General features: G+C 65.8%; 48 protein-coding genes and 1 tRNA gene (1 of these 49 cut by a window edge). 18 read left to right on the top strand and 31 right to left on the bottom strand.

The features are described from left to right. Together B0W80_RS09595 and aceE are read right to left on the bottom strand one after the other, a co-directional pair. Nucleotides 1-102, bottom strand: a 102-nt coding sequence (locus B0W80_RS09595; RefSeq protein ID WP_143684541.1) for a biotin/lipoyl-containing protein, incomplete at its 3' end; no start/stop codon positions are given. A gap of 46 nt (nt 103-148) precedes the next feature. Further along, a complete protein-coding gene (gene aceE / locus B0W80_RS09590; RefSeq protein ID WP_076998884.1) occupies nt 149-2875 on the bottom strand; it encodes a pyruvate dehydrogenase (acetyl-transferring), homodimeric type in 2727 nt (908 codons plus the stop codon). Nucleotides 2876-3118: 243 nt separating this feature from the next. Between aceE and B0W80_RS09585 the strand changes: the two genes are divergently transcribed. From B0W80_RS09585 to B0W80_RS09565, 5 genes are all read left to right on the top strand, one after another. Next, the gene (locus tag B0W80_RS09585; RefSeq protein ID WP_076998883.1) at nt 3119-5662 is read left to right on the top strand and encodes a PAS domain-containing sensor histidine kinase; all 2544 of its coding nucleotides are present in this window, start codon (nt 3119-3121) and stop codon (nt 5660-5662) included. After that, on the top strand, nt 5659-6291 hold the full coding sequence (locus tag B0W80_RS09580; protein ID WP_076998882.1) for a response regulator transcription factor: 633 nt from the start codon (nt 5659-5661) through the stop codon (nt 6289-6291). Before B0W80_RS09585 ends, B0W80_RS09580 begins: the two co-directional genes overlap by 4 nt. 93 nt (nt 6292-6384) lie before the next feature. Further along, nucleotides 6385-7236: a bifunctional methylenetetrahydrofolate dehydrogenase/methenyltetrahydrofolate cyclohydrolase FolD gene (folD, locus tag B0W80_RS09575; protein ID WP_076998881.1), complete on the top strand. Its 852-nt coding sequence runs from the start codon at nt 6385-6387 to the stop codon at nt 7234-7236. Nucleotides 7237-7270: 34 nt separating this feature from the next. Continuing rightward, entirely contained in the window at nt 7271-9331 is a 2061-nt protein-coding gene (locus tag B0W80_RS09570) for a M3 family metallopeptidase (protein WP_076998880.1), read from the top strand. Between the two features lie 35 nt (nt 9332-9366). After that, a complete protein-coding gene (locus B0W80_RS09565; RefSeq protein WP_076998879.1) occupies nt 9367-9996 on the top strand; it encodes a glutaredoxin family protein in 630 nt (209 codons plus the stop codon). Between the two features lie 46 nt (nt 9997-10042). Here the strand turns inward: B0W80_RS09565 and rpiA are convergent, their stop codons facing one another. Then, the gene (gene rpiA / locus B0W80_RS09560) at nt 10043-10744 is read right to left on the bottom strand and encodes a ribose-5-phosphate isomerase RpiA (RefSeq protein ID WP_076998878.1); all 702 of its coding nucleotides are present in this window, start codon (nt 10742-10744) and stop codon (nt 10043-10045) included. 40 nt (nt 10745-10784) lie between these two features. Between rpiA and B0W80_RS09555 the strand changes: the two genes are divergently transcribed. Next, on the top strand, nt 10785-11852 hold the full coding sequence (locus tag B0W80_RS09555; protein WP_076998877.1) for a quinone-dependent dihydroorotate dehydrogenase: 1068 nt from the start codon (nt 10785-10787) through the stop codon (nt 11850-11852). A 13-nt stretch (nt 11853-11865) separates the two neighbouring features. Here B0W80_RS09555 and B0W80_RS09550 read toward each other — a convergent pair whose 3' ends face one another. From B0W80_RS09550 to uvrB, 14 genes are all read right to left on the bottom strand, one after another. Then, a complete protein-coding gene (locus B0W80_RS09550) occupies nt 11866-12570 on the bottom strand; it encodes a phage holin family protein (RefSeq protein ID WP_076998876.1) in 705 nt (234 codons plus the stop codon). A gap of 33 nt (nt 12571-12603) precedes the next feature. Further along, the gene (locus B0W80_RS09545; protein ID WP_076998875.1) at nt 12604-12912 is read right to left on the bottom strand and encodes a DUF883 family protein; all 309 of its coding nucleotides are present in this window, start codon (nt 12910-12912) and stop codon (nt 12604-12606) included. A gap of 93 nt (nt 12913-13005) precedes the next feature. Further along, nucleotides 13006-14103 (bottom strand): NAD(P)/FAD-dependent oxidoreductase, encoded by a 1098-nt coding sequence (locus B0W80_RS09540; RefSeq protein WP_076998874.1) that lies wholly within the window; start codon nt 14101-14103, stop codon nt 13006-13008. A 36-nt stretch (nt 14104-14139) separates the two neighbouring features. After that, nucleotides 14140-14286: a stereocilin gene (locus B0W80_RS09535; protein ID WP_076998903.1), complete on the bottom strand. Its 147-nt coding sequence runs from the start codon at nt 14284-14286 to the stop codon at nt 14140-14142. Between the two features lie 117 nt (nt 14287-14403). Then, nucleotides 14404-14478, bottom strand: a tRNA-Val gene (locus tag B0W80_RS09530). 62 nt (nt 14479-14540) lie between these two features. Further along, nucleotides 14541-15260 (bottom strand): DNA polymerase III subunit epsilon, encoded by a 720-nt coding sequence (gene dnaQ / locus B0W80_RS09525; protein ID WP_076998873.1) that lies wholly within the window; start codon nt 15258-15260, stop codon nt 14541-14543. Beyond that, nucleotides 15260-15598 carry an ISC system 2Fe-2S type ferredoxin gene (gene fdx / locus B0W80_RS09520; protein ID WP_076998872.1) on the bottom strand — a complete coding sequence of 113 codons (339 nt, stop codon included), beginning with the start codon at nt 15596-15598 and terminating at the stop codon, nt 15260-15262. Before fdx ends, dnaQ begins: the two co-directional genes overlap by 1 nt. Before the next feature lie 7 nt (nt 15599-15605). Next, a complete protein-coding gene (gene hscA, locus B0W80_RS09515; protein ID WP_076998871.1) occupies nt 15606-17462 on the bottom strand; it encodes a Fe-S protein assembly chaperone HscA in 1857 nt (618 codons plus the stop codon). Between the two features lie 3 nt (nt 17463-17465). Further along, nucleotides 17466-17984, bottom strand: a complete 519-nt coding sequence (gene hscB / locus B0W80_RS09510; RefSeq protein ID WP_076998902.1) for a Fe-S protein assembly co-chaperone HscB — start codon at nt 17982-17984, stop codon at nt 17466-17468. Nucleotides 17985-18053: 69 nt separating this feature from the next. After that, nucleotides 18054-18377, bottom strand: coding sequence for an iron-sulfur cluster assembly protein IscA (gene iscA / locus B0W80_RS09505; RefSeq protein WP_026346233.1), 324 nt, complete (start codon nt 18375-18377; stop codon nt 18054-18056). A 1-nt stretch (nt 18378) separates the two neighbouring features. Continuing rightward, nucleotides 18379-18801: a Fe-S cluster assembly scaffold IscU gene (gene iscU, locus B0W80_RS09500; RefSeq protein ID WP_076998870.1), complete on the bottom strand. Its 423-nt coding sequence runs from the start codon at nt 18799-18801 to the stop codon at nt 18379-18381. 22 nt (nt 18802-18823) lie between these two features. Then, nucleotides 18824-20044 (bottom strand): IscS subfamily cysteine desulfurase, encoded by a 1221-nt coding sequence (locus B0W80_RS09495; RefSeq protein ID WP_076998869.1) that lies wholly within the window; start codon nt 20042-20044, stop codon nt 18824-18826. Between the two features lie 75 nt (nt 20045-20119). Beyond that, nucleotides 20120-20656: a Fe-S cluster assembly transcriptional regulator IscR gene (iscR, locus tag B0W80_RS09490; protein WP_076998868.1), complete on the bottom strand. Its 537-nt coding sequence runs from the start codon at nt 20654-20656 to the stop codon at nt 20120-20122. A gap of 222 nt (nt 20657-20878) precedes the next feature. After that, the gene (gene uvrB / locus B0W80_RS09485; RefSeq protein ID WP_076998867.1) at nt 20879-22999 is read right to left on the bottom strand and encodes an excinuclease ABC subunit UvrB; all 2121 of its coding nucleotides are present in this window, start codon (nt 22997-22999) and stop codon (nt 20879-20881) included. 130 nt (nt 23000-23129) lie between these two features. On the opposite strand from uvrB, the gene B0W80_RS09480 reads away from it, so the two are divergent. The 4 genes from B0W80_RS09480 to B0W80_RS09465 all read left to right on the top strand — a co-directional run bounded on the left by B0W80_RS09480 (nt 23130) and on the right by B0W80_RS09465 (nt 27110). Further along, a complete protein-coding gene (locus B0W80_RS09480; RefSeq protein ID WP_076998866.1) occupies nt 23130-24326 on the top strand; it encodes an amino acid aminotransferase in 1197 nt (398 codons plus the stop codon). A gap of 107 nt (nt 24327-24433) precedes the next feature. Next, the gene (locus tag B0W80_RS09475) at nt 24434-25813 is read left to right on the top strand and encodes a polyhydroxyalkanoate depolymerase (RefSeq protein ID WP_076998865.1); all 1380 of its coding nucleotides are present in this window, start codon (nt 24434-24436) and stop codon (nt 25811-25813) included. Nucleotides 25814-25815: 2 nt separating this feature from the next. Continuing rightward, complete coding sequence (locus B0W80_RS09470; RefSeq protein ID WP_076998864.1) at nt 25816-26424, top strand: RnfABCDGE type electron transport complex subunit B; 609 nt, start codon at nt 25816-25818, stop codon at nt 26422-26424. A gap of 50 nt (nt 26425-26474) precedes the next feature. Then, nucleotides 26475-27110, top strand: coding sequence for a LysE family translocator (locus B0W80_RS09465; RefSeq protein ID WP_076998863.1), 636 nt, complete (start codon nt 26475-26477; stop codon nt 27108-27110). Between the two features lie 21 nt (nt 27111-27131). On the opposite strand, the gene B0W80_RS09460 is transcribed toward B0W80_RS09465, so the two are convergent. The 6 genes from B0W80_RS09460 to scpA all read right to left on the bottom strand — a co-directional run bounded on the left by B0W80_RS09460 (nt 27132) and on the right by scpA (nt 35034). Next, nucleotides 27132-27629, bottom strand: a complete 498-nt coding sequence (locus B0W80_RS09460) for a VOC family protein (RefSeq protein ID WP_076998901.1) — start codon at nt 27627-27629, stop codon at nt 27132-27134. Nucleotides 27630-27642: 13 nt separating this feature from the next. Beyond that, nucleotides 27643-29691 (bottom strand): acetyl/propionyl/methylcrotonyl-CoA carboxylase subunit alpha, encoded by a 2049-nt coding sequence (locus B0W80_RS09455; RefSeq protein ID WP_076998862.1) that lies wholly within the window; start codon nt 29689-29691, stop codon nt 27643-27645. Between the two features lie 17 nt (nt 29692-29708). After that, entirely contained in the window at nt 29709-31241 is a 1533-nt protein-coding gene (locus tag B0W80_RS09450) for an acyl-CoA carboxylase subunit beta (RefSeq protein WP_076998861.1), read from the bottom strand. Next, on the bottom strand, nt 31238-32317 hold the full coding sequence (gene meaB, locus B0W80_RS09445) for a methylmalonyl Co-A mutase-associated GTPase MeaB (RefSeq protein WP_076998900.1): 1080 nt from the start codon (nt 32315-32317) through the stop codon (nt 31238-31240). Before meaB ends, B0W80_RS09450 begins: the two co-directional genes overlap by 4 nt. 129 nt (nt 32318-32446) lie before the next feature. Continuing rightward, complete coding sequence (locus B0W80_RS09440) at nt 32447-32866, bottom strand: nucleotidyltransferase substrate binding protein (RefSeq protein WP_076998860.1); 420 nt, start codon at nt 32864-32866, stop codon at nt 32447-32449. Nucleotides 32867-32871: 5 nt separating this feature from the next. Then, nucleotides 32872-35034 carry a methylmalonyl-CoA mutase gene (gene scpA, locus B0W80_RS09435; RefSeq protein WP_076998859.1) on the bottom strand — a complete coding sequence of 721 codons (2163 nt, stop codon included), beginning with the start codon at nt 35032-35034 and terminating at the stop codon, nt 32872-32874. Nucleotides 35035-35178: 144 nt separating this feature from the next. Here scpA and B0W80_RS09430 point away from each other — a divergent pair, with 144 nt between their 5' ends. Then, nucleotides 35179-35826, top strand: coding sequence for a GntR family transcriptional regulator (locus B0W80_RS09430; RefSeq protein ID WP_076998858.1), 648 nt, complete (start codon nt 35179-35181; stop codon nt 35824-35826). Between the two features lie 23 nt (nt 35827-35849). Here B0W80_RS09430 and B0W80_RS09425 read toward each other — a convergent pair whose 3' ends face one another. Next, nucleotides 35850-36632, bottom strand: coding sequence for an IclR family transcriptional regulator (locus B0W80_RS09425; RefSeq protein ID WP_076998899.1), 783 nt, complete (start codon nt 36630-36632; stop codon nt 35850-35852). Nucleotides 36633-36729: 97 nt separating this feature from the next. Here B0W80_RS09425 and B0W80_RS09420 point away from each other — a divergent pair, with 97 nt between their 5' ends. Together B0W80_RS09420 and B0W80_RS09415 are read left to right on the top strand one after the other, a co-directional pair. Further along, a complete protein-coding gene (locus B0W80_RS09420) occupies nt 36730-37716 on the top strand; it encodes a tripartite tricarboxylate transporter substrate binding protein (protein ID WP_076998857.1) in 987 nt (328 codons plus the stop codon). Nucleotides 37717-37765: 49 nt separating this feature from the next. Beyond that, nucleotides 37766-38644, top strand: coding sequence for a TauD/TfdA family dioxygenase (locus B0W80_RS09415; protein WP_076998856.1), 879 nt, complete (start codon nt 37766-37768; stop codon nt 38642-38644). Nucleotides 38645-38662: 18 nt separating this feature from the next. Here the strand turns inward: B0W80_RS09415 and dusA are convergent, their stop codons facing one another. The 7 genes from dusA to B0W80_RS09380 form a co-directional block, all read right to left on the bottom strand. Continuing rightward, nucleotides 38663-39649, bottom strand: a complete 987-nt coding sequence (gene dusA / locus B0W80_RS09410; RefSeq protein WP_076998855.1) for a tRNA dihydrouridine(20/20a) synthase DusA — start codon at nt 39647-39649, stop codon at nt 38663-38665. 65 nt (nt 39650-39714) lie between these two features. Beyond that, nucleotides 39715-41004 (bottom strand): porin, encoded by a 1290-nt coding sequence (locus B0W80_RS09405; protein ID WP_076998854.1) that lies wholly within the window; start codon nt 41002-41004, stop codon nt 39715-39717. Nucleotides 41005-41074: 70 nt separating this feature from the next. Beyond that, nucleotides 41075-41503, bottom strand: a complete 429-nt coding sequence (locus B0W80_RS09400; protein WP_076998853.1) for a nuclear transport factor 2 family protein — start codon at nt 41501-41503, stop codon at nt 41075-41077. 20 nt (nt 41504-41523) lie between these two features. Then, a complete protein-coding gene (locus B0W80_RS09395; RefSeq protein WP_083745275.1) occupies nt 41524-42144 on the bottom strand; it encodes a VOC family protein in 621 nt (206 codons plus the stop codon). A 20-nt stretch (nt 42145-42164) separates the two neighbouring features. Further along, nucleotides 42165-43196, bottom strand: a complete 1032-nt coding sequence (locus B0W80_RS09390; protein ID WP_179106866.1) for a tripartite tricarboxylate transporter substrate binding protein — start codon at nt 43194-43196, stop codon at nt 42165-42167. A 48-nt stretch (nt 43197-43244) separates the two neighbouring features. Beyond that, nucleotides 43245-44273, bottom strand: coding sequence for an amidohydrolase family protein (locus B0W80_RS09385; protein WP_076998852.1), 1029 nt, complete (start codon nt 44271-44273; stop codon nt 43245-43247). A gap of 186 nt (nt 44274-44459) precedes the next feature. Beyond that, on the bottom strand, nt 44460-45359 hold the full coding sequence (locus tag B0W80_RS09380; protein ID WP_076998851.1) for a LysR substrate-binding domain-containing protein: 900 nt from the start codon (nt 45357-45359) through the stop codon (nt 44460-44462). Nucleotides 45360-45487: 128 nt separating this feature from the next. On the opposite strand from B0W80_RS09380, the gene B0W80_RS09375 reads away from it, so the two are divergent. The 5 genes in view from B0W80_RS09375 to B0W80_RS09355 are tightly spaced (at most 39 nt apart) and all read left to right on the top strand, a layout consistent with a single transcriptional unit that may run on beyond the window. Continuing rightward, nucleotides 45488-47158, top strand: a complete 1671-nt coding sequence (locus tag B0W80_RS09375) for an FAD-dependent monooxygenase (RefSeq protein ID WP_083745273.1) — start codon at nt 45488-45490, stop codon at nt 47156-47158. Beyond that, nucleotides 47155-48132, top strand: coding sequence for a VOC family protein (locus B0W80_RS09370; RefSeq protein WP_083745272.1), 978 nt, complete (start codon nt 47155-47157; stop codon nt 48130-48132). Before B0W80_RS09375 ends, B0W80_RS09370 begins: the two co-directional genes overlap by 4 nt. Continuing rightward, on the top strand, nt 48129-48986 hold the full coding sequence (locus tag B0W80_RS09365; protein ID WP_076998850.1) for a fumarylacetoacetate hydrolase family protein: 858 nt from the start codon (nt 48129-48131) through the stop codon (nt 48984-48986). Before B0W80_RS09370 ends, B0W80_RS09365 begins: the two co-directional genes overlap by 4 nt. 26 nt (nt 48987-49012) lie before the next feature. After that, nucleotides 49013-49999: a tripartite tricarboxylate transporter substrate binding protein gene (locus B0W80_RS09360; RefSeq protein ID WP_076998849.1), complete on the top strand. Its 987-nt coding sequence runs from the start codon at nt 49013-49015 to the stop codon at nt 49997-49999. Between the two features lie 39 nt (nt 50000-50038). Then, on the top strand, nt 50039-51039 hold the 5' portion of the coding sequence (locus tag B0W80_RS09355; protein ID WP_076998848.1) for an aldehyde dehydrogenase family protein. The gene runs 475 nt beyond the window's last position; only the first 1001 of its 1476 coding nucleotides appear in the window; its start codon is at nt 50039-50041; the stop codon falls past the right edge of the window.

Below are 51039 nucleotides of genomic sequence, written 5' to 3'. Positions count from 1 at the left end.
CTGCTCGGCCTTGACCGAGTCACCCACCTTCACCAGCACTTCGATCACCGCGACTTCGTCGAAATCGCCGATGTCCGGCACCTTTACTTCCACAGTAGCCATGTCGTGTCTCCCGCCCTAGAGGCGCAATGGGGTTGTTGCTTGTTGTTTACGCGTAGAGCGGGTTGATCTTGTCGGCGTTGATGCCGTACTTCTTGATCGCGTCGGCCACCTTCTGCGCAGGCACGGCACCGTCGTCGGCCAGGGCCTTGAGCGATGCGACCACGATGTAGTGGCGGTTGATTTCGAAGTGCTCGCGCAGCTTGCTGCGGAAGTCGCTGCGACCGAAGCCGTCGGTGCCCAGCACGCGGTAGGTCCGGTCCTTCGGGATGAAGGGGCGGATCTGCTCGGCGTAAGCCTTCATGTAGTCGGTGGATGCCACCACCGGGCCGGTGGTCGCCGACAGTTGCTCGGCCACGAAGGGCACGCGCGGCGTCTCGGTCGGATGCAGCAGGCTCCAGCGGTCGGCGTCCTGGCCGTCGCGGGTCAGCTCGTTGAAGCTCGGGCAGCTCCAGACCGAAGCGGCGACACCCCAGTCCTTCTCGAGCAGTTCCTGGGCTGCGACGCTCTCGCGCAGGATGGTGCCGCTGCCGAGCAATTGCACGGTCGGCGCTTCCTTGCCCTTAGCTGCCTTGATCACCGGCGCCTGCTTGCACAGGTACATGCCCTTGATGATCTGCTCCTCGGTGCCGGGCTGCAGGCCGGGCATCGCGTAGTTCTCGTTGAGCAGCGTCAGGTAGTAGTACACGTTGTCCTGCTTCTCGACCATGCGCTTCAAGCCATGGTGCAGGATCACGCCGACTTCGTGCGCGAAGGTCGGGTCATAGCTCACGCAGTTGGGGATGGTGTTGGCCAGGATGTGGCTGTGGCCGTCCTCGTGCTGCAGGCCCTCGCCGTTGAGCGTGGTGCGGCCCGACGTGCCGCCGAGCAGGAAGCCACGCGCCTGCATGTCGCCCGCCGCCCAGGCCAGGTCGCCGATGCGCTGGAAGCCGAACATCGAGTAGTACACGTAGAACGGCACCATGATGCGGTTGTTGGTGCTGTACGACGTGGCGGCAGCGATCCAGCTGGCCATGCCGCCGGCCTCGTTGATGCCTTCCTGCAGGATCTGGCCGGCCTTGTCTTCCTTGTAGTACATGACCTGGTCCTTGTCGACCGGGGTGTACTGCTGACCATCGGGGTTGTAGATGCCGACCTGGCGGAACAGCCCTTCCATGCCGAAGGTGCGCGCCTCGTCGACGAGGATCGGCACCACGCGCGGGCCGAGCGCCTTGTCGCGCAGCAACTGCGTGAGGAAGCGCACGTAGGCCTGGGTGGTGGATATCTCGCGGCCCTCGGCAGTCGGTTCGAGCACTGCCTTGAAGGTGTCGAGTGCCGGCACCGTGAAGCTCTCGTCGGCCGTCGTGCGGCGGTGCGGCAAGTAACCGCCCAGCGCCTTGCGGCGCTCGTGCAGGTACTGCATTTCGGGCGTGTCGTCGGCGGGCTTGTAGAACGGGATGTCGGGCAGCTGGCTGTCCGGGATCGGGATGTTGAAGCGGTCGCGGAAGGCCTTGATGTCTTCGTCGGTCAGCTTCTTGGTCTGGTGCACATTGTTCTTGCCCTCGCCGATCTTGCCCATGCCGAAGCCCTTGACGGTCTTGACCAGCAACACGGTCGGCTCGCCGGTGTGCTTGACCGCCGAGTGGAAGGCAGCGTAGACCTTCTGCGCGTCGTGGCCGCCGCGGCGCAATTGCCAGATGTCGTCGTCGCTCATCTTGGAGACCAGCTCGAGCGTGCGCGGGTCGCGGCCGAAGAAATTCTTGCGCACGTAGGCGCCATCATTGGCCTTGAACGACTGGTAGTCGCCGTCGTTGGTCTCCATCATGATCTTGCGCAGCGCGCCGTCCTTGTCGCGCGCGAGCAGCGGATCCCAGCCGGCACCCCAGATCAGCTTGATTACGTTCCAGCCGGAACCCCGGAATTCGCCCTCGAGTTCCTGAATGATCTTGCCGTTGCCGCGCACCGGGCCGTCGAGACGCTGCAGGTTGCAGTTGATGACGAAGACGAGGTTGTCGAGCTTCTCGCGTGCCGCCAAGCCGATGGCGCCCAGGGATTCGACCTCGTCCATTTCGCCGTCGCCGCAGAACACCCACACCTTGCGGTTGGCCGTGTCGGCGATGCCGCGCGCATGCAGGTACTTGAGGAATCGCGCCTGGTAGATCGCCATCAGCGGGCCGAGGCCCATCGACACCGTCGGGAACTGCCAGAACTCGGGCATCAGCTTGGGATGCGGATAGCTGGACAGGCCCTTGCCATCCACCTCCTGCCGGAAATTGAGCAGCTGCTCTTCGGTCAGACGGCCTTCCAGGTAGGCGCGGGCATAGATGCCGGGCGACACGTGGCCCTGGATGTAGAGGCAGTCACCGCCGTGCTTCTCGCTTTCGGCATGCCAGAAGTGGTTGAAGCCGGCGCCGAACATGTTGGCCAGCGAGGCGAAGGAGCCGATGTGGCCACCCAGGTCGCCGCCGTCTGCCGGATGGAGGCGATTGGCCTTGACCACCATCGCCATCGCGTTCCAGCGCATGTAGGAACGCAGCCGCTCTTCGATCTCGGGATTGCCGGGCGAGCGCTCCTCTTGATCGGGCTCGATCGTGTTCAGGTAGGCGGTGTTGGCCGAGAAGGGCTTGTCGATGCTGTTCTGGCGCGCGTGCTCGAGCAGTTGTTCGAGCAGGAAATGCGCGCGCTCGGGCCCCTCGCTCTCGATCACGGCGGACAAGGCGTCCATCCACTCGCGGGTTTCCTGGGCGTCCGTGTCATTGGCGGCGGAACCGAATCGGTTCTCGGGAATTGCCGACATGCTTGTCTCCTTTTTGCGGGGGGTTGTGGCTGGGTAATTTAGTGCCGTATCCGGCAGCGCGAGGAGTTTCTCACAGAAATTTGCGAATTTCAAATAGTGCGTGACGTTTTCTTTATGTGAAATCCATCGACTTTCATCGATCTAGAAATGAAGTAGTTCGGGCATGCAGGTTGCCGCACTGCCGGCCTTGGAACTGCAATGCCCCTCCGTTGCTCGGAAGAGACCTTCCCCTAAACTCGCGCGATGCCCTTTTCCTCCCCGATCGCAGTGGCGCGCAGCGCCGTCCATGCGTCGCCGTTGTCATGGTGGCGGCGGTGGTGGCGGCGGCAAACGCCGGTGCTGCAGGACGCGGTGGCGATGCTGGCGCCGCTCGCGGCGGTCGTGCTCTTCCTGGCCGCCATCGTCGCGGCCTTCTGGTACCTGCGGGCCGAAGAAGTGGAGCGGGAGCAGGAGTCGGTGAAGCGCGACGTCGAATACGCCCAGCAGCGCGTGCGCCTGCGCCTGCTGGAGCGGCAGGAGCAACTCATGCGCCTGGCGCGCGACGCATCGAACCGCGAGATCGACGCCACCGAATTCGGCAGCCGCGCAGAGTCGCTGGTCAGCCAGTTTCCCGAACTGCAGGCGATCAGCTGGATCGACGACCGCCGCCGCTTCAAGGCCGGCTATGCGGCACCGAGCGTCCATCCGGCACAGCAGCATGCGGTAGGTGACGTGCTGCGCCCGGGCGACATCGAGAGCAACTACGCGCTCGCCCGCGAACTGCGCCAGCCGGTCTTTTCGCAGCCGGTCGCGGGCGGCGACCCGCCGGCCATGCTGCAGTTGCACGTGCCCTTTTTCGATCAAGGCCTGTTCGCCGGAGAGGTGCTCGGCGAGTTTTCCATCGACGGGCTGCTGCGCTATGGCATGCCGTCGGAAGTGTCGGCGCGCTACGCGGTCTCGCTGCTGGACGCCAAGGGCGGACTGATCGCCGGCAACACGGTCGCCAGCCCGCGAGAAGCCGAGGCGAAGCTGGTGCCGTGGGCCGAGCAGACCAACGAGTACGAGGTGCCCGTATCGCCGGTCGGCAACGCGCTGCTGCTGCGCGCCCAGGCCTACCGCACCTCGCAAGGCGTCGTCGGCAACGGCCTGTTCTGGCTGGTGGGCGCACTCAGCGTGATGACCAGCTGGATGCTGATCGGCACCTGGCGCCACACGCGGCGGCGGCTGCAGGCCCAGCAGGCGCTGGTGGCCGAAACCAACTTCCGGCGCGCGATGGAAAACTCCATGCTCACCGGCATGCGCGTGCTCGACCTGGAGGGCCGCATCACGTACGTCAACGCAGCCTTCTGCGCGATGACCGGCTGGGACGAAAGCGAACTCGTCGGGCAGACACCGCCCTTCCCCTACTGGCTGGAGTCGGACCGCGAGATCATGAACGAACGGCTCGAAGAAGAGCTGCACGGCCGTGCCCTGCCCGGGGGCTTTCAGGTGCGCGTCAAGCGCAAGAACAGCACCGTGTTCAACGCCCGCCTCTACGTTTCGCCGCTGATCGATGCCCGCGGCCACCAGACCGGCTGGATGACCTCGATGACCGACATCACCGAGCCCACCCGCATCCGCGAGCAGCTGTCGGCGTCTTACGAGCGCTTCACGACCGTGCTGGAGGCGCTGGACGCGTCGGTGTCGGTTGCGCCGCTGGGCAGCGAAGAGCTGCTGTTCGCCAACAAGCTCTACCGTCTCTGGTTCGGCTCCGACACGGTCGGCCACCTGAGCATGGTGGCGCAGGCCGGCGTGCCGGCATCGCATGCCCACGACGACACGCTGGACGACGTGGACCCGTTCGCCGGCCTGCCGATCGACCAGCTCACGGCCGCCCAGCCAGCCAACAACGAGATCTTCGTGCCGGAGCTGGGCAAGTGGCTCGAAGTGCGTTCGCGCTACCTGACCTGGGTCGACGGCCGGCTCGCCCAGCTGGTGATCGCCACCGACATCACGCCGCGCCGCATGGCCGAGGACCTGTCGGCCGCACAGGCGGACCGCGCCCAGGCCGCCAGCCGGCTCATCACCATGGGCGAGATGGCATCGAGCGTGGCCCACGAGCTCAACCAGCCGCTGACGGCCATCACCAACTACTGCAACGGAATGATGTCGCGCATCCGCGGCCAGCAGATCGATTCGGACGCCCTGCTCGCCGCGCTGGACAAGACCGCCAAGCAGGCCCAGCGGGCCGGGCAGATCATTCAGCGCATCCGCTCTTTCGTGAAGCGCAGCGAGCCCAACCGCACGCCGGCCGAGGTCTCGACCATGGTGAGCGAAGCGGTGGAGCTGGCGGGCATCGAGCTGCGCCGGCGCAACGTGCGGCTCAACCACTACGTGGCAGCAAGGCTGCCGGTGGTTCGCGTCGACCCGATCCTGATCGAGCAGGTGATGGTGAACCTGCTGAAGAACGCGGCCGAGTCCATCGACCTGGCCAACCGTCCGCTCGCGCGCCGCAGCGTCGAGCTGCGCGTGCTGCCCAAGACCATCGACGCGCAGAACGCCATCGAGTTCTCGGTGCAAGACACCGGCATGGGTCTGGCGCCCGAAGTCATGGACCGGCTCTACGAAGCCTTCTTCTCGACCAAGCCCGAAGGCATGGGCATCGGGCTCAACCTGTGCCGCACCATCGTCGAGTCGCACCGCGGCCGGATGCGCGCGGAGAACATCTACAATGGCCCGGACGTCGTGGGATGCCGTTTTTCCTTCTGGATACCGGTGTTCGACGCTACCGATTCCGTAGCAAGCAACGAGGCGAAAGTACCCGCATGAGTCTGATCCCGAAGAAGGGCACCGTCTATGTCGTCGACGACGACGAAGCAGTCCGCGATTCGTTGCAATGGCTGCTCGAAGGCAAGGACTACCGCGTCCGATGCTTCGATTCAGCAGAGTCCTTCTTGTCTCGATACGACCCACGCGAAGTCGCTTGCCTCATCGTCGACATCCGCATGGGCGGCATGTCCGGCATGGAACTGCAAGACCGGCTGATCGAACGCCGCTCGCCGTTGCCGATCGTGGTCATCACCGGCCATGGCGACGTGCCCATGGCGGTCGACAGCATGAAGAAGGGCGCGATGGATTTCATCCAGAAGCCGTTCAACGACGAAGCCCTTGTCACCCTGGTCGAGCGCATGCTCGAACATGCCCGCGGCGCCTTCGCACAGCATCAGCAGTCGGCCAGCCGCGATGCCCTGTTGTCCAAGCTCACCGGCCGCGAGGCGCAGGTGCTCGAGCGCATCGTCGCCGGCCGCCTCAACAAGCAGATCGCCGACGACCTGGGCATCAGCATCAAGACGGTCGAGGCGCACCGCGCCAACATCATGGAAAAGCTCAACGCCAACACGGTGGCCGACCTGCTCAAGATCGCGTTGGGGCAGGCTGCGTCGCCCGCCAAAGCCTGAAGACGATTCGTCCACTTCGGCCATCGCAGCCATAGCCAGAATCAAATTCAACGCCTGCGCAAGCGGGCGTTTTTACTTGGAGAATCGAAAACGATGACTGCTCAACTGATCGACGGCAACGCACTCGCGGCACAGACCCGGGCCGAGGTCGCACGCCGCGTGCAGGCGCTCAAGGCCCGCGGCGTCACGCCTGGGCTCGCCGTGATCCTGGTGGGCGAAGATCCGGCCAGCCAGGTCTACGTCCGCCACAAGGTCAAGGACAGCGAAGAAGCAGGCTTGCACTCGGTGCTCGAGCGCCATCCGGCCATGCTGTCGGAAAGCCAACTGCTCGCGCGCATCGATGCGCTCAACAACGACCCGTCGATCCACGGCATCCTGGTTCAGCTGCCCCTGCCCAAACACATCGATGCGGCGCGCGTCATCGAAGCCATCTCGCCCGCCAAGGACGTGGATGGCTTCCACGTCGCCAGCGCCGGCGCGCTCGTCACGGGCCAACCGGGGTTCTGGCCCTGTACGCCCTACGGCTGCATGAAGATGCTCGAGTCCATCGGATACGAGCTGCGCGGCAAGCATGCGGTGGTCATCGGCCGCAGCAACATCGTGGGCAAGCCGATGGCCATGATGCTGCTCGCCAAAAGTGCCACCGTCACCATCTGCCACAGCGCCACGCAAGACCTGGGCGCCTTGACGCGCCAGGCCGACGTGGTGGTGGCGGCCGTCGGCAAGCGCAATGTGCTCACCGCCGACATGGTCAAGCCCGGCGCCGTGATCATCGACGTGGGGATGAACCGCAACGACGAAGGCAAGCTTTGCGGTGACGTCGATTTCGAGGGCGTTCGCCAAGTGGCCGGCTGGATCACCCCGGTGCCGGGGGGCGTGGGCCCGATGACCCGCGCGATGCTGCTCGTCAACACCCTCGAAGCCGCCGAGCGCTCGCGCTCTTGAACTCGACAGGCCCGAACGCCAACTGCACCAGACCATGACCAATCCGCTCCTCGACTTCCAAGACCTCCCGCTGTTCGACCAGATCAAGCCCGAGCACGTCGCGCCTGCCGTCGACGCCTTGCTGGCCGATGCAGAGACCGCGCTGCAAACGGTCACGGCGCCTGAGTTCCCCGCCGACTGGAGCGCCATCGCGAAGGTGCTGGACGTCGCGTCCGAGCGCTTCAGCCGGGCCTGGGGCGCGGTCGGCCACCTCAACGCAGTGGCCGACACGCCCGAGCTGCGCGCTGCCTACAACGAGGCCATGCCGCGGGTCACTGCCTTCTGGACCCGCCTGGGTTCCGACGAGCGGCTGTATGCCAAGTACAAGGCCATCGATCCGGCGTCGCTGAACCCCGAGCAGCGTCAGGCCCACCTCAATGCCGTGCGCAATTTCGTGCTCGGCGGAGCCGAACTCGAAGGCGAGGCCAAGAAGCGTTTCGCCGAGATCCAGGAGCGCCAGGCCGAGCTGAGCCAGAAGTTCAGCGAAAACGCGCTCGACGCGACCGATGCGTTCTCGTACTACGCGCAGCTAGGCGAGCTCGACGGGCTGCCCGAGGATGTGATCAGCGCGGCACGTTCGGCCGCCGATGCCGACGGCAAGCAGGGCTACAAGTTCACGCTGAAGATGCCCTCCTATCTGCCGGTGATGCAGTTCGCCAAGAGCAGCGCGTTACGCGAGAAGGTCTACCGTGCCTATGTCACTCGCGCCAGCGAGTTCGGCGACCCGGTACTGGACAACACGCCGCTGATCCGCGAGATCCTCGCGCTGCGCCAGGAAGAGGCCAAGCTGCTGGGCCATGCCAACTTCGGCGAGCTCTCGATCGTGCCCAAGATGGCCGATTCGGCCGATCAGGTGGTCCGCTTCCTGCGCGACCTGGCCGCCAAGGCCAAACCCTTCGGCGAGCGCGACCTGGCGGACCTCAAAGTCTTCGCCACGCAGCAGCTGAATCTGCAAGACCCGCAGCCCTGGGACTGGAGCTACATCGGCGAAAAGCTCAAGGAAGCGCGCTATGCCTTCAGCGAACAGGAGGTCAAGCAGTACTTCACCGCGCCCAAGGTGATGGCGGGCCTGTTCAAGATCGTCGAGACGCTCTTCGAGGTGTCGATTCGGCGCGACAGCGCGCCCGTGTGGCACCCGAGCGTGGAGTTCTATCGCATCGAGCGGCTGACCACGCAAGGTCCGCAGAAGGTCGGCCAGTTCTATCTCGATCCTTCAGCCCGCTCGGCCAAGCGCGGCGGCGCCTGGATGGACGACGTGCGTGCCCGCTGGCTGCGGCCGGACACCGGCGCGCTGCAAACGCCCATCGCCCACCTGGTCTGCAATTTCGCCGAGGGTGTCGACGGTAAGCCGCCCCTGCTCACCCACGACGACGTGACGACCCTCTTTCACGAGTTCGGCCATGGACTGCATCACATGCTGACGCAGGTGAACGAACGCGACGTTTCGGGCATCAGCGGCGTCGAGTGGGACGCGGTCGAACTTCCGAGCCAGTTCATGGAGAACTTCTGCTGGGAATGGGACGTGCTGGCCCACATGACGTCGCACGTCGACACCGGCGAGCCGCTGCCGCGTGCGCTTTTCGACAAGATGACCGCCGCGAAGAACTTCCAGAGCGGCCTGCAGACGCTGCGCCAGATCGAGTTCTCGTTGTTCGACATGCTGCTGCACACCGAGTACGACGCCAGCGCTTCGCCGCCGGGCGATGTGCTCGAACTCCTGGGCCGGGTGCGTGCCGAGGTCGCCGTGATGCCGGCGCCACCGTTCAGCCGCACGCCCAACACGTTCAGCCACATCTTCGCGGGCGGCTACGCGGCGGGCTATTACAGCTACAAGTGGGCGGAGGTGCTGAGCGCCGATGCCTATGCAGCCTTCGAAGAGACTGCTGGTGCCAACGGCAAGCCCAGCATCGAGACCGGCCGCAAGTACCGGCAGGCCATCCTCGAGGCCGGCGGCAGCAGGCCCGCCATGGAGTCTTTCAAGGCCTTCCGCGGTCGCGAGCCACAGTTGGACGCGCTGCTGCGGCACCAGGGGATGGTGGACGCACAGCCGGCCTGAGATACTGCGCGGCAGTCGGACCACGAAAGCCATCGATGAAGCTCCACGCACGTCTTCCTGTTCTCGTCCTTGCGCTCGTCGCGGGCGCCGCCATGGCGCAGACCGTCTATCGGCAGGTCGACAGGAACGGCAAGGTCACCTTCTCCGACCAGCCACCGGCGGCGAATGCGCAGCCCACGCCATCCGGCGGTACGGCGTCCGGAGGTGGGGCGGCCTTGCCCTATGAGCTGAATCAGGTTGCCCAACGCTACCCCGTCACGATCTACACGGGCAACGATTGCGCGCCTTGCAGCGCGGGCCGGTCGCTGCTGGTGACGCGAGGCATCCCGTTTCAGGAACGCACCGTCAACACCAATGACGATATCTTGGCGCTGCAACGGTTGAGCGGGCAGGCCGCCCTGCCGATCTTGAGCATTGGCGCACAGCAGCTCAAAGGGTTCTCGGATCCGGAGTGGTCGCAGTACTTGGACGCTGCCGGCTATCCCAAGAGCGCACAGCTGCCGGCAGGCTACCGCAACCCTCTGGCCGCGCCGCTGGTCGCCGTGCAGGTTGCGCCGGCTCCGGCGGCCCAGGCCACCGCACCCGCGGCAGTACCTCAGCCCGCACCGGCGCCGGGGCCGGCGCAAGGCCCCACGCCGAGTAATCCGGCGGGCATCAAGTTCTAGCTAAAAAGTCGTCGAGCCGGCGACCGGCCGGCACCCGCGCCTTCAGTCAGTCGAAGCGCAACGTTTGAACGCCGGACGGCGTGCCGAGCAGGCAGACGCTCGCGCGCTGATGCGCGAAGACACCGACGGTCACCACGCCCGGCCATTGGTTCACTTCCGTCTCGAAGCCCAACGGGTCGGTAATGCGCAGGCCCGTCACATCGATGATGTGCTGACCGTTGTCGGTGACGAGCGGCAAACCGTCTTTCTCGCGCACCGCCGCCACGCCGCCGAGGCGCGCAAACTGCCGGATCACTCGCTGAGCGGCCATCGGAATGACCTCTACCGGCAACGGAAACGCACCCAGGGTATTGACCCGTTTGGAAACATCAGCGATGCAGACGAAGCGCCTGGATTGCGCCGCCACGATCTTCTCGCGCGTCAGGGCAGCGCCGCCGCCCTTGATCATGTAGCCGCGTCCATCGATCTCGTCGGCACCATCGATGTAGACGGCAAGCTCTTCGACCTCGTTGCTGTCGAAGACTGGAATGCCCAGCGCCTGCAACCGCTCTGTCGACGCCACCGAACTCGACACCGCGCCCCGGATGTCCTTGCGGATGCTCGCGAGCGCCTCGATGAACTTGTTGACCGTCGACCCCGTGCCCACGCCGACGATGTCCCCTTTGCCCACATGGGCGAGCGCAGCACGGCCGACTTGCGCCTTGAGCTGATCCTGGGAGAGGACCGGAGCGGCAGCGGGGGAAGTCATCGGGGAGAATCCTTGGATTGACGAAGCCCGCCATTATCCGATGCCCTTGCTGCTGCCCTCCTCGCTTTACCCGTTTGCCCGACCTTTCCTCTTCGGTTTCGATCCCGAGCATGCGCACGAGCTGACGCTCGATGCGCTGGCACGAACACAGAACACGCCGCTCGCCTGCACTTACGCCGCGCCGCGCGTGGACGACCCACTGAGCCTTGCGGGCCTGCGCTTTCCCAATCGGGTGGGTTTGGCTGCGGGGCTGGACAAGAACGCCCGCTGCATCGACGCTTTCGCGGCAATGGGATTCGGCTTCGTGGAGGTCGGCACCGTGACGCCGAAGGCGCAGCCGGGCAACCCCAAGCCGCGCATGTTCAGGCTGCCGCAGCGCGACGCCCTGATCAATCGCCTGGGCTTCAACAACGAAGGGCTCGATGCCTTCGTCGCCAACGTGCAGCGGGCCCGATTCCGTCGCGGCAGCGCCCGTGCGCCGATGTTGCTGGGCCTCAACATCGGCAAGAACGCCGCGACGCCGATCGAGCGTGCCGTGGACGACTACCTGGTCTGTCTGGACGGCGTTTATCCGCATGCGGACTACGTCACGATCAACATTTCGAGTCCCAATACCGCCAATCTGCGTTCGCTGCAAAGCGACGAGGCGCTCGATGCCTTGCTCGGTGCGGTGGCCGAGAAGCGCGAGGCCCTGGCCCACCCCCATGGCAAGCGCGTGCCGCTCTTCGTGAAGATCGCGCCCGACCTCGAGCAGGCGCAGGTCGAGGTGATCGCCGCCACGCTGCGCCGCCACGGAATGGACGGTGTGATCGCCACCAACACCACGTTGTCGCGCGAGGCGGTCGCGGGGCTTGCGCATGCGGAAGAAGCCGGCGGACTGTCGGGCGCACCTGTGCGCGAAGCGAGCAGCCGCGTGATCGCCCAACTGCGTGCTGCGCTGGGCAAGGGCTTCCCCATCATCGGCGTCGGCGGCGTGTTGAGCGGCGCAGACGCCGAGGCCAAGATCGAAGCCGGGGCAGACCTGGTCCAGATCTACACCGGGCTCATCTACAAGGGGCCTGCGCTGGTGCGCGAAGCAGCCCAGGCGCTGCGCCGACGCGGCCGCTGAACGACAGCGCGCCTCAGCCGCGCATTCGCCAAAGAATGGGAGCGATCACGGTCGTCCAGCGCAGCACCCGGCGCGGGCCGAGCACGGCGAGCGTTGCAGCGGCGATGGCGCCCGTTGCGATCGGATGCTCACGCGCAAGCCGCATGGCGGCTTCGCTGGTCGACTCATCTGCAGGGGGCTGCGGTGCGCTCGCCTTGGGCGGGGTTCCTTGCAGCGTGGCGATGCGCTCGCGTTGGCGCGCTATGCGTGCCAATACTTCCTCGCGTCCGAGGGGGGCGCGCTCGCGCGCGTGCGGCTCGCTCGCGGCGCCGTCATCGCCAACGTGGAAGCGGGCCTGCACCCATTTCCAGTCGCGTGCGAATTCCTGCCGGGCGGGTTCGAACGCGCCTGACGCCGTGCGCATCGTTCTCGCCAAAGCCACCACTGCGATGAGCCAGAGGACGATCCAAACGATCGCCACAGTCCAGGCGGCCGCGACTCGATTCGGCGTGTCCCAGAAGTGCACGACCACCGCGACGGACAGCAGGGCCACGGTGACCGTGGTCAGCCCGATCACCGCGATGGCCAGTGCCACGATCAGCCGAAGCCGCTCACGCTCTTCTGCCCAGGCAAGCTTGAGCAACTGAGCGCGGTCTTCCGCTGCCAATGCGCCCTCGCCGGCGGCGATGCGCAAGCGCCTCAGCCGGGCGTCCAGCCCCAGGAACGAGAGCAGCCTCATGCGCCCTCTCCGCCTGCGGCGGACGCGCTGCGCTCAGCGGCGCCCAAGCAGCAGGCCCACCAGCACGCCGACCGCCAAGGCGGCGCCGGCGATTTGCCACGGCTCGTCGTGTGCATAGGCATTGGCGGTGCTGGCCGCCTCGCGCGCCTTCTTCGCGGCGAGTTTGCTCTTCTCGGCGGCCAACTCGCGGGCGATCGCCAGCTTGCTGTCGATGCGCTGGCGAAGCGCCTTGATGTGCGGAACGCTATCGAGTTCTTTGCTGGCGAGCACGCCGCGCACGTCGCTTGCGATGTCTTCTGCCACAGCGTTGGCCGCTGCTTCGAGATTGGAGGTTGCAGTCATTGGAATCTTCCCTCGTTGATCCACGCCGGCACCGCGCCGGCGACATCACGCCGGTCGGCGGCGTGGCATCCCATGGTACATGCCCGGGTGGGCCTACGGCAGCAAAGACGCCACTCGGCGTCCGATTGCCAGGCTGCTGGTGAGCCCCGGCGATTCGATGCCGAAGAGGTTGACCAAGCCCGCGACGCCGTGCGCCTCGGGCCCTTCGATCAAGAAATCTGCGGCCGGCTCGCCAGGGCCCGAAATCTTGGGACGGATGCCGGCATAGCCGGGCGCGAGTGCGCCGTCCGCCAGTGCTGGCCAGTACTTGCGCACCTCCGCGTAGAAAGCGTCGCCGCGCCCGGGGTCGACCACCAGGTCATCGGCCGAATCGACCCATTGGACATCCGGCCCGAACTTGGCCTGGCCACCGAGGTCCAGCGTCAGATGCACGCCCAGGCCGGCAGCTTCGGGCACGGGATAGATCAGGCGGCTGAAGGGCGCGCGACCCGCAAGGATGAAGTAGTTGCCCTTGGCGAAATGGTCTTGAGGAATGGCGCTTGCGGACAGCCCTTCGAAGCGCCGGGCGAGCGCTGGCGCGCCTAACCCCGCCGCGTTCACCACGCTGCGGCAGCGCAACTCGGTCCCGTCTTCGGCCGTCAAGACGATGGCGCTGTTCGTGCAGCGCGCCCTGGCGACGCCAGATTTCAGCGCCAGCACGCCGCCGGCGCCTTCCAGGTCGCCCTGCAGGCTCAACATCAACGCGTGGCTATCGACAATGCCGGTGCTCGGTGAAAGCAGCGCGCGTTTGCATTCGAGCTGCGGCTCCAGCGCACGCGCTTCATCACGCGTGAGAAACGTCAGGTCGTCGACGCCGTTGGCCCTCGCCTTGGCAGCGATGCCCTCCAATTGCCTCACTTGCGGCTGCGAGGTCGCGACGATCAGCTTGCCGCAACGCCGAAACGGCAGGCTGCGCTGATCGAGATACTCGTACAGCAGTTGCTTGCCCTCCACACACAGCCGCGCCTTGAGGGAGTGCTTGGCGTAGTAGATGCCTGCGTGAATGACCTCGCTGTTGCGCGAACTGGTGCCGGTGCCGATGGCGCCTTCGGCCTCCAGCACGATCACTTCGCGGCCCGCCAACGCGAGCGCCCGGGCAACGGCCAAGCCCACCACGCCTGCACCGATGACTGCGCAATCGAATTCGTCCATCCCGCGAGCTTAGCGGGCGAAGTTGGATTTGCGGCTCTACTCGGGGCGGATGCTGAAAGGCTTCTCTGGATCGGCTGGATTCTCCGGCGGCGCGGCGGGGCCCTTGTCGGGCTCGACCGGCAGGTCCGGCACATCGGGCGGATCGGCGGTGATGGGGGTCGGAAGATCGGGACTGGTGACCATGGCCATTTCTCCTTTCAGCACCGTTCTACGCAAGCGCGCGCGTCACGACAAGTCGCGCGCAGCCGCAGCGTACGTCGGTACAGACCGACATGCCAGCAGGATGGAAAAGAAGGAAATTGGTGGGCGGTGGAGGCTTCGAACCTCCGACCCCAGCAGTGTGAATGCTGTGCTCTACCCCTGAGCTAACCGCCCTCGACGCGAGCCGTGGGCTGCGTCTTGATGGATCTTCGCACCGCTTGGCGCGAAGCCTGCGATTATGCCACAGGAAATTGGCTCGCCTGACGAAAGATCGTCCGCCCATTGCTGGCCTTGTCGAGCTGCAACAGCAGTTCTTCATGCGCAGCGAGCTCGTGGTCGGCGGCCGTGAGCACGGGCAGCACGAAGCTGCGCAGGTCCATCACGATCACTGCACCCTGCACGGGCTCGTCGGTGGCGATGTCGATCAGCAGCGCGTCCTGGCCGCGCGTCAAGCTGATGTAGACATCGGCCAGCAATTGCGCGTCGAGCTTGGCGCCGTGGAAAGTCCGGTTCGAGCGGTCGATGCCGAAGCGGTCGCACAGCGAATCGAGCGAGTTGCGTTTGCCCGGATAAGCCGCCTTCGCCATCGACAGCGTGTCGGTCACGTCACCCGCGATACTGCGAAGCGGCGGCAGGCCGGCGAGCTCGAACTCCTTGTTCAAGAAGCCGACGTCGAAAGCTGCGTTGTGGATGATCAACTCGGCATCGCGGAGGTACTCGACGATGTCGTTCGCCAGCGTCGCGAACTTCGGCTTGTCGCGCAGGAAATCGGTGGTCAGCCCGTGCACCTTGAGCGCGTCCTCATGGCTCTCGCGCTCGGGGTTGAAGTAGATGTGCAGGTCGTTGCCGGTGAGCTTGCGGTTGAACAGTTCGACGCAACCCAGTTCGATGATGCGGTCGCCGTTCTCGGCCGACAGGCCCGTCGTTTCGGTATCGAGGACGATCTGGCGAGACATCAGTGGTTTTCTTTGGCGTGGTTGATCGAGTACTTGGGAATCTCGACCGTCAGGTCTGTCTGGCCCAGGATGGCTTGGCAGCTCAGCCGCGATTGTGGCTCCAGGCCCCAGGCGCGATCGAGGAGGTCTTCCTCGCCCTCCTCGGCCTCGTTGAGCGAGTCGAAACCCTTGCGCACGATCACATGGCAGGTGGTGCAGGCGCAGCTCATCTCGCAGGCATGCTCGATGTCGATGTCGTGCTCGAGCAGCGCTTCGCAGATCGAGGTGCCGGCGGGCGCGCTGATCTCGGTGCCCTGGGGGCAGTACTCGGCGTGGGGAAGGATCTTGATCGTGGGCATGGGAGCTCTACAGGGATTCAATCTTGCGCCCGGCAAGCGCGCGTGCGATGCCCGCATTCATGCGCTGTGCCGCAAACGCTTCGGTGCCATCGGCCAGGCCCTTGGTCGCGGCTTCGATGCCAGTGGCATCGGCGCTCGCTCGCGAGTTGCGCAGCGCGACCATCAGCACCTCGATGGACTCGCGCTCTTCGCGGCTCAGCAGATCACCGTCTGCATCCAGCGCGCTTTGCGTTGCCAGCAACATGCGGTCGGCATCCACGCGCGCCTCGACCAGCGCGCGTGCCTGCATGTCCTGCTGCGCGGTCGAAAAACTGTCCTGCAGCATTCCGGCGATCTGCTCGTCGGACAGGCCATAGGAGGGTTTGACCGTGACGCTGGCTTCGACGCCGCTGCCCTGCTCCTTCGCGCTGACGCTGAGCAAGCCGTCGGCATCGACTGTGAAGGTCACGCGAATCCGGGCAGCCCCTGCGGACATCGGCGGGATGCCGCGCAATTCGAAGCGCGCGAGGCTGCGGCAATCGGCCACCAGGTCGCGCTCGCCCTGCACCACGTGCAGCGCAAGCGCCGTTTGGCCGTCCTGGTAGGTCGTGAAGTCCTGAGCCATCGCCGTGGGTATGGTCTGGTTGCGCGGAACGATGCGTTCGACCAATCCCCCCATGGTTTCGAGGCCGAGCGACAGCGGGATCACGTCGAGCAGCAGCAGGTCGTCCGCGCCGCTGTTGCCGGCGAGCTGGTTCGCCTGTATCGCGGCGCCCAGGGCCACGACTTCGTCCGGATTCAGGTTGATCAGCGGCTCACGGCCGAAGAGGCCCGCAACGGCGCGGCGGATCTGCGGCATGCGGGTGGCACCACCGACGAGCACCACGCCCTGCAGTTCATCGGGCTGCAGGCGTGCGTCGCGAAGGGCATTGCGGACCGCCGCCATGGTGCGCGCGGTCAAACTTTCGGTGGCCGTCTCGAAATCCGCACGTGAGATGTCCAGTTGCAAAGGGCCAGCGGCCAGGACAGGCGCAAAACTGGCCGTGTCGGCATTCGACAAGGCTTCCTTCGCCGCGCGCGCGGCGATCAGCAGCGCCGCCCAGTCGCCATCGCCATGCGCCTCGCGGCCGGTCTGCGCCAACACGGCGTCGGCCAATGCATGGTCGTAGTCGTCACCGCCGAGCGCCGAATCACCGCCTGTCGCGATGACCTCGAACACGCCTTGCGTCAGCCTCAGGATCGAAATGTCGAAGGTGCCGCCGCCCAGGTCATAGACCGCATAGACGCCCTCGCTCGCGTTGTCGAGCCCATAGGCGATGGCCGCCGCGGTCGGCTCGCTGATCAGGCGCAGCAGGTTGATGCCGGCCAGTTGGGCGGCATCCTTGGTCGCCTGGCGCTGGCCTTCGTCGAAGTAGGCCGGCACGGTGATCACGGCGCCATACAGTTCGTCATCGAAGCTGTCTTCGGCACGGTAGCGCAGCGTGGCAAGGATTTCGGCGCTCACCTCGACCGGCGACTTGGCACCGGCGGCCGTCAGCACCTGCACCATGCCTGCGTCGCCGCTCAGCCGGTAGGCCATCGACGCGCGGTTCGACACATCCTGCAGCCCGCGACCCATGAGACGCTTGACCGAGGTGATGACGTTGCCCGGGTCGGCCGTGCGCGCGGCCAACGCGTCGTAGCCGATCTGACGGCGGTCCTTGTCGACGTACCGCACGGCCGAAGGCAGGATCACACGTCCTTCTGCGTCGGGCAGGCATTCGGCCACACCGCTTCGAACGGCGGCCACCAAAGAGTGCGTAGTGCCAAGGTCAATGCCGACCGCGATGCGGCGCTGATGCGGATCGGGAGCTTGACCGGGTTCTGAAATCTGGAGCAATGCCATGGTCTATTGTCCCAATCGATCGGCCTTCGCCTCCACGTCATCGGCAAAGCGCTCGATGAACATGAGGGCTCTCACCTGCTTCGCGGCCTCGGCGTGGTCGCCCTTCTCGTCGATCAACCAATCGAGAGACGACAGCGCACGAGCACGGCCGGCCTCCACTTCATCGCGCAGTAGCCCGATCGCGTCAACGTCATCGGCCTCGTCGAGTTCCTCGCGCCATTCCATCTGCTGCATCAGAAACGCCGGCGGCATGGCCGTGTTCTTTTCGGCATCGATCGGATGCCCGTTCAGCGCGCACAGGTAGCTCGCGCGCCGGATCGGATCCTTCAAGCGCTGATAGGCCTCGTTGATGCGCACGGACCACTGCATGGCCACGCGCTGCGCAGCGGCGCCCTGAGCCGCGACGCGATCGGGGTGCGCCTCGCGCTGCAGTTCCTTCCATCGCGCATCGAGCGTGGCGCGATCCTGCGCGAAAGTCGGCGGAACGGCAAAGAGTTCGAAATCGGTGTCGTTGAGGTTCATGGCGTCAAAAAGCCGCCAGCCCATGACCGGGTGGTGGCGGCTCGGACGGAAAGCAGGTACGGACCGGATTCAGATCCGGAAACTCTCGCCGCAACCGCAGCGGTCGCGCTCGTTCGGGTTGTTGAACTTGAAGCCCTCGTTGAGCCCTTCGCGCACGAAGTCAAGTTGTGTGCCGTCGATGTACGCCAGGCTTTTGGGATCGACGAGGACCTTGACGCCGTGGTCCTCGAAGACCACGTCTTCTGGCGCCAGCTCATCGACATACTCGAGCTTGTAGGCCAGGCCGGAGCACCCGGTGGTCTTGACGCCCAACCGCACACCCACGCCCTTGCCTCGCTTGCCGAGATAGCGCGTCACGTGGCGCGCCGCAGCTTCGGTCAGGGTCACAGCCATGTCAGTGCACGGCGTCCGTCTTCGCGGCCGCACCGGCACCTGCGCCGTGCTTGGCCTTGTAGTCGCTAACGGCTGCCTTGATCGCGTCCTCCGCAAGGATCGAGCAGTGGATCTTGACGGGGGGCAGCGCCAGTTCTTCGGCGATCTGCGCGTTCTTGAGCGCAGCAGCTTCGTCCAGCGTCTTGCCCTTGACCCATTCGGTGACGAGCGAAGACGAGGCGATCGCCGATCCGCAGCCGTAGGTCTTGAAACGTGCATCTTCGATGACACCGGTTTCCGGGTTCACCTTGATTTGAAGCTTCATGACGTCGCCGCATGCGGGAGCGCCGACCATGCCGGTGCCTACCGAGTCGTCGCCCTTTTCGAACGAACCGACGTTGCGGGGATTTTCGTAATGGTCGATGACCTTGGATGAATAAGCCATGGGGTACCTCTCAGTCTTTTGTTCAATGCGCCGACCACTGGATCGTGCTGATGTCGATGCCGTCCTGGAACATTTCCCACAGGGGGCTTAGCTCGCGCAGCTTGGCGACGTTGTGCTTGATCGTCGAAACCGCGTAGTCGATCTCTTCCTCGGTCGTGAATCGGCCGAAAGTCATGCGCAGGCTGCTGTGCGCGAGTTCGTCGCTTCGGCCGAGGGCGCGCAACACGTAGCTGGGCTCCAGGCTGGCCGAGGTGCAGGCAGAACCACTGGACACCGCGAGTCCCTTGATGCCCATGATCAGCGACTCGCCTTCGACGTAGTTGAAGCTCATGTTCAGGTTGTGCGGCACGCGTTGCTCGAGGTCGCCGTTGATGAAGACCTGCTCGACGTCCTTCAGGCCGTCGAGCATCCGCTGCTGCAGCGCGCGCGCCTTGGCGATGTCCTGCTGCATCTCGAGCTTGGCGATGCGAAAGGCCTCGCCCATGCCGACGATCTGGTGCGTCGGCAAGGTGCCGGAGCGCATGCCGCGCTCGTGCCCGCCGCCATGCATCTGGGCCTCGAGCCGAACGCGCGGCTTGCGGCGCACGTAGAGCGCACCGATGCCCTTCGGACCGTAGGTCTTGTGGGACGCCAGGCTCATCAAGTCGATGGGCAGCGTCTTGACGTCGATCTCGACCTTGCCGGTGGCCTGCGCCGCATCGACGTGGAAGATCACGCCCTTTTCACGGCACAGGTTACCCAGCGCCACGACGTCCTGGATCACGCCGATTTCGTTGTTCACGAACATCACGCTGGCCAGAATGGTGTCGGGACGGATCGCCGCTTTGAAGGCTTCCAGGTCGAGCAGGCCGTTCTCCTGCACGTCCATGTAAGTCACTTCGAAGCCCTGGCGCTCCAGCTCGCGCATGGTGTCGAGCACAGCCTTGTGCTCTGTCTTCACCGTGATGAGGTGCTTGCCCTTGCCTTTGTAGAACTGGGCCGCGCCCTTGAGCGCCAGGTTGTTCGACTCGGTCGCACCCGAGGTCCAGACGATCTCGCGGGGATCGGCGCCGATCAACTCCGCGACCTCGCCACGGGCCTTTTCAACCGCCTCTTCCGCCTCCCAGCCCCACGCATGACTGCGCGACGCCGGATTGCCGAAATGCTCGCGCAACCACGGAATCATCGCGTCGACAACGCGCGGATCGACGGGCGTCGTTGCGCCGTAATCGAGGTAGATGGGGAAATGCGGGGTGACATCCATGGCTGGCTCGTGCTGGCGTGGGGTTGACTGTTCTGTTCTTGGGCAAACTCAGGCAGCGCCCGCGGGCGCTACCGCTCAGGACTTGGCGAAGGCGTTGCCCAGCGCGAACACCGAGTTGGGCGCATTGACGCGGATCGGCTTCACGACCGGCTGGCTCGAAATAGCCCGCTTCACTGCCGGCTTGTTCTCGATCTGTACGCCCTTGGCAATCTGGTCGTCCACCAACTTTTGCAAAGTGACCGAATCCAAAAATTCGACCATGCGCTGGTTCAACGAAGCCCACAACTCATGGGTCATGCAACGGCCAGCTTCACCAAGGCAGTTTTCCTTGCCGCCGCACTGGGTGGCATCGATGGGTTCGTCCACCGAAACGATGATGTCGGCAACGGTGATTTCGGCTGCCTTGCGGCCGAGCGAGTAACCGCCGCCGGGGCCACGGGTCGACTCGACCAGCTCGTGGCGACGAAGCTTGCCGAACAGCTGTTCGAGATACGACAGCGAGATCTGCTGCCGCTGGCTGATCGCGGCCAGCGTGACCGGACCGGAGTTCTGGCGCAACGCCAGGTCGATCATGGCTGTGACCGCAAAACGGCCTTTGGTAGTGAGACGCATCGCAAGCTCCTATGAGTGCTTACCGTTGAAAAGACACCGCAGCGTTGTGAGCATTGGTGACGCCGTCTCCGCCCTTCCCGGCTCGCCGCTGACTGGGTGTTCCAGAAAGTAGGAGCCGGTTCTTCATCGCGAAGTTCTCTTGTTCTTGAGTATTTCGCTCAACTATAACAGAAGCCCCTCTGCCCTGCTCGGGTAAACCCCATTGCAGGGTTCGAAGGGGGCTCAGCCGGTGACGTCCGGCCCGATGTTGTCCTTGCCAGGCGCGCCGAAGGCCTGCTCGCGCAGCAGTGCCAACTGGTCGCGAACGCGGGCGGCTTTTTCGAACTCGAGGTTGCGCGCGTGCTCGAGCATCTGCTTTTCCAGCCGCTTGATTTCGCGCGCCACGTCCTTTTCGGACATGTCTTCCACCTTCGCGCGCTCGAGTTCCCGCTTGGCGTTTTCTTTGCCGGCCTTCTCGCTGTACACACCATCGATCAGATCGCGCACCTGCTTGACGATGCTGCGCGGCGTAATGCCATGCGCTTCGTTGTGGGCAATCTGCCGCGCCCGGCGCCGCTCGGTTTCGCCGATAGCTTTCTCCATCGAGTCGGTCCTGCGGTCGGCGTAGAGAATCGCCTTGCCATTCATGTTCCGTGCCGCACGGCCGATGGTCTGGATCAGCGAGCGCTCGGCACGCAAAAAGCCTTCCTTGTCGGCATCGAGAATGGCCACCAGCGACACCTCAGGAATGTCCAGGCCTTCGCGCAGGAGGTTGATGCCAACCAGCACGTCGAAGGTGCCTAGCCGCAAGTCGCGCAAGATCTCGACGCGCTCGACCGTGTCGATATCGCTGTGCAGATAGCGCACCTTGACACCGTTGTCGCCCAGATAGTCGGTGAGCTGCTCGGCCATGCGCTTGGTCAGGGTCGTGATCAGCACACGCTCGTTCTTGTCCACGCGAATGCGAATTTCCTGCAGTACGTCGTCCACTTGGTGGGTGGCCGGTCGCACCTCCACCTCGGGATCGATCAGGCCGGTCGGCCGCACCAGTTGCTCGACCACGTTGCCGGCGTGATCCTTCTCGTACTGGGCCGGTGTGGCCGAAACGAAGATGCACTGCCGCATCCGGGTCTCGAACTCGTCGAATTTGAGCGGGCGGTTGTCGAGCGCCGATGGCAGTCGAAAGCCGTATTCGACCAGCGTCGTCTTCCGAGCCCGGTCGCCGTTGTACATGCCGCCGAGCTGGCCGATCATCTGATGGCTCTCGTCGAGGAACATGATGGCGTCCTTCGGCAGATAGTCCGTCAGTGTGGCCGGCGGATCGCCGGGCGCCGCGCCGGAGAGGTGGCGCGTGTAGTTCTCGATGCCCTTGCAGTGTCCAATCTCGGCCAGCATTTCGAGATCGAAGCGCGTGCGCTGCTCGAGCCGCTGGGCTTCGACGAGCTTGCCGTCTCCCACGAACTCCTTCAGGCGATGGTCGAGTTCGATCTTGATCGTCTCGACGGCGGTCAGCACCTTGTCTCGCGGCGTCACGTAGTGACTGGACGGGTAAACGGTGAAGCGCGGGATCTTCTGGCGAATGCGCCCCGTCAGCGGGTCGAAAAGCTGCAGTGTCTCGATCTCGTCGTCGAACAGCTCGATGCGGATCGCCAGTTCGCTGTGCTCGGCCGGAAAGACGTCGATGGTGTCGCCCCGCACCCGGAATGTGCCGCGCGAGAAGTCCTGCTCGTTGCGGGTGTACTGCATGCGGATCAGCCGCGAAATGACATCACGCTGCCCGATCTTGTCGCCTGTGCGCATGATGAAGCGCATCTGCGTGTAGTCCTCCGGTGTGCCGATGCCATAGATGGCACTCACCGTGGCGACAATCACCGTGTCGCGGCGCTCCAGCACGCTCTTGGTGGCCGACAGGCGCATCTGCTCGATGTGCTCGTTGATCGAGCTGTCCTTCTCGATGAACAGGTCGCGCTGCGGGACGTAGGCTTCCGGCTGGTAGTAGTCGTAGTAGCTGACGAAGTACTCGACCGCGTTCTTGGGGAAGAACTCGCGGAACTCGCTGTAGAGCTGCGCCGCCAACGTCTTGTTGGGGGCGAACACGATGGCAGGCCGGCCCAGCCTGGCAATCACGTTGGCCATGGTGAAAGTCTTGCCCGAACCGGTCACGCCCAGCAGGGTCTGGAACACCTCGCCGTCGCGCACGCCTTCGACAAGGCCTTCGATGGCGCCGGGCTGGTCGCCCGCGGGTGGATAGGGCTGGAAGAGTTCGAAAGGCGAGTCCGGAAAGTGGATGAACTCGCCTTCCTTGACAGGGCCCACGGGCTCGGCACTCGGCCGATCCGGAATGACTTCGGTGGTTTCAGGCATGGGGGTCCAAGGCAGATGCGGCGCGGCCGGTAAAATTCAAGCCAACTCGCGAGGCTAACGCACCCGCGAGCCAAGGCGCAAACCCGGCACCGACCGGGCGCGAATCGCATCACCCAAAGGACTTTTCTCCATGTCAATGTTCACCGCCGTCGAGATGGCGCCGCGCGACCCGATCCTGGGCCTCAACGAGCAGTTCGCCGCCGACAGCAATCCCAACAAGGTCAACCTCGGCGTCGGCGTCTATTACGACGACAACGGCAAGCTGCCCCTGCTGCGCTGCGTGCAAGCGGTCGAGGAAGACATGATCAAGGCACCGAAGGCGCGCGGTTATCTGCCGATCGACGGCATCGTCGCCTACGACGAAGCCGTGAAGGGCCTGGTGTTCGGCGCAGGCAGCGAGCCGGTGAAGTCCGGCCGCGTCGCCACCATCCAGGGCATCGGCGGTACGGGCGGCCTCAAGGTCGGCGCCGACTTTCTCAAGAAGCTCGGCCCGAACGCCAAGGTGCTCATCAGCAGCCCGAGCTGGGAAAACCATCGCGCCCTGTTCACCCAGGCCGGCTTCACGGTCGAGGAGTACCCCTACTACGACGCCACCAAGCGGGGCATCGACTTCGACGGCATGCTCGGTGCGCTCGACGCGGCACCGGCAGGCACCGTGGTCGTCCTGCACGCCTGCTGCCACAATCCCACCGGCTACGACATCCGCGCCGACCAATGGGACCAGGTCGTCGCCGCCGTGAAGGAGCGCAATCTCGTCGCTTTCCTCGACATGGCGTACCAAGGCTTCGGCTACGGCATCCAGGAAGACGGCGCAGCGATCGGCAAGTTCGTTGCCGCGGGCCTGAGCTTCTTCGTCTCCACCTCCTTCTCCAAGAGCTTCAGCCTCTACGGCGAGCGCGTGGGCGCACTCTCTGTGCTGTGCGAGAACAAGGAAGAAGCTTCGCGCGTGCTGAGCCAGCTCAAGATCATGATCCGCACCAACTACAGCAACCCGCCGACCCACGGTGGCGCCGTGGTCGCCACGGTGCTGGGCACGCCCGAGCTGCGCACCTTGTGGGAGCAGGAACTCGGCGAGATGCGCGACCGCATCAAGCTGATGCGCCACAAGCTGGTCGACGGCCTGACGGCGGCGGGCGTGAAGCAGGACATGCGCTTCATCACCGACCAGATCGGAATGTTCAGCTACTCGGGCCTCAACAAAGATCAGATGGTGCGCCTGCGCAACGAGTTCGGCGTCTACGGCACCGACACGGGGCGGATGTGCGTGGCCGCGCTCAACAGCAAGAACATCGACTACGTGTGCCAGAGCATCGCAAAGGTGCTATGAAACAAGGCTGGGGCGCGTGGCGCGCCCCAGTATTGGGCATTCCTGCCTAGCACACGGGGAGTGCTGCTGATATATTGCATTGCAACATTCGCCCATACTCCTCCCCGATGCTCTACCAACTGTACGAGGCGCAGCGTTCCCTGATGGAACCCTTCGCCGATTTCGCCCAAGCCGCGTCCAAGCTCTATGGCCAGGGCGGAATCTTCGGACAGGCACCGATGGCCCAGCGCGTGGCCGCCGGCTACGACCTTCTCTACCGTCTGGGCAAGGACTACGAGAAGCCCGAATTCGGCATCAAGTCGGTGAAGGTCGACAACGACGACGTCGTCATCCAGGAAGCCGTCGAAATCGCGAAGCCATTTTGCGAACTGCGCCGCTTCAAGCGCTTCACCGACGATCCCCAGACCCTGCAGACCCTGAAGAGCCAGCCGGTCGTGCTGCTGGTGGCACCCCTCTCGGGCCACTATGCGACTCTGTTGCGCGACACCGTTCGTACCATGCTCCAGGACCACAAGGTCTACATCACCGACTGGACCAATGCACGCCTGGTGCCCCTGTCGGACGGCGAGTTCCACCTCGACGACTACATCAACTACATCGAAGAGTTCATCCGCCACCTGCAGGGCCAGTACGGCAATTGCCACGTGATCAGCGTCTGCCAGCCCACGGTGCCGGTGCTGGCGGCGGTGTCGCTGATGGCCAGCCGCGGCGAGAAGGTGCCCCTCTCGCTGACCATGATGGGGGGCCCCATCGACGCCCGCAGATCGCCCACTGCGGTCAACAACCTGGCGATGAACAAGAGCTACGAGTGGTTCGAGAACAACGTGATCTACCGGGTGCCGCAAGGCTTTCCCGGCGCAGGCCGCCGCGTGTACCCGGGCTTCCTGCAACACACCGGCTTCGTCGCGATGAACCCCGACCGCCACGCGAGCAGCCACTACGACTACTTCAAGGATCTGATCAAGGGCGACGATGCCAGCGCGGAGGCGCACCGCAAGTTCTACGACGAGTACAACGCCGTGCTCGACATGGACGCGGACTACTACCTCGAGACCATTCGCACCGTGTTCCAGGACTTCGACCTGGTCAACGGCACCTGGGACGTGCGCAACCCCGAGGGCGTCCTCGAACGCGTGCGCCCGCAGGACATCCATTCCACCGGCCTGCTGACGGTCGAAGGCGAACTGGACGACATCTCCGGCGCCGGCCAGACGCGGGCAGCGCATGAACTCTGCACCGGCGTCTCGTCGACCCACCAGCAGCATTACGAGGTGCGCGGTGCCGGCCACTACGGCATCTTCAGCGGGCGCCGCTGGCGCGACAAGGTGTACCCCGAGGTCAAGGCGTTCATCATGGCGTACGACCAGCCGCAGAAGCAGTCCGCACGCGGCAGCGTGACGGCCGAAGACACGATCAAGGTCGCCGCGGCCGCCAAGGCGCGGCCGGTGGCACGCAAGTCTGCGCCGGCGCGCCGCGCGCGTCGCTAGCCATGGGCGCGCTGGCCCGGCGCATTCTCGACGCGCTGCCGCAGACGCAGTGCACACGTTGTGGCTATGCGGATTGCGCAGGCTACGCCGAAGCCATTGCGGGCGGGCAAGCCGGCATCGACCAGTGCCCGCCGGGCGGCGCCGAAGGCGTGCACCGGCTGTCTCAACTCACCGGCCGGCCGGTGCGGCCCATCGATCCCCGGTTCGGCACCGAGGGGCCCCGCGCGATGGCCGTGATCGACGAAACCTGGTGCATCGGCTGCACGCTTTGCCTGGACGCCTGCCCCACCGATGCGATCCTGGGCATCAACAAGCGCATGCACACCGTGATCGAAGCGCATTGCACCGGCTGCGAGTTGTGCATTCCGGTCTGCCCGGTCGACTGCATCTCGCTCGAAGACGCCACGCCCGGCCGCACCGGTTGGCAGGCGTGGTCGCAAGCGCAAGCCGACGAAGCACGCAGCCGCTACGACGCCCACCGTCGTCGCCAAGACCGGGACGAGCCCATCGCCGCGCCGCCCGCCGAAGCGGCCGCGTCCGAGCGCAAGCGGAGCATCGTCGAAGCCGCGCTCGCACGCGCCCGTGCGGCCAAGGCCGCCCCGACGCCATGATCCGGCACCGGCCTGCCGCAGACCATCCGCCGACTCGTTGACGCCCACCTATGACCCTCGACACGCTGCTGCTCTACCTCGCCGCCTCCCTCGTGCTGGCGATCACGCCCGGGCCGACCATGCTTCTCGCCTTGTCCAACGGCATCGCCGGCGGCATGCGCGCGGCGGTCTGGGGAATCGTCGGTGCGTCGGTCGGCGCCGCCATCCTGGTCGCCATCGTCGCGCTGGGACTGGGCTCGCTGCTGGCGGCTTCCGAGTGGCTGTTCAATGCGCTGCGTGCCGCCGGCGTCGCCTATCTGGTCTGGCTCGGCATCAAGATGTGGCGCAGCCAGCCCGTCGACATCGGCGCCGCACTGGCTACTTCGTCGTCAGACGGCCGATCGGGGCGAATCGCTTTTCTCCGCAGCCTGACGGTGGCGCTCTCCAACCCCAAGACCCTGCTCTTCTTCGCCGCGTTCCTGCCGCAGTTCATCGATACGGGCAGTCCGCAGGGTCCGCAGTACCTCGTGCTCGGCGCGATCTTCATCGGCATCGACACCTGCATCATGCTGGGCTACGCAGCGGCAGGCACGCAGGCCGTGCGCTGGCTCTCGCGGCGCAGCCTGCGCATGCTCAACCGCGGTTGCGCTGCCGGCATGTGGCTGCTGGCCGCCACGCTCGCGCTCTGGCGCCGCCCCGGCGTCTGAACAGGGGTCCGAGCGGCGCTTTCAGCCCGCCGCCAGCGCCGCGAACGCCTTCACGACTTCCGGCGGCGCCTGCACCATTTCAATCAGCACGCCTTCTCCGCTGACGGGAAATTCGTCGTTCCCCTTGGGATGAAGGAAGCAGATGTCGAAGCCGGCCGCGCCCTTGCGGATGCCGCCCGGCGCGAAGCGCACGCCCTGCGCGCTCAGCCATTCCACCGCGACGGGCAGGTCGTCGATCCACAGTCCCACATGGTTCAGCGGCGTGGCATGCACCGCCGGCTTCTTCTCGGGATCGAGCGGCTGCATCAGGTCGACCTCGACCTTGAATGGCCCGGTGCCGATCGCGCAGATGTCCTCGTCCACGTTTTCGCGCTCGCTGCGGAAGGTGCCGGTCACCTCGAGTCCCAGCATGTCGACCCACAGCTTCTGCAGCCGACCCTTGTCGGGCCCCCCGATCGCGATCTGCTGGACGCCGAGCACCTTGAAGGGACGCTCCCGCGACGCGTTGTCGTTGCTCATGCGCATGTCTCCCTCAGGCGAATTCAAGGATGACCTGATCCACCGCGAGCGATTCGCCCTTGGCAGCGGAAATGTTGCCGACCACGCCATCCTGCGTGGCGAAGAGCACGTTTTCCATCTTCATGGCCTCGATCACGGCCAGCTTCTCGCCAGCCTGCACCTGCTGCCCCGGCTGCACCGAGATCTCGACGAGCAAGCCCGGCATCGGCGACATCAGGAACTTGCTGAGATCGGGCGGCGCCTTGTAGGGCATCAGCTTGAGCAGCCGAGCGCCCAGCGGCGACAACACCATAGCCTCGATCTGCTTGCCGTCGTGCGCGACGCGCAGCGCCAACGGGTTCTTGCCCGCACCGCGCTCCACCTGCGCGGTGAAGCCTCGGCCGTTGACCGACCCTTCGACGCGGGTGCTGCCCAACGCCGTCTGGCTGTCGATCTTGTAGGTGTTCGACCCGACGGTGACGGCACTCGCGCCGGTCGGCTTGTGGAAGTCGGTCACCGTCACGGGCGTGTGAACGTGCTGCCCGTTCGAATCGAGCACCACCGCCACGAACTGCTCGCCGACCTTCACGCCGTGGCCTTCCAGTTGCCCGCTGATGCCCGATGCCCGCGCGCGGTAGCGACGGTGCATGTAGGCCGCGAGCGCCACCAGAAAATCGGGCTCGTCGTGCGGCACGTCCTCGGCACGGAAGCCCTTGCCGTAGTGCTCTGCGATGAAGCCTGTGTTGAATGCGCCGCTCACGAATTTCGGATGCGCCAGCAATGCCGCCTGGAACGGAATGTTGCTGCTGATGCCGCGAATCACGAAGCCGTTGAGCGCCTCGCGCATCATGGCGATCGCGTGGTTGCGGTCGCGCCCGTGCACGATCAGCTTGGCGATCATCGAGTCGTAGAACATCGGGATCTCGCCACCGTCGTAGACACCGGTGTCCACGCGCACGCCGTACAGGTGCTCGGTGTCGGCCGAGAACATCGTCTCCTTCGGCGGCTGAAAGCGAACCAGCCGGCCGGTCGACGGCAGGAAGTTGCGGAACGGGTCTTCGGCGTTGATGCGGCACTCGATGGCCCAGCCATTGCGCTGCACGTCCTTCTGCGCCAGCGGCAGCTTCTCGCCGGCGGCGACGCGGATCATGAGCTCTACGAGGTCCAGCCCCGTGATCGCCTCCGTTACCGGATGTTCGACCTGCAGCCGCGTGTTCATCTCGAGGAAGTAAAAGCTCTGGTCCTTGCCGACCACGAACTCGACCGTTCCCGCGCTCTGGTAGTTCACCGCCTTGGCCAGTTGCACCGCCTGCTCGCCCATGGCCTTGCGGGTCTCGTCGCTGATGAAAGGCGAAGGCGCTTCTTCGATGACCTTCTGGTGGCGGCGCTGGATCGAGCATTCACGCTCGTTCAGGTAGATCACGTTGCCGTGCGCATCACCGAGCACCTGGATCTCGATGTGACGCGGCTCCTCGACGAACTTCTCGATGAACACGCGATCGTCGCCGAAGCTGTTGCGCGCCTCGTTGCGGCAGGACGTGAAGCCGTCGAAAGCCTCCTTGTCGTTGAAGGCCACGCGCAGGCCTTTGCCACCGCCGCCGGCCGAGGCCTTGATCATCACGGGGTAACCGACGTCGCGTGCAATTTCCACCGCACGCTCGGCCGTCTCGATCGCGTCGTTCCAGCCCGGAATCGTGTTGACCTGGGCTTCGCCGGCCAGCTTCTTCGAAGCGATCTTGTCGCCCATCGCGGCGATCGACTGGTGCTTCGGGCCGATGAAGACGATGCCCTCTTCCTCCACCTTCTTCGCGAAGGCCTCGTTCTCCGACAGGAATCCGTAGCCCGGATGCACCGCTTCGGCCCCCGTCCTCTTACAGGCCGCGATGATGCGGTCGGCCTGCAGATAGCTCTCGCGGCTCGGCGAGGCACCGATGTGCACGGCCTCGTCGGCCAGCTCCACGTGGCGGGCGTCCTTGTCGGCATCGGAGTAGACCGCCACCGTGGCGATGCCCATCTTCTTCGCGGTCTTGATCACCCGGCAGGCGATCTCTCCGCGGTTCGCAATCAGGATCTTCTTGAACATGTTCTTGTCTCCTGGCCTCAGAGCGGAATGTTGCCGTGCTTGCGCCACGGGTTCTCGAGCTTCTTCTCGCGCAGCATCACGAGGCTGCGGCAGATGCGCTTGCGGGTTTCGCTCGGAAGGATCACGTCGTCGATGTAGCCACGCGTTCCGGCCACGTACGGATTGGCAAAGCGCGCCTTGTACTCGGCCTCGCGCTTTGCCAGCTTCTCGGGATCGTTCTTGTCCTCGCGGAAGATGATCTCGACCGCACCCTTGGCGCCCATCACTGCGATCTCGGCGCGCGGCCAGGCCAGGTTGACGTCGCCGCGCAGGTGCTTGGAGGCCATCACGTCGTAGGCGCCGCCGTAGGCCTTGCGCGTGATCACCGTGATCTTCGGCACCGTGCATTCCGCATACGCGTACAGCAGCTTGGCGCCGTGCTTGATGATGCCGCCGTATTCCTGGCTGGTGCCGGGCATGAAGCCCGGCACGTCGACGAAGGTCACGACCGGGATGTTGAAGGCATCGCAGAAGCGCACGAAGCGCGCCGCCTTGATCGACGACTTGATGTCCAGGCAACCCGCCAGCACCAGCGGCTGGTTGGCCACGATGCCCACGCTCTGCCCGTCCATGCGCGCGAAGCCGATCACGATGTTCTTCGCGTAGTCGGGCTGAAGTTCGAAGAACTCGCCGTCGTCCACCACCTTGGTGATGGCTTCCTTGATGTCGTAGGGCTTGTTCGGGTTGTCCGGCACCAGCGTGTCGAGCGAAGCGTCCGCGCGGTCGGCCGGGTCGCCACTGGGCCGCACCGGCGCCTTTTCGCGGTTGTTGAGCGGCAGGTAGTTGTAGAGGCGGCGCAGCATCATCAGCGCCTCGACGTCGTTCTCGAAAGCCATGTCGGCCACGCCGCTCTTCGTGGTGTGCGTGCCGGCGCCGCCCAACTCCTCGGCGGTCACGTCCTCGTGCGTCACGGTCTTCACCACTTCGGGGCCGGTGACGAACATGTACGAGCTGTCGCGCACCATGAAGATGAAGTCGGTCATGGCCGGCGAGTACACGGCGCCGCCGGCGCAGGGCCCCATGATCATGCTGATCTGCGGCACCACGCCCGAGGCCATCACGTTGCGCTGGAACACCTCGGCATAGCCGCCCAGCGAAGCCACACCCTCCTGGATGCGCGCGCCGCCCGAGTCGTTGAGGCCGATCACCGGCGCGCCGACCTTCATCGCCTGGTCCATCACCTTGCAGATCTTCTCGGCATGCGCTTCGCTGAGCGCGCCGCCGAAGACGGTGAAGTCCTGGCTGAAGACGAATACCAGCCGGCCGTTGATCATGCCGTAGCCCGTGACCACGCCGTCGCCAGGAATCTTAGTCTGGTCCATGCCGAAGTCGCTCGAGCGGTGCTCGACGAACATGTCCCATTCTTCGAAGGTGTTGTCGTCCAGCAGCAGCGCGATGCGCTCACGCGCGGTCAGCTTGCCCTTGGCATGCTGCGCGTCGATGCGCTTCTGCCCGCCGCCCTGGCGCGCCTGGGCGCGCCGCTTTTCGAGTTGTTCGAGGATCTCTTTCATGGTCCTGTTCCGACAGTGGTTGGTGTGTTTTCGGTGAGCCGGCCCGGCGTGAACTGGGCCGCGAGCAGGGTGCGCGCCGCGGTCGACGCCGGCAGCGTGCCCGCCGCCACCTGAGCGATGGCGTCGGGCAGCAGTTCGCGCACCTGCGGGTGGTGCTTGAAGGCATGCTTGAGCCCCGCGTCGATGCGTTCCCACATCCAGGCGAGCGCCTGCTTTTCGCGGCGCGCGGCAAGCCGGCCGTTGGCGGCCTGAAGCGTCTTGAATTCCAGCACCGTGGTCCAGAAGATGTCGACGCCGGTGCCCAGCAACGCGCTGAGCTGGATGACTTTCGGCTGCCACTGCACCGGCGCCGCCTGCCCGGTGCCATGCGCCACATGTGCGTGGGCGGGGTTGCCGTGGTGGCCGAACAAGCGCAACGCCGAGGTGATCTGCGCCTGGGCCCGCGTCGCGGCGTCGGGGTCGATGTCGGCCTTGTTGATGGCCACCAGGTCGGCAAGTTCCATCACGCCCTTCTTGATCGCCTGCAGGTCGTCGCCGGCATTGGGCAGCTGAAGCAGCACGAACATGTCGGTCATGCCCGAAACCGCCGTCTCGCTCTGGCCCACGCCCACGGTCTCGACGATGACGACGTCGTAGCCGGCGGCCTCGCAGACCAGCATCGCCTCGCGCGTCTTCTCCGCCACGCCACCCAGCGTGCCGCTCGACGGGCTCGGCCGAATGTAGGCCCGCTCGTGGACAGAAAGCCGCTCCATCCGCGTCTTGTCGCCCAGGATCGAGCCGCCCGACACGGTGGACGACGGGTCGATGGTCAGCACCGCGACCCGGTGGCCCAGGTCGATGAGCCGCAGCCCCAGGGTTTCGATGAAGGTCGACTTGCCGACGCCGGGCACGCCCGAGATGCCGAGGCGGAACGAGTTGCCCGTGTGAGGGAGCAAGGAAGTGAGCAGCAGATCCGCCTTGGCGCGGTGATCGGCGCGGGTCGACTCGAGCAAGGTGATGGACTTTGCAATGGCACGACGCTGCAGTGCACCCTCGCCCTGCACGATGTCGTCGACGTCGAGATCTCGATGCTTCACGGCCGCGCACACTCCCCGTTCGCTGTGCCCGAGCTCCGCTCGAAAAGGGCCCCGCGCACGCGATGGATGCGCAGGACAAGACGGGACGACCCCAATGCAGACATCGGCAATTCGCGAATGGCGCCTTGCTTACATGCCACGCAGCGCCTCCATCTTGAATGCAAAGGCCTTGAGCGGCGCCGCGTACCCACTCGAAATGCGCTGAGCCAATGCGGTAGCCGTCGCGCAGTCGAACGTATGCGAAGACTGGTTCCGGCTCTGGATCATCTCCATCCACGTATCGCCGTCCTCCACGAGGCCTACCGCAAACGCCTGCCGCGTCGCATCGCGCGACCCGGTGATCTGGTAGCCACCCTGGTAGTCCAGATAGTCCTTCATGACCTTCCAGGCCAACTCGTGGGTGAATTCGAAGGCCTGGATCAGCCCCTGCTGCTCCAACTCTGAAAGAGGACGCTGGGCCGCGAGCGCAACCGCGCCGGTCAGTTGGGCAAGGGCGCGTCCGTAGTTGTCCAGGCGCTGCTGCCAACGGACGTCAGGCGTATTCGTCATGCCAATCAAGCCGCGACCGCCGCGCGAATTTGCTCCAGCACATCCTTCGCGCTGGCCGGAATCGGCGTGCCCGGCCCGTAGATGCCCTTCACGCCCGCGTCGTACAGAAACTCGTAGTCCTGCCGTGGAATGACGCCGCCCACGAACACGATGATGTCGTCGGCGCCCTGCTTGCGCAGTTCTTCGATGATGGCCGGCACCAGCGTCTTGTGGCCCGCCGCCAGCGTGCTGACGCCCACCGCGTGCACGTCGTTCTCGATGGCTTGGCGCGCGCACTCCTCGGGTGTCTGGAACAGCGGGCCCATGTCGACGTCGAAGCCCAGGTCGGCGAAAGCCGTGGCGACCACCTTCGCGCCGCGGTCGTGGCCGTCCTGGCCCAGCTTGGAGATCATCACGCGCGGGCGGCGGCCCTGCTCCTCGGCGAAGTCGGCGATTTCTTTCTGCAGCGCCTCCCAGCCCTCGGCCGAGTCGTAGGCGGCGGCATACACGCCGGTGACCTTCTGCGTGTCGGCACGGTGGCGACCGTAGATCTTTTCGAGCGCATCGCTGATCTCGCCGACCGTGGCGCGCAGGCGCACGGCCTCGACGCTCAACGCCAGCAGGTTGCCCTGGCCGCTCTCGGCGGCGGCCGTCAGGGCATCGAGGGCCGCCTGCACCTTGGCGCCGTCGCGCTTCTTGCGCACGGATTCGAGCCGGGCGACCTGGCTTTCACGCACCTTCACGTTGTCGATCTGCAGGATGTCATGCGTGTCTTCGTTCTTCAGCTTGTACTTGTTGACGCCCACGATCACGTCCTGACCCGAGTCGATGCGCGCCTGCTTGTCGGCCGCCGCCGCCTCGATCTTGAGCTTGGCCCAGCCGCTGTCGACCGCGCGCGTCATGCCGCCCATGGCCTCGACCTCTTCGATGATGGCCCAGGCCGCATCGGCCATGTCCTGCGTGAGCTTTTCCATCATGTAGCTGCCGGCCCAGGGGTCGATGACGTTCGTGATGTGCGTCTCTTCCTGGATGATGAGCTGGGTGTTCCGTGCGATGCGCGCACTGAACTCGGTGGGCAGCGCGATCGCCTCGTCGAGTGCATTGGTGTGCAGGCTCTGCGTGCCGCCGAACACGGCCGCCATGGCCTCGATGGTGGTGCGCACCACGTTGTTGTACGGGTCCTGCTCGGTCAGGCTCCAGCCGGAGGTCTGGCAATGGGTGCGAAGCATCAGGCTCTTGGGGTTCTTGGGGTTGAACTCCTTCATGATGCGGCACCACAGCAGCCGCGCGGCGCGCATCTTCGCCACTTCCAGGTAGAAGTTCATGCCGATGGCCCAGAAGAAGCTCAGGCGGCCCGCGAAGCCATCGACGTCCAGCCCCTTGGCCAGCGCCGTCTTCACGTATTCCTTGCCGTCCGCCAGCGTGAAGGCCAGTTCCAGCGCCTGGTTCGCGCCCGCCTCCTGCATGTGGTAGCCGCTGATCGAGATCGAGTTGAACTTCGGCATGTTCTCCGCGGTGTACGCGATGATGTCGCCGATGATCCGCATCGAGGGCTCGGGCGGAAAGATGTAGGTGTTGCGGACCATGAACTCCTTGAGGATGTCGTTCTGGATCGTCCCCGACAACTGCGCCTGCGGCACGCCCTGCTCTTCCGCCGCCACGATGTAGCCCGCCAGCACCGGCAGCACCGCGCCGTTCATCGTCATCGACACGCTCACCTTGTCGAGCGGAATCTGGTCGAACAGGATCTTCATGTCCTCCACGCTGTCGATCGCCACGCCGGCCTTGCCGACGTCGCCGGTCACGCGCGGATGATCGCTGTCGTAGCCGCGGTGGGTGGCCAGATCGAAAGCCACGCTGACGCCCTGCCCGCCGGCGGCCAGGGCCTTGCGGTAGAAGGCATTCGATTCCTCGGCGGTCGAGAAGCCGGCGTACTGCCGGATGGTCCAGGGCCGCACTGCATACATGGTGGCCTGGGGGCCGCGCAGGTAGGGCTCGAAGCCGGGCAGCGTGTCGGTGTACTTGAGGCCTTGCAGGTCAGCAGCGGTGTACAGCGGCTTGACCGTGATGCCGTCGGGCGTGCGCCAGTTCAGCGCTGCCACGTCGCCGCCGGGCGCCGACTTGGCCGCGGCCTTGGCCCAGGCGTCGAGGGTGGCGGATTGGAAGCTCGGTTCGGATTTGCTGCTCATGGGCGACGCTTCTCGCAAGGGTCTTGCAGGGGTGAATGGAAGGTCCGTGGCATGCGCGCGGATCTCGCAGTTTGCGTGGACGCTGGAGTCTAACCCATCTGTAATTATTAATTCAAACCCTTTGAGTTGCGGTACAGTCCGCCCATGTCCGCCGTCACCCTCACGCCGCGCGCCCTCTACGAAGAGGTGGCGGAGCTGCTTCGCCAGCGCATCTTCAACCGCGAGCTGGAGCCGGGCAGTTGGATCGACGAACTCAAGCTCGCCGACGAATACGGCATCAGCCGCACGCCCTTGCGAGAGGCGCTCAAGGTGCTGGCGGCCGAGGGCCTGGTCACGATGAAGGTGCGCCGTGGCGCCTACGTGACCGAGGTGTCGGAGAAGGATCTGGCCGACGTGTACCACCTGCTGAGCCTTCTGGAGAGCGACGCGGTCGGCGTCGTCGCCGAGCGGGCCACGGCGGCGCAGTTGTCCGAGCTCGAGTCGCTGCATGCCGAACTCGAAGCCGCCGCGATGCCGGGCCAGGTCGACCGCGCACATTTCTTCTCGATCAACGAGCGCTTCCACATGCGGGTGATGGCCATCGCCGACAACCGCTGGCGCGACCAGATGGTGGCCGACCTGCGCAAGGTGATGAAGCTCAACCGCCACAACTCATTGCTCAAGGCGGGACGCATCGCCGAGTCGCTGGAGGAGCACCGGGCCGTGATGGCCGCGATCAAGGCGCGCGACCCGGACGCCGCCATGGCCCGGATGCAGGCGCATTTCCGCAGCGGCCTCGAAGCCGCGAACTGAGCGGCTCGGCACGCAACGCCGGTTCAATCGGCCGGCGCTGCGATCCCGATTTCGGCGTTGATGAGCTGCACCGTCTCCAGAAGCTTCGGCGCGACCCGCGAGACCATGGTCTCGCGCGGCAGCAGGTAGGCCGGCCCGCCGCAGCTCACCGAATAGCGCTCCCCGCGCGGCCCGCGCAGCGGAAAGCCCAGCGCGTGGATGCGCGGATGCCATTCGCCGAACGAGCTGCAGTAGCCCAAGCGCGCGTAGTCCTCCAGGCCAGCCATGATGTGCGGCTCGAGCGCCGCCCAGTTCTCCCCGCTCGCCAGCCGTATCTGCGCCAGCAGCTCACGCTGTTCGTCCGCCGGCAGCGCCGCCAGGTAAGCCCGGCCAGCCGCCGAGGTGGCGATGGTCATGCGCGCCCCCACCTCGATGCGCGAGCTGATCAGCGCGTTGCGCGGCCGCAGCGAATCGATGATCAGCATGTCGAGCTGGTCGCGCACGCCCATGTGCACGCTGGCGCTGGCGAACTCCGCCAAAGCCGACAGGTGGGGCCGGGCCACCGTCCTCAGATCGAAATGCCGCAGGAAGCGGTTGCTCATGTCCAGCAGCGCCGGTCCCAGACTGAAGCGATCGGAGTCCGGCGCTTGGCGCAGATACCCGCTCGCCACCAGCGTCGCCGTCAGCCGGGACACGGTGGGCTTGGGGATGCCCGTCAGCTCCGCCAGTTCGCGGTTGCTCAGTGGGCCGGCCGCCTCCCCGACCACCTTCAGCACACCCAACCCGCGGGCCAGCGCACTGACTTCCGTGGCGCCTTGCTCAGACATCGAACTCATTTTTCAAAACACCATTTCATATTTCGGTTGACTTGGTCGTTCCGGAGCGTATTATTTCAAAACAATGTTCCATTAAAACGCACCTTCGATGAGACAACACACCCAAGCCACCCGCCGCCAGATTCTGATGACCGGCGCCCTGCTCGCCACCGGACTGGGCATCGGCCGTGAAGCCGCCGCCCAGGAGTTTCCGAAAGGCCCGGTCAAGATCATCATCCCCTTCGCCCCTGGCGGCCCCACCGACACCGTCGGCCGACTGATCGCCCAGAAGCTGCAGGACATCTGGGGCCAGCCGGTGATCGTCGACTACAAGCCCGGTGCCGGCACGGCCATCGGCGTGGACTTCGTCGCCAAGTCGCAGCCCGACGGCCTGACCTTCGGCATGGTGAACTCCTCGTTCGCGGTCAATCCGTCGCTGCGCAGGTCGCTGCCCTACGACACGACCAAGGACCTGGCCGGCATCACGCAGATCGCCAACCTGCAGCTCGCCATGGTCGCGCGGCCCGACGCGCCCTTCAACACCGTGCCGGAACTCATCGCCTACGCGAAGAAGAACCCGGGCAAGCTCACCTACGGCACCCCCGGCGCCGGCAGCACCACGCACCTGGGCGCCGAGTTGCTCAAGCGCGAAGCCGGCTTCGACATGCTGCACTCGCCCTTCAAGGGCAGCGCACCGGCCCACACCGAGCTGATGGGCGGGCGCATCGACATCGTGGTCGACCCCTTCCTCTCGGTGCTGCCCTACGTGAAGGCGGGCCGCATGAAGATGATCGCCACCCTTGGCGACAAGCGAGTGCCCGGCTTCGACTACCCCATCGTGGCCGAGACTCTGCCCGGCTTCAGCGTCAACGCGCTGCTGGGCTTCGTCGCGCCGCACGGCACGCCGCCGGCCATCGTGCGGAAGATCCAGGCCGACACCGAGAAGGTGCTGCGCCAGCCCGACATGCGCAAGCGCATCGAGGAACAGGGCATGGAGGTGGTCGCGTCCGAGCCCGAGCAGTTCGACGCCTTCGTCCAGTCCGAAATGAAGCGCTGGGCCCGCGTGATCCAGGAATCGGGCATCCAGGCCGAATGACCGCACCAGCAGCAGAAACAGCAGCAACAACAGCAGCAGAGAAGAACCCATGTCCCTCCGACTCAAACCCCTGCATCCCGTCTTCGCGGCTGAAGCCAGCGGCATCGACCTGACCCGCCCGCTCGCCGACAGCGAGGTGCGGGAGATCAACGCCGCGATGAACCAATACGCCGTGCTGGTCTGGCGCGGCCAGCCTCTCACGGGCCAGCAGCAGCTCGACTTCGCCAAGTCCTTCGGCCCGCTGGACCTGGGCCTCAAGAAGGTCTTCAAGCGCAAGGAGCGGCTGGAGGACGAGCACCTGATCGACATCTCCAACGTCGACGCCGAAGGCAAGGTGGCAGGCCGCGATTCGCCCAAGAACCTGTCGAACTTCGCCAACCAGCTCTGGCACAGCGACAGCTCCTTTCAAGACCCGCGCGCCGCCTACTCGATGCTGCATGCGCTGGTGCTGCCCAGCTGGGGCGGCAACACCGAGTTCGCCGACCTGCGCGCCGCCTACGACGGGCTGCCCGAGCGCACCAAGGCCGAGCTGCAAGGCCTGCGCGCCGAGCACTACGCGCTGCACACCCGCATCCTGCTGGGCGACGAGGCCTACACCGACGACCAGAAGAAGGCCATTCCACCCGCAGTCTGGCCGTTGGTCGAAACACACGCAGGCTCAGGCCGCAAGCTGCTCTTCGTCGGCGTGCATGCGCGCCAGGTCATCGGCTGGCCGACTGCCGAGTCGCGCATGTACCTGCAGGATTTGCTGGAGCACGCGACCCAGCGCGAATTCGTGTACCGCCACGAGTGGCAGGTGGGCGACCTGGTGATGTGGGACAACCGCGGCACCCTGCACCGCGGCCGGCGCTACGACATCGCCGAGCGCCGCGAACTGCGCCGCACGACCATCGAGGACGTGCCGGAAGCACGCCTGATGGCGGCCTGACGGCACGTCGTCAGGAAATCAGTCGACCACCGCAGCCGCGGCCGGCTGTTCGTGCGCGAGCGCCATCACTTCGTGCGGCGGGCGCGTCTTGAGCCGGTGGTCGCTCCACACCTGGCGCCAGCGGCGCGCGCCCGGCAGTCCATTGCGCAAGCCCAGCATGTGGCGCGCGATGTTCGACCACGGCGTGCCGTGCTCCGCGGCCTCGCGCGCCATGTAGTCGCACATGGCTTCTTCCACCGCCTCGCGCGTCAGCGTCGACGGCGCCTCGCGGTAGAACACCTCATCCCAGCGCGCCAGCCACCAGGGGTTGTGGTACGCCTCGCGGCCGACCATTACGCCGTCGAGCAGCCGCAGGTGCTGCTTCATCTGCTCGTCGTCGACGAAGCCGCCGTTGATCGAGATCGACAGCTCGGGAAAGTCGTGCTTCAGCCGGTGCACCAGCTCATAGCGCAGCGGCGGAATCTCGCGGTTCTGCTTGGGCGACAAACCCTTCAGCCAGGCATTGCGCGCATGCACGATGAAGCCGCCGCAGCCGGCCTCGCTCACCTGCCCCACGAAGTCGCGCACGAACTCGTACGACTCGGTCTTGTCCACGCCGATGCGGTGCTTCACCGTGACCGGCACGCTCACCACGTCGACCATCGCCTTCACGCAGTCGGCGACCAGCTGCGGCTCTTTCATCAGGCAGGCACCGAATGCGCCGCGCTGCACGCGTTCGCTCGGGCACCCGCAGTTGAGGTTGATTTCGTCGTAGCCCCACTCCTCGCCCAGCTTCGCGCAATGCGCCAGGTCCGCGGCCTCGCTGCCGCCGAGCTGCAGCGCGACCGGATGCTCCTCTGCATGAAAGCGCAGGTGCCGAGGGACGTCGCCGTGGATCAACGCGCCGGTGGTCACCATCTCGGTGTAGAGCAGTGCGCGGCGGCTCAGCAGGCGGTGGAAATAGCGGCAATGGCGGTCGGTCCAGTCCATCATGGGCGCGACGCTGACCAGGGAGTTTGCATGCATGCCCGCATTCTCCCAGCTGCCCAGCCACCCCTCGGCGAGCCGCGAGGCCGCAGCGAAGCCGAAGCTCAGAAGGTGTGACGGATGCCGAAGTCGTAGCCCATGGCGCTTCGGGGCGCATAGCCGCCGACACCTGCGCCCGTCGAGAGATAGGCCGCGCTTCCGCCCGTGCCGATGCCCATGACTGCCGGGTTGTTCTGTCCGTCGCGGATCCGGATCCTGGCGGCAGTGGCGTACAGAGCCGTGCGCTTCGACAGGTTGTGCACATAGCCGATCGCAAGCTTGCCGACCGAGGCATCCAGGTCGGTACCGAATGCGCTGATCGGCACCGCGCCGGGATCGTCCTTGAACTTGACGCGCGAGTACGCGGCGCGGATCAATCCAGGGCCGACCGGCACCGTCAAGCCGACCAAGGCGCCCGTGTACTTGTCCTTGGTCGCGCTGCCCAACCGCCCGATCGGCGTCAACGCGGACGCTTCGGCATCGTCGATGACGCGAGACAGCTGCGCGAACAGCTTGACGACGCCGAAGTCGTACGACGCGCCCAGGTTGGCGTTCTTGATCTTGCGCTCGGCTCGATTGCCGTTCGGCAGCAAGGAATCGATGGCCACGCTCTCGGTGTAAGACGCCGCCACGTCGAACGCGCTGTCGGCGTACCCGAAGCGGAACCCGTAGTGCTGCCCGCGTTTCGACGGGCTGCCCAAGATGTCGTCGGACTTCACGTTCTCATGCAGCGCGTACTGCAGCTGGCCGTAGAAGCCACCGAGATTCGGCGGCAGGAAGTAGCCGACCATGTTGCTGGAGCGCGCGTAGTTGTCCGTGCCGCCAGAAATGCCGCCGTTGAGCAGGCCGCCGCCCGCCAATGCCGAAGCGCGCGTGAGGTTCATGCCGACCGATCCGATGGCGGTGCCGCCCACGCCGATGTTGCCGAAAGGGTCGAAGAGCGTCTGAAGCCAGAAGGTCGGCGTGTAGTCGCGACCCAATCGCAGCTCGCCGAAGGGGCCCGAAAGGCTCACTGTCGAGCGCCTGGAGAAGGTGGACAGACCCACTGCCCCGTCGTCGTTGGTGATGGGCGACTCCAACCAGAACCCTGCCGACAACCCGCCTCCCAGGTCTTCCGTGCCCCGAAATCCCAAGCGGCTTGGAAGGTAGCCGCCGCTCGACAGCGCGGTCTGGCTGCGTTGCACGGAGGGCGTCAGCTGCGCGGCGCTGCCGATGGGCGTGATGCCGTAGGCAGCGCTCTTGACGCTGTAGTGGCTCACGGCCGCATCGACGATGCCGAAGACGGTGACCGACGATTGCGCAGAGGCACCACCCGATGCGGCCAACACGGCGATGGCAAGGGAACATTTCTTCAAGCAAGTCTCCTGGTTTTATGAAACGGGTTCAGCACGCGATTCGCGCGCGCCGGCACTGCGTGCATGGTGTTCAAGGTTGGAACACGAGCGTCGTGACGCGTCGCTTGAACTTCCAGCCGCTATCGGTCAAGACGTAGTCGTCCGCGTAGTCGACGATCACGGGCGCGGAAACAGGCAGCGGCTCTGGCCGCGCGGCGCCGTCTATCGCGGGGGCCTGGAACATCAACGCAGAACAGGTGCCCGTCGCCGTGCCGGGGCCGGTCATGTCGATCCGAACGTTGGTGCAGATGTGCCGCGTGGTCCTGCCTGCCGGCCGTCCGTCGAGGAAGCGCCGAATCGCGGCGTGGCCGATGCTGGCCTGCCCTGCTCGTTCGAACATGCCGTCCTCCGCGAAGAGGCGAACGAAGGCGTCGTAGTCGCACCGATCCACGGTCCATGCAAAGTCGTTGCACAGGCGGGTGCATTCGCGCTCGCAGCGCGGTGTGTCTTCAGGATTCATCGCTCGATCGGACCTGTGCGTCAGCGCAGGTTGATGCCGTCCACGCCCCGAGGTCCGCTTGGCGGGCGCTGCTTGATCGCAGCCTCGTCTTCGCCCGCGCGAAAGCGCCGGGCCAGGTCGGCGGGATCGAAATCGACACCGATCGGATTCGACTCGAAGGCAGGCGTGAAGAAGAAGGCACCGGCCTCTTCCACCGTGGCGCAGTTGTCGATCTGCAGTTCGACCTGGTTGCCGTCCGGGTCGGCGTAGTACATCGACGTCGTCGGACCATGATTGACGCACCACACCGGCCTGATGCCCAGGCCTTCGAGCCGTTCATAGGTGGCGACCAGATCGCCCAGCGATGCGTAGGTGAAAGCGATGTGATGCACGCCGCAGATGCCCGCGGGCTGGGCCTGCAGGCCAGGCACCTGGATCAGCGCGATGCGGTGGTGCTCGTCGTCGTACGCGAGGAAAGCGATGTGGCCGTTCGAGAAGGCGACGTCGGCGCACAGCACCGATCGGTACCAGCGCAGCAGCTCGTCGAACTTCGATGTGCGAAGCACGACATGGGCCAACCGTACCGGCGAGATGGCCGGTGCGACAGCGGCGGACGGTGCAGCAACGGGGGCCGTCCGATCGGGGTCGATGACTTTGTTCATCCAAGTCTCCTGGTGTCGTTTCAGTCCTGCGTGATCTTTGCGTCGGTGACGACCTTGCTCCAGCGCGCCATGTCGCGCTTGATGAGCGCGCCCAGTTCGGCCGGCGATCCGGTGCGCACCATGAGCCCTTGCTTGCCCAGGCTTTCCTTGACCTCGTCGGAGTTCAGCACCGCGACGAAGTCGCGATGGAGCCGCGTCACCAGCTCGGGCGGCGTGCGCCCCGGCGCCAGGACGGCGAACCAGGCGTCGACGCCGTTCATCGCGTCGATGCCCTGTTCCTTGAAGGTCGGCACCTCGGGTGCGAAGGCGCTTCGCGTCTCGCCGGTGACCGCAAGCAGGCGAACCTTTCCGGCCTGCGCGTGCGGGCGCATCGAATGCACGCTCGCGATCATCATCTGGACCTGGCCGCCCATCAGGTCGGTGATCGCGCCAGCGATGCCCTTGTACGGCACATGCACGACGTCGATGCCCGTGTCCTGCTTGAGCAGTTCCATCGCCAGGTGTTGCGGCGTGCCGTTGCCCGGCGTGGCGTAGTTGAACTTGCCCGGGTTCTTCTTCGCAAGGGCGACCAACGACTTCACGTCGGTGGCCGGCACGCCGGGGTTCGTCGCGAACACGAAGCTCGCCTCGGCGAGCTTGGCCACGGGCGCGAAGTCCGCGACGGGGTCGAAGGGCATCTTCTTGTAGATCGCCGGCGTCATCGTGAAGGTGTTGATCGCCATCAGCAAGGTGTGCCCGTCCGGCGCTGCCGCGGCCACCTGCTGCGCGCCCAGGTTTCCGCTCGCTCCCGGCTTGTTGTCGACGACCACGGGCTGACCCCAGCGCTGCGCCAGCTTCGGCGCGACGATGCGCGCGATGATGTCGCTTCCGCTGCTGGAGGTGAAAGGCACGACCAGCGTGATGGGCTTGCTCGGGAACGCCGGCGGCTGCGCCTGCACTGCCGATGAGAACAAAGCCACGCATGCCGCGGCCGCCAAGGCCAGCACACCGACGGTGGATGTCTTCAGAGCGCTCGCCGGAAGGGCCGGACGTTCAAGGGTGCCGTGTCTCATGCTCGATTCGCCTCGGTTGCATTCGAAGGGGTTGGTGTTCGACGACATTCACGCCTTCCCGATGTGTGACAGCCGCATCAGCTTGAGCGCGTTGCCCAGGTAAAGCTTCTCGCGATCCTCGTCGCTCAGATCCATGTCTTCGATCGAACGAATGCCTTCGCGGATGAACATGGGTCCGCCTTCGGGATCGAAGGGGCAATCCGATGCGAACACCACGTGGTCCACGCCGAAGAAGTCGAGGCCGCAGCGCAGTGCCGATCGCGAGCCGCCGAGCACGGTGTCGCCGTAGAACATCTTGAAGTACTCGATGGGCGCCTTCGACAGGCGCTTGAGCACGTCGGCTTCGCTGCCATCCGCGCTGCGGCTGCCCAATTGCGCCCACAGCGACTCGGCCCGGCCTGCGAAGTAAGGCAGCATGCCGCCGCAGTGGTGCGTGATGACGCGCAGCTTCGGCAGCTTCTCGAGCAGCCCCGAGAACACCATGCGCGACATGGCCACCGAGGTTTCGAAGGGCCAGCCGAGCACCTGCCAGATCTCGTACTTCGAGCGTTCTTCGCCCTTGTAGTCCGACGTAGTGCCCGGGCGGAACGGATGCATCCAGATCGGCAGGTCATGGTGGTTGGCCATGCGCTCGAAGATCGGAAAGAACTCAACATCGTCCAGCGGCCGCCCGTTCACGTTGGTGATGATCTGCACGCCCCTGGCGCCGAGCTGGTCGATCGCTCGATCCATCTCCGCCAGCGCCGCCGGCACGTTGTTCATCGGCAGCGATGCCACGAAGACCGGAAACTGCTCGGGCCAGCGCTTGCAGATCTCCGCCATGCCGTCGTTGGCGACGCGGGCGAATTCCGGCGACTGGTCCGGGCCGCCCAGGTACTCGGGCGCCGGTGCGCTCAAGGTCAGAACCTGGACGACATCGGGAAACTTCTCCACCAGCATCTTCGCGCGGGCTTCGAGGTCCCACAGCATCGGCAGGCCCGCCATGCGCTTGACGATGCCGATGTCCTTCGAATGCGTCTTGACGAGTTCGAAGTACGCGGGCGGCAGGACGTGGTTGTAGATGTCGATCTTTTTCATGGTCGGGTCTTGTCTCTCTTGGGCCAGGCACGCTAGCGGGTCGTTCGCCGCGGATGGTAGAGGCGCCCGCGTGAAAACAGCAGATGCCAAAAATGCGAAAGCGATACCTGGATCGGATCGCTGGCGGCGGCATCAGGCCATCGAGCCGCCTGGCGCATGGCGCCAGGACCTCAGGTCGTCAGGACTTCAGCGAACCGATGCGTGCGCCGCCGCGCGCCGCAGCAAATCGCACAGGTACTCCGTCGCCGGTGTCAACGGCAGTCCCGCACGTTGAATGATGCAGATGGGTGGGGCGGCCAGCGTCTCCGACACGTCGAAGGCCTGGAGCACGTCGCGGGTCAATGGAAAGCTCATCCATTGGGTCGGCAGCATCGTGAGCAGGTCGGAGTAGAGCAGCGACACGATCATGGTCAGCGCGGAATGCGCCTGCAGCACGAGGGTCGGCGCAGGCAATCCGTGCTGCGAGAACACCGGGCCAAGTTCATGTTCTGCCTGGGCGGTGATCGAGGTCGTAACCCATTCGGCATCGACCAGTTCGCGCAAGGTCGTCGCGCGGCTCAGCGGATGGCCCTTGCGCCCGACGATCACGCGGGTGTTGTCGAAGAGCTTTTCCATGAGCATGCCGTCGGGCAGTTGCTCTGGCGGCGGGCCCACGTAGCAATCGATGGTGCCGTCGACCATCTCGGCCGCCACCGTCGGGAACACGGCATCGATGATGTCCAGCCGGACGTCGGGATAGCGCAGGCGAAACGGCCGCAGCGCCTCGGGCAGCAAGGCCATGTGCGGCACCATCGACAGCGCCACGCGCACGTGGCCGTGCGACAGGCCGCGCAGCTGCGCGACCTCGTCGCGTGCGCGCAGTAGTTCGTTGTCGATGCTGCGCGCCCGCCGAATGAAGGCTTCACCGATCGCGGTGGGCACGATGCCGCGCGACCGCCGCTCGAACAGCGCTGCGCCCAGCTCGCGCTCGAGTTCCTGGATGCTGCGCGTCATCGCCGGCTGGGCAACGCCCAGCTCCCGAGCCGCAGCGCGCATGCTGCCCTGGTCCGCGACGGCCAGCAGATCGCGCAGGTGGTGCAGTTTCATAAGCCGGGTGATGCCAAAGAAGTATCAGTCGCGCGATCTTGCCATCTTCTGTTAATTCAGCCGGCTTTCTACGATCCGCGTCCAACAGATTCCCTGGATGCCAATGTCCGAGGGGCGAAGGAGACGAAGTGAACCGAGAGCAAATCACCGAGCACGACAGAGAGCACAAGGCGCAGCCACAAGTCCTGATCGTCGGCGCCGGCCCCGCAGGTTTGGCGTTGGCCATCGAACTGGGACAGCGCGACATCCGCTGCCTGCTGATCGAGCGCAACGACCGCGTCGGCTACGCGCCCCGCGCCAAGACCACGAACGTGCGGACGCGCGAGTACATGCGGCGCTGGGGCATCGCCGACAAGCTGCGCGCGGCCTCGCCGCTCGGGCTCGACTACCCGTCGAACGTGGTCTTCTGCACGCGGCTGAACGGCCCGCGCCTGGCGAGCATCGAGAACGCGATGAACTGCGCGCCGGGCAAGAACTCGCTGTACTCGGAACACGCGCAGTGGATTCCGCAGTACTCGGTCGAAGAAGTCATGCGCTCCCACGTGCAGACGCTGCCGAGCGTCGAGCTGCGCTTCAGTTGCGAGCTCGCGCTGTTCGAGCAGGATGCCGCCGGTGTCGTCGCCCAGCTGAATGACCTCGAGAGCGGCAGCAGCTTCGACGTGCGCTGCCAATACCTGGTGGGTGCAGACGGCGCACGCAGCACGGTGCGCGCGGCCATCGGCGCCAAGCTCGAAGGCGCTTACGGCCTCTCGCGCAACTACAACGTGGTGTTCCGCGCACCCGGTCTCGCCGAGGCGCATCGGCACGGCCCGGCCATCATGTACTGGCAAATCAACGGCGACGTGCCGAGCCTGATCGGCCCCATGGACAGCGGCGACAAGTGGTTCTTCATGCCCACGCAACTGCGCGAAGGCCAGAAGGTCACGGCAGAAGATGCGCCGGACCTGATCCGCCGTGCCACCGGCCTGTCCACGCAAGAGATCGAGGTGCTCAGCACCGACGAATGGGTGGCAAGCCGCCTGATCGCCGACAAGTACAGCGACCGGCGCGTGTTCCTCGTCGGCGACGCCTGCCACCTGCATCCGCCGTTCGGCGGCTACGGCATGAACATGGGCGTTGCCGACGGCGTCGACCTCGGCTGGAAGATCGCCGCGGTGCTGCAGGGCTGGGGCGGCCAGACCCTGCTCGACAGCTACGAACAGGAGCGCCGCCCGGTCCACAACTTCGTGATGGACGAGGCCGTGGCCAACCATGCCGTGCTCGGCAACCAGCTGTGGCAGGAAGGGCTGGAAGACGCGACGGACGCCGGCGAGCAGATGCGACAGGCCGTCGGCACGCGGATCAAGGTAGCGAAGATGCGCGAGTTCAACACGCTCGGTGTCGTGCTCGGCTACCGGTACGACAGCTCGCCCGTGATCGCGCCGGATGGCAGCGAGGCGCCGGTCATCGACTTCCTCAACTACGTCCCGAGCGCGCGACCCGGCGCGCTGGCGCCGCACGCCTGGCTTCACGACGGCACGTCGCTGTACGACCACTTCGGCCGGGGCTTCACCTTGCTGGCGTCGCTCGATGCCGACGCGACTGTGCTCGACGATGCGCGCCGGGCGGCAGGCGCCATCGGCGTTCCGTTGACCGTGATCCAGCCGGCGGAACGCGTGGTGGGACAGCTCTACGCCGCGCGATATGCATTGATCCGGCCCGACCAGCACGTGGCGTGGCGCGCGGATGCGTGGCCCGCCGACGGCGCGGCCCTTCTGAAACACGTCTCCGGCCAGGCCGTTCAAGGGAGCGTCCTGTGACCGAAGCATCCCTGCAGCCCCACCTGCAACGCCGCGCGAACGTGCTCGCCGTGCACTCCATCGATCGCTTCGTTTTCTCGGTGCCCGACCTGGACGAGGCCGAGCGCTTCTATGTCGCCTTCGGACTGAACGTGCGGCGCCACGCCGATCGCATCGATCTGCGCACCTTCGGTCATCCGCACACCTGGGCCTCGGTGTTCCAGAGCGGCGACGGCGCCAAGCGTTTCGAATACCTGAGCTACGGCGTCGACGAAGCGGACCTGCCCGCATGGCGCGAGCGCATCGAGCGGCACGGCTTGGCCTGCCCGTCGCATCGGCTGTCCGATGGCGGCGGCCTGTGGCTGCGCAACCCCGACGGCACGCCGCTGCAACTCGTCGCCGCATCGAAGGTATCGCCGAGCAGCAAGTCGCCGGCCACGCCTCGTGCCGATGTCGCGCCGGGCAGCGGCGCAGCGCCGGCCCGCAGCGCCGCACCGCAAGTACGGCCGCGCCACCTGTCCCACGTGCTGTTCTTCACGCCGGACGTTGCACGCATGGTCGACTTCTCGTCCAAGGTGCTGGGCCTCGGCTTGTCCGACCATTCCGGCGACGTGATCGCCTTCATGCACGGGCAGCACGGCAGCGATCACCACTTGGTGGCGTTCGCCAAGTCGCATGCGCCGGGCCTTCACCACTCGAGCTGGGACGTCGGGAGCATCGACGAGGTCGGCGGCGGCGCCGAGCAGATGCGCATCGCCGGCCACGACAAGGGCTGGGGTGTGGGCCGCCACGTGCTGGGGTCGAACTACTTCCACTATGTGCGCGATCCCTGGGGCAGCTTCGCCGAGTACTCGCACGACATCGACTTCGTCCCGCACGACCTCGACTGGCCTGCGGCCGACCACCCGCCGCACGACTCGCTCTACGTCTGGGGGCCGCCGGTCCCCGACGACTTCATCACCAACCACGAACCTGCTTCTGGAGCTTCCTCATGAGATTCATCGCTTTCACCAACGAACAAGGTCGCCCCGCGCTGGGCGTTCGCAGTGGCCAGGAGCTGATCGACGTCACCGCGCTCGGCCTGCCCGCCACGCTCGACGAACTGCTGCGCCAGGGCGACGCCGGCATGCAGGCCGCCCGCGACGCGGTGGAACGCGCCACCCATCGGCTGCCGCTCGACGGCCTTCGCTACCTGCCACCCGTCAGCAACCCCGCCAAGGCCTTCGCGATCGGACTGAACTACACCGACCACGCTGCCGAGAGCAACTTCGACGCGCCGAAGTACCCGGTCGTGTTCCAGCGCTATGTGTCGTCGTGGGTCGGCCACGAGGCCGCGCTCGTGCGCCCCAAGGTGTCGACCCAATTCGACTACGAAGCCGAGCTGGTGGCCGTCATCGGCCGTGGCGGGCGCTACATCCCCAAGGAACGCGCGCTGGAGCACGTGGCCGGCTATTCGCTGTTCAACGATGGCTCGCTGCGCGACTACCAGCTGCGCACCAACCAGTGGACGCTCGGCAAGAACTTCGACGCGAGCGGTTCCTTCGGCCCCGAGTTCGTGACGGCCGACGAGCTGCCTGCCGGTGCCAGCGGACTGCGGCTGCGCTGCCGCCTGAATGGCGAGACGCTGCAGGACGCCAACACGCGCAACATGATCTTCGACGTCGCCACGCTGGTGTCGTGCTGCTCCGAGGCGATGGCGCTGCAGCCGGGCGACATCATCATCACCGGCACGCCCGCGGGCGTGGGCATGGCGCGCAAGCCGCAGGTGTGGATGAAGGCCGGCGACGTGTGCGAAGTCGAGATCGAGGGCATCGGCGTGCTCCGCAATCCGATCGTCGACGAAGCCTGAGCCTCGATCCGCACCCAGGAGACAACATGAACACCCGCAACATCGTGGCCACCGCAGTCACGCTCGCCGCCCTGGCATTCGCTCCGGTCGTACGCGCACAAGCGCCGGCCGGCCTGACGACCGGGCCGGTGCGCATCACCAGCACGCTGCCGGCCGGCAGCGGCCCCGACACCATCGCGCGCGTGGTCGCGGAGAAGCTGCAGGCCAAATGGGAGCGGCCCGTCGTCGTCGACCCGAAGCCGGGCGGCGCCGGCGTGGTCGCCATCAACGCGATGAAGAATGCGCCGCCGACCGGCAACGATCTCGTCGTGGCCGACGTCGGCAACCTGTCGATCAATCCGCTGATCTTCAAGAAGCTGTCGTACGACCCGGACAAGGAACTGGTGCCCGTGGCAGTCCTCTACAAGACCGCCTTCTTCGTGACGGTGGGCGCAGACAGCCCCTTCAAGACCCTGAAGGACCTGCTGCAGGCCGCGAACGGAAAGACCCGGCCGCTGAGCTACGGCTCGAATGCGGTGGGCGGGCCGATCCATTTGTTCTCGGCACGGCTCGAACACGCGGTCGGCGCCAACATGATGCACGTGCCGTACAAGGAAACGTCGCAGCTCTATGCTGCGGTGTCGACCGGCGAGGTCGACTGGGCGTACGGCAGCATCGCCACCGCCGGCCCGCTCGCGCGCGCGGGCAAGCTGCGCTTCCTCGCGGTGGCGGACGTCGCGCGCTCGCCGGCGCTGCCGGATGTTCCCACGCTCGAGGAAGCCGGCGGTCCGCAGGGCATCAGCACGCTGTCGTGGGTCGCCCTGATGGCACCGCGAGGCACGCCGGCCGGCACGGTGGACGGCATCAACAAGGCGGTCAACGAAGCGCTGTCGCATCCCGATGCCAGGGACCGCCTGAACACCTTCGGCTTCATCGCCAGCCCCGGCCCTGCGCAGCAGGTCGCCGATCTCATGAAGTCGGACCGTGCGCGCTACGCCGAGGTGCTCAGGCACGTCAAGGTGTCGATCGACTGACGACGCGCAAGCCACCTGCAAGATCACGAGGATTTCGAGATGCTCCCTTCCCTTTCCGGCGGCGCGCACGCCTATCGCCAACTCATCGCGGGCGAGTGGGTCGGCGCCGAGAGCGGCCGCACCTTCGAGGACATCGATCCCTACACGGGACACGCGTTCGCCACGGTGCCCGCCTCCGGCGCGGCCGACGCCCAACGCGCCATCGACGCGGCCGACCATGCGTTCGCGGCCTGGGCGGCCATGGGTGCGCGTGCGCGCCAAGCGCTCTTCCTGAACGCGGCCACGATCCTGGAACGCCGCGCGGACGAGGTCGTGCGGCTCATGGCGCGGGAGACCGGTACGGCGGCGGCCTTCTCGCGTTTTCAGATCCAGTGGGCGACAGGGCTGCTGCGCCAGGCCGCCGGCTATCCGTACCTGCCGGGCGGCGAGATCGTGCAGTCCGACACGCCCGGCGTGTTCGCGATGGCCGTGCGCAAGCCGCTCGGCGTGGTCTGCGGCATCTCGCCGTGGAACGGCGCGCTGGCACTGGGCTTTCGCACCGTCGTCGCGCCGCTCGCCTGCGGCAACACGGTCGTGCTCAAGCCGTCGGAAGAAGCCCCGGTGTGCGCCGGCCTGTTGATCGGCGAAGTCCTGCACGAAGCGGGCTTTCCGCCCGGCGTCGTCAATGTGGTGACCCACGCGCCGGACGACATCGGCCCCATCGCGGACCGCCTCTTCGACAGCGCCAAGGTGCGCGCGTACAACTTCACAGGCTCGTCCTCCACCGGTGCGCGGCTGGCCGCGCGCGCAGGCGGCAAACTCAAACGCATCGCGCTGGAGTTGGGCGGCTACAACCCGATGATCGTGCTGGCCGATGCAGACCTTGCCTACTCCGTGGACACGGCCATCTTCGCGGCGTTCTTCCACCAGGGCCAGATCTGCATGAACACACGCAAGATCCTCGTGCATCGATCGCTGTACGACGAATTCCTGGCGCGCTTCGCGCAGCGCGCACGCGACCTGCGGGCCGGCGACCCGAGCGACCCGCACACGAAGCTGGG

Origin of the sequence: Variovorax sp. KK3 (assembly GCF_001984055.1) — a bacterium.
GTDB lineage: Bacteria > Pseudomonadota > Gammaproteobacteria > Burkholderiales > Burkholderiaceae_C > Variovorax.
This window is presented reverse-complemented; position numbering and strand designations above follow the sequence as displayed.

Coding starts and splice junctions, on each gene's coding strand:
- B0W80_RS09415 (WP_076998856.1), top strand. CDS start 37,766: ATGTCCCTCCGACTCAAACCCCTGCATCCCGTCTTCGCGGCTGAAGCC.
- B0W80_RS09495 (WP_076998869.1), bottom strand. CDS start 20,044: ATGGATGTCACCCCGCATTTCCCCATCTACCTCGATTACGGCGCAACG.
- B0W80_RS09450 (WP_076998861.1), bottom strand. CDS start 31,241: ATGAAAGAGATCCTCGAACAACTCGAAAAGCGGCGCGCCCAGGCGCGC.
- B0W80_RS09550 (WP_076998876.1), bottom strand. CDS start 12,570: ATGAGGCTGCTCTCGTTCCTGGGGCTGGACGCCCGGCTGAGGCGCTTG.
- B0W80_RS09585 (WP_076998883.1), top strand. CDS start 3,119: ATGCCCTTTTCCTCCCCGATCGCAGTGGCGCGCAGCGCCGTCCATGCG.
- B0W80_RS09420 (WP_076998857.1), top strand. CDS start 36,730: ATGAGACAACACACCCAAGCCACCCGCCGCCAGATTCTGATGACCGGC.
- B0W80_RS09390 (WP_179106866.1), bottom strand. CDS start 43,196: ATGAGACACGGCACCCTTGAACGTCCGGCCCTTCCGGCGAGCGCTCTG.
- B0W80_RS09395 (WP_083745275.1), bottom strand. CDS start 42,144: ATGAACAAAGTCATCGACCCCGATCGGACGGCCCCCGTTGCTGCACCG.
- B0W80_RS09460 (WP_076998901.1), bottom strand. CDS start 27,629: ATGAGCAACGACAACGCGTCGCGGGAGCGTCCCTTCAAGGTGCTCGGC.
- dusA (WP_076998855.1), bottom strand. CDS start 39,649: ATGCATGCAAACTCCCTGGTCAGCGTCGCGCCCATGATGGACTGGACC.
- B0W80_RS09385 (WP_076998852.1), bottom strand. CDS start 44,273: ATGAAAAAGATCGACATCTACAACCACGTCCTGCCGCCCGCGTACTTC.
- dnaQ (WP_076998873.1), bottom strand. CDS start 15,260: ATGTCTCGCCAGATCGTCCTCGATACCGAAACGACGGGCCTGTCGGCC.
- B0W80_RS09545 (WP_076998875.1), bottom strand. CDS start 12,912: ATGACTGCAACCTCCAATCTCGAAGCAGCGGCCAACGCTGTGGCAGAA.
- B0W80_RS09440 (WP_076998860.1), bottom strand. CDS start 32,866: ATGACGAATACGCCTGACGTCCGTTGGCAGCAGCGCCTGGACAACTAC.
- fdx (WP_076998872.1), bottom strand. CDS start 15,598: ATGCCCACGATCAAGATCCTTCCCCACGCCGAGTACTGCCCCCAGGGC.
- scpA (WP_076998859.1), bottom strand. CDS start 35,034: ATGAGCAGCAAATCCGAACCGAGCTTCCAATCCGCCACCCTCGACGCC.
- B0W80_RS09465 (WP_076998863.1), top strand. CDS start 26,475: ATGACCCTCGACACGCTGCTGCTCTACCTCGCCGCCTCCCTCGTGCTG.
- B0W80_RS09535 (WP_076998903.1), bottom strand. CDS start 14,286: ATGGTCACCAGTCCCGATCTTCCGACCCCCATCACCGCCGATCCGCCC.
- folD (WP_076998881.1), top strand. CDS start 6,385: ATGACTGCTCAACTGATCGACGGCAACGCACTCGCGGCACAGACCCGG.
- iscU (WP_076998870.1), bottom strand. CDS start 18,801: ATGGCTTATTCATCCAAGGTCATCGACCATTACGAAAATCCCCGCAAC.
- B0W80_RS09365 (WP_076998850.1), top strand. CDS start 48,129: ATGAGATTCATCGCTTTCACCAACGAACAAGGTCGCCCCGCGCTGGGC.
- B0W80_RS09430 (WP_076998858.1), top strand. CDS start 35,179: ATGTCCGCCGTCACCCTCACGCCGCGCGCCCTCTACGAAGAGGTGGCG.
- B0W80_RS09380 (WP_076998851.1), bottom strand. CDS start 45,359: ATGAAACTGCACCACCTGCGCGATCTGCTGGCCGTCGCGGACCAGGGC.
- hscA (WP_076998871.1), bottom strand. CDS start 17,462: ATGGCATTGCTCCAGATTTCAGAACCCGGTCAAGCTCCCGATCCGCAT.
- B0W80_RS09480 (WP_076998866.1), top strand. CDS start 23,130: ATGTCAATGTTCACCGCCGTCGAGATGGCGCCGCGCGACCCGATCCTG.
- B0W80_RS09570 (WP_076998880.1), top strand. CDS start 7,271: ATGACCAATCCGCTCCTCGACTTCCAAGACCTCCCGCTGTTCGACCAG.
- B0W80_RS09580 (WP_076998882.1), top strand. CDS start 5,659: ATGAGTCTGATCCCGAAGAAGGGCACCGTCTATGTCGTCGACGACGAC.
- hscB (WP_076998902.1), bottom strand. CDS start 17,984: ATGAACCTCAACGACACCGATTTCGAACTCTTTGCCGTTCCGCCGACT.
- B0W80_RS09470 (WP_076998864.1), top strand. CDS start 25,816: ATGGGCGCGCTGGCCCGGCGCATTCTCGACGCGCTGCCGCAGACGCAG.
- rpiA (WP_076998878.1), bottom strand. CDS start 10,744: ATGACTTCCCCCGCTGCCGCTCCGGTCCTCTCCCAGGATCAGCTCAAG.
- iscR (WP_076998868.1), bottom strand. CDS start 20,656: ATGCGTCTCACTACCAAAGGCCGTTTTGCGGTCACAGCCATGATCGAC.
- aceE (WP_076998884.1), bottom strand. CDS start 2,875: ATGTCGGCAATTCCCGAGAACCGATTCGGTTCCGCCGCCAATGACACG.
- B0W80_RS09555 (WP_076998877.1), top strand. CDS start 10,785: ATGCCCTTGCTGCTGCCCTCCTCGCTTTACCCGTTTGCCCGACCTTTC.
- B0W80_RS09565 (WP_076998879.1), top strand. CDS start 9,367: ATGAAGCTCCACGCACGTCTTCCTGTTCTCGTCCTTGCGCTCGTCGCG.
- B0W80_RS09425 (WP_076998899.1), bottom strand. CDS start 36,632: ATGTCTGAGCAAGGCGCCACGGAAGTCAGTGCGCTGGCCCGCGGGTTG.
- uvrB (WP_076998867.1), bottom strand. CDS start 22,999: ATGCCTGAAACCACCGAAGTCATTCCGGATCGGCCGAGTGCCGAGCCC.
- B0W80_RS09475 (WP_076998865.1), top strand. CDS start 24,434: ATGCTCTACCAACTGTACGAGGCGCAGCGTTCCCTGATGGAACCCTTC.
- B0W80_RS09400 (WP_076998853.1), bottom strand. CDS start 41,503: ATGAATCCTGAAGACACACCGCGCTGCGAGCGCGAATGCACCCGCCTG.
- B0W80_RS09455 (WP_076998862.1), bottom strand. CDS start 29,691: ATGTTCAAGAAGATCCTGATTGCGAACCGCGGAGAGATCGCCTGCCGG.
- B0W80_RS09360 (WP_076998849.1), top strand. CDS start 49,013: ATGAACACCCGCAACATCGTGGCCACCGCAGTCACGCTCGCCGCCCTG.
- B0W80_RS09540 (WP_076998874.1), bottom strand. CDS start 14,103: ATGGACGAATTCGATTGCGCAGTCATCGGTGCAGGCGTGGTGGGCTTG.
- iscA (WP_026346233.1), bottom strand. CDS start 18,377: ATGGCTGTGACCCTGACCGAAGCTGCGGCGCGCCACGTGACGCGCTAT.